This window comes from Chryseobacterium sp. PMSZPI (genome assembly GCF_002835665.1).
GTDB lineage: Bacteria > Bacteroidota > Bacteroidia > Flavobacteriales > Weeksellaceae > Chryseobacterium.
Window position 1 is genome coordinate 1 of record NZ_PIZV01000074.1, and the last position, 57671, is coordinate 57671.

53 protein-coding genes, 2 tRNA genes and 1 riboswitch are annotated in these 57671 nt (G+C 35.0%); of the genes, 34 read left to right on the top strand and 21 right to left on the bottom strand.

Annotated elements, in window-relative coordinates:
* Window positions 1-66: 66 nt before the first annotated feature.
* From CW752_RS14885 to CW752_RS14905, 5 genes are all read right to left on the bottom strand, one after another.
* Window positions 67-684 carry a DUF502 domain-containing protein gene (locus CW752_RS14885; RefSeq protein ID WP_101240493.1) on the bottom strand — a complete coding sequence of 206 codons (618 nt, stop codon included), beginning with the start codon at window positions 682-684 and terminating at the stop codon, window positions 67-69.
* 25 nt (window positions 685-709) lie between these two features.
* Window positions 710-1288 carry a tRNA-(ms[2]io[6]A)-hydroxylase gene (locus tag CW752_RS14890; RefSeq protein WP_101240494.1) on the bottom strand — a complete coding sequence of 193 codons (579 nt, stop codon included), beginning with the start codon at window positions 1286-1288 and terminating at the stop codon, window positions 710-712.
* Window positions 1289-1362: 74 nt separating this feature from the next.
* Complete coding sequence (locus CW752_RS14895) at window positions 1363-2451, bottom strand: acyltransferase family protein (RefSeq protein WP_101240495.1); 1089 nt, start codon at window positions 2449-2451, stop codon at window positions 1363-1365.
* Window positions 2452-2568: 117 nt separating this feature from the next.
* Window positions 2569-3459 (bottom strand): metalloprotease, encoded by an 891-nt coding sequence (locus CW752_RS14900; protein WP_101240496.1) that lies wholly within the window; start codon window positions 3457-3459, stop codon window positions 2569-2571.
* Window positions 3460-3647: 188 nt separating this feature from the next.
* Window positions 3648-4535 (bottom strand): metalloprotease, encoded by an 888-nt coding sequence (locus CW752_RS14905; RefSeq protein WP_101240497.1) that lies wholly within the window; start codon window positions 4533-4535, stop codon window positions 3648-3650.
* 183 nt (window positions 4536-4718) lie between these two features.
* On the opposite strand from CW752_RS14905, the gene rplU reads away from it, so the two are divergent.
* The 4 genes from rplU (at window position 4719) to CW752_RS17150 (ending at window position 7257) form a co-directional block, all read left to right on the top strand.
* Window positions 4719-5294 carry a 50S ribosomal protein L21 gene (rplU, locus tag CW752_RS14910; protein ID WP_101240498.1) on the top strand — a complete coding sequence of 192 codons (576 nt, stop codon included), beginning with the start codon at window positions 4719-4721 and terminating at the stop codon, window positions 5292-5294.
* A gap of 18 nt (window positions 5295-5312) precedes the next feature.
* Window positions 5313-5570: a 50S ribosomal protein L27 gene (gene rpmA / locus CW752_RS14915; protein ID WP_002984034.1), complete on the top strand. Its 258-nt coding sequence runs from the start codon at window positions 5313-5315 to the stop codon at window positions 5568-5570.
* Window positions 5571-5741: 171 nt separating this feature from the next.
* Window positions 5742-6950, top strand: a complete 1209-nt coding sequence (locus CW752_RS14920) for a T9SS type A sorting domain-containing protein (protein WP_101240499.1) — start codon at window positions 5742-5744, stop codon at window positions 6948-6950.
* A gap of 136 nt (window positions 6951-7086) precedes the next feature.
* The gene (locus tag CW752_RS17150) at window positions 7087-7257 is read left to right on the top strand and encodes a bacteriocin-like protein (protein WP_410493649.1); all 171 of its coding nucleotides are present in this window, start codon (window positions 7087-7089) and stop codon (window positions 7255-7257) included.
* Between the two features lie 68 nt (window positions 7258-7325).
* Here the strand turns inward: CW752_RS17150 and CW752_RS14925 are convergent, their stop codons facing one another.
* The 6 genes from CW752_RS14925 to CW752_RS14950 all read right to left on the bottom strand — a co-directional run bounded on the left by CW752_RS14925 (window position 7326) and on the right by CW752_RS14950 (window position 13738).
* Window positions 7326-9851, bottom strand: a complete 2526-nt coding sequence (locus CW752_RS14925; RefSeq protein ID WP_228401804.1) for a DUF5686 family protein — start codon at window positions 9849-9851, stop codon at window positions 7326-7328.
* Between the two features lie 274 nt (window positions 9852-10125).
* Window positions 10126-10199: transfer RNA gene (locus tag CW752_RS14930), tRNA-Asn, on the bottom strand.
* A 353-nt stretch (window positions 10200-10552) separates the two neighbouring features.
* Window positions 10553-10629: transfer RNA gene (locus CW752_RS14935), tRNA-Asn, on the bottom strand.
* A gap of 81 nt (window positions 10630-10710) precedes the next feature.
* Window positions 10711-12201, bottom strand: coding sequence for an RIP metalloprotease RseP (gene rseP / locus CW752_RS14940; RefSeq protein WP_101240501.1), 1491 nt, complete (start codon window positions 12199-12201; stop codon window positions 10711-10713).
* A gap of 105 nt (window positions 12202-12306) precedes the next feature.
* A complete protein-coding gene (locus tag CW752_RS14945; protein ID WP_101240502.1) occupies window positions 12307-12747 on the bottom strand; it encodes a DUF6646 family protein in 441 nt (146 codons plus the stop codon).
* A gap of 154 nt (window positions 12748-12901) precedes the next feature.
* Window positions 12902-13738: a sialate O-acetylesterase gene (locus tag CW752_RS14950; protein ID WP_185117645.1), complete on the bottom strand. Its 837-nt coding sequence runs from the start codon at window positions 13736-13738 to the stop codon at window positions 12902-12904.
* Between the two features lie 183 nt (window positions 13739-13921).
* Here CW752_RS14950 and CW752_RS14955 point away from each other — a divergent pair, with 183 nt between their 5' ends.
* Window positions 13922-14674: a nitrilase-related carbon-nitrogen hydrolase gene (locus CW752_RS14955; protein ID WP_101240504.1), complete on the top strand. Its 753-nt coding sequence runs from the start codon at window positions 13922-13924 to the stop codon at window positions 14672-14674.
* Window positions 14675-14719: 45 nt separating this feature from the next.
* Here the strand turns inward: CW752_RS14955 and CW752_RS14960 are convergent, their stop codons facing one another.
* The 3 genes from CW752_RS14960 to CW752_RS14970 all read right to left on the bottom strand — a co-directional run bounded on the left by CW752_RS14960 (window position 14720) and on the right by CW752_RS14970 (window position 16978).
* Window positions 14720-15019 (bottom strand): thioredoxin family protein, encoded by a 300-nt coding sequence (locus tag CW752_RS14960; RefSeq protein WP_101240505.1) that lies wholly within the window; start codon window positions 15017-15019, stop codon window positions 14720-14722.
* Window positions 15020-15036: 17 nt separating this feature from the next.
* Entirely contained in the window at window positions 15037-15408 is a 372-nt protein-coding gene (locus CW752_RS14965; RefSeq protein ID WP_185117646.1) for a rhodanese-like domain-containing protein, read from the bottom strand.
* A 160-nt stretch (window positions 15409-15568) separates the two neighbouring features.
* Window positions 15569-16978, bottom strand: coding sequence for an MBL fold metallo-hydrolase (locus CW752_RS14970; protein ID WP_101240507.1), 1410 nt, complete (start codon window positions 16976-16978; stop codon window positions 15569-15571).
* A gap of 371 nt (window positions 16979-17349) precedes the next feature.
* On the opposite strand from CW752_RS14970, the gene CW752_RS14975 reads away from it, so the two are divergent.
* The 12 genes from CW752_RS14975 to CW752_RS15030 all read left to right on the top strand — a co-directional run bounded on the left by CW752_RS14975 (window position 17350) and on the right by CW752_RS15030 (window position 31939).
* A complete protein-coding gene (locus CW752_RS14975; RefSeq protein WP_101240508.1) occupies window positions 17350-18876 on the top strand; it encodes a helicase HerA-like domain-containing protein in 1527 nt (508 codons plus the stop codon).
* 177 nt (window positions 18877-19053) lie between these two features.
* Complete coding sequence (locus CW752_RS14980; RefSeq protein ID WP_101240509.1) at window positions 19054-20277, top strand: PolC-type DNA polymerase III; 1224 nt, start codon at window positions 19054-19056, stop codon at window positions 20275-20277.
* Between the two features lie 216 nt (window positions 20278-20493).
* Window positions 20494-21693 (top strand): diaminopimelate decarboxylase, encoded by a 1200-nt coding sequence (lysA, locus tag CW752_RS14985; RefSeq protein ID WP_185117647.1) that lies wholly within the window; start codon window positions 20494-20496, stop codon window positions 21691-21693.
* A 276-nt stretch (window positions 21694-21969) separates the two neighbouring features.
* Entirely contained in the window at window positions 21970-23703 is a 1734-nt protein-coding gene (locus tag CW752_RS14990; RefSeq protein ID WP_101240511.1) for a thiamine pyrophosphate-dependent enzyme, read from the top strand.
* Between the two features lie 155 nt (window positions 23704-23858).
* The gene (locus tag CW752_RS14995; protein WP_101240512.1) at window positions 23859-24341 is read left to right on the top strand and encodes a hypothetical protein; all 483 of its coding nucleotides are present in this window, start codon (window positions 23859-23861) and stop codon (window positions 24339-24341) included.
* A gap of 272 nt (window positions 24342-24613) precedes the next feature.
* On the top strand, window positions 24614-26050 hold the full coding sequence (miaB, locus tag CW752_RS15000) for a tRNA (N6-isopentenyl adenosine(37)-C2)-methylthiotransferase MiaB (protein WP_101240513.1): 1437 nt from the start codon (window positions 24614-24616) through the stop codon (window positions 26048-26050).
* 14 nt (window positions 26051-26064) lie between these two features.
* Entirely contained in the window at window positions 26065-26580 is a 516-nt protein-coding gene (locus CW752_RS15005) for a hypothetical protein (protein WP_101240514.1), read from the top strand.
* Window positions 26552-27349, top strand: coding sequence for a tetratricopeptide repeat protein (locus CW752_RS15010; protein ID WP_101240515.1), 798 nt, complete (start codon window positions 26552-26554; stop codon window positions 27347-27349). The genes CW752_RS15005 and CW752_RS15010 overlap by 29 nt, the downstream gene beginning before the upstream one ends.
* Window positions 27350-27382: 33 nt before the next feature.
* Window positions 27383-28675, top strand: a complete 1293-nt coding sequence (locus CW752_RS15015) for a sigma-54 interaction domain-containing protein (protein ID WP_101240516.1) — start codon at window positions 27383-27385, stop codon at window positions 28673-28675.
* A gap of 16 nt (window positions 28676-28691) precedes the next feature.
* Complete coding sequence (locus CW752_RS15020) at window positions 28692-29390, top strand: hypothetical protein (RefSeq protein ID WP_101240517.1); 699 nt, start codon at window positions 28692-28694, stop codon at window positions 29388-29390.
* A complete protein-coding gene (locus CW752_RS15025) occupies window positions 29380-29934 on the top strand; it encodes an LptE family protein (protein WP_101240619.1) in 555 nt (184 codons plus the stop codon). Before CW752_RS15020 ends, CW752_RS15025 begins: the two co-directional genes overlap by 11 nt.
* Window position 29935: 1 nt before the next feature.
* Window positions 29936-31939 carry a hypothetical protein gene (locus tag CW752_RS15030; RefSeq protein ID WP_101240518.1) on the top strand — a complete coding sequence of 668 codons (2004 nt, stop codon included), beginning with the start codon at window positions 29936-29938 and terminating at the stop codon, window positions 31937-31939.
* Window positions 31940-32119: 180 nt separating this feature from the next.
* Here CW752_RS15030 and CW752_RS15035 read toward each other — a convergent pair whose 3' ends face one another.
* From CW752_RS15035 to CW752_RS15050, 4 genes are all read right to left on the bottom strand, one after another.
* Entirely contained in the window at window positions 32120-32728 is a 609-nt protein-coding gene (locus CW752_RS15035; protein WP_101240519.1) for a DUF4126 domain-containing protein, read from the bottom strand.
* A 399-nt stretch (window positions 32729-33127) separates the two neighbouring features.
* Window positions 33128-33499 carry a ribonuclease P protein component gene (gene rnpA, locus CW752_RS15040; RefSeq protein ID WP_101240520.1) on the bottom strand — a complete coding sequence of 124 codons (372 nt, stop codon included), beginning with the start codon at window positions 33497-33499 and terminating at the stop codon, window positions 33128-33130.
* Window positions 33499-34224 (bottom strand): ThiF family adenylyltransferase, encoded by a 726-nt coding sequence (locus CW752_RS15045; protein WP_101240521.1) that lies wholly within the window; start codon window positions 34222-34224, stop codon window positions 33499-33501. The genes rnpA and CW752_RS15045 overlap by 1 nt, the downstream gene beginning before the upstream one ends.
* The gene (locus CW752_RS15050) at window positions 34217-34843 is read right to left on the bottom strand and encodes a TatD family hydrolase (protein ID WP_101240522.1); all 627 of its coding nucleotides are present in this window, start codon (window positions 34841-34843) and stop codon (window positions 34217-34219) included. The genes CW752_RS15045 and CW752_RS15050 overlap by 8 nt, the downstream gene beginning before the upstream one ends.
* 96 nt (window positions 34844-34939) lie before the next feature.
* On the opposite strand from CW752_RS15050, the gene CW752_RS15055 reads away from it, so the two are divergent.
* From CW752_RS15055 to CW752_RS15080, 6 genes are all read left to right on the top strand, one after another.
* Window positions 34940-35569 carry a TetR/AcrR family transcriptional regulator gene (locus CW752_RS15055; protein ID WP_066693165.1) on the top strand — a complete coding sequence of 210 codons (630 nt, stop codon included), beginning with the start codon at window positions 34940-34942 and terminating at the stop codon, window positions 35567-35569.
* Window positions 35570-35672: 103 nt separating this feature from the next.
* Window positions 35673-36668 carry an outer membrane protein assembly factor BamD gene (locus CW752_RS15060; protein WP_101240523.1) on the top strand — a complete coding sequence of 332 codons (996 nt, stop codon included), beginning with the start codon at window positions 35673-35675 and terminating at the stop codon, window positions 36666-36668.
* Between the two features lie 42 nt (window positions 36669-36710).
* A complete protein-coding gene (locus tag CW752_RS15065) occupies window positions 36711-37034 on the top strand; it encodes a DNA-directed RNA polymerase subunit omega (RefSeq protein ID WP_027372958.1) in 324 nt (107 codons plus the stop codon).
* A 122-nt stretch (window positions 37035-37156) separates the two neighbouring features.
* A complete protein-coding gene (coaBC, locus tag CW752_RS15070) occupies window positions 37157-38362 on the top strand; it encodes a bifunctional phosphopantothenoylcysteine decarboxylase/phosphopantothenate--cysteine ligase CoaBC (RefSeq protein WP_101240524.1) in 1206 nt (401 codons plus the stop codon).
* Between the two features lie 125 nt (window positions 38363-38487).
* A complete protein-coding gene (locus CW752_RS15075; RefSeq protein WP_101240525.1) occupies window positions 38488-39393 on the top strand; it encodes a DUF4835 family protein in 906 nt (301 codons plus the stop codon).
* Window positions 39394-39471: 78 nt separating this feature from the next.
* The gene (locus tag CW752_RS15080) at window positions 39472-41121 is read left to right on the top strand and encodes a DNA repair protein RecN (RefSeq protein ID WP_101240526.1); all 1650 of its coding nucleotides are present in this window, start codon (window positions 39472-39474) and stop codon (window positions 41119-41121) included.
* Window positions 41122-41234: 113 nt separating this feature from the next.
* On the opposite strand, the gene CW752_RS15085 is transcribed toward CW752_RS15080, so the two are convergent.
* On the bottom strand, window positions 41235-41627 hold the full coding sequence (locus CW752_RS15085) for a helix-turn-helix transcriptional regulator (RefSeq protein WP_101240527.1): 393 nt from the start codon (window positions 41625-41627) through the stop codon (window positions 41235-41237).
* Window positions 41628-41747: 120 nt separating this feature from the next.
* On the opposite strand from CW752_RS15085, the gene CW752_RS15090 reads away from it, so the two are divergent.
* From CW752_RS15090 to CW752_RS15115, 6 genes are all read left to right on the top strand, one after another.
* Window positions 41748-43097, top strand: a complete 1350-nt coding sequence (locus CW752_RS15090) for a hypothetical protein (RefSeq protein ID WP_133121699.1) — start codon at window positions 41748-41750, stop codon at window positions 43095-43097.
* Window positions 43098-43108: 11 nt separating this feature from the next.
* Entirely contained in the window at window positions 43109-43663 is a 555-nt protein-coding gene (locus CW752_RS15095; RefSeq protein WP_101240529.1) for a DUF6705 family protein, read from the top strand.
* 54 nt (window positions 43664-43717) lie between these two features.
* Entirely contained in the window at window positions 43718-44266 is a 549-nt protein-coding gene (locus CW752_RS15100; protein ID WP_101240530.1) for a DUF6705 family protein, read from the top strand.
* A 1-nt stretch (window position 44267) separates the two neighbouring features.
* Window positions 44268-44750 (top strand): hypothetical protein, encoded by a 483-nt coding sequence (locus tag CW752_RS15105; protein ID WP_133121700.1) that lies wholly within the window; start codon window positions 44268-44270, stop codon window positions 44748-44750.
* A gap of 164 nt (window positions 44751-44914) precedes the next feature.
* Window positions 44915-46381: a DUF5687 family protein gene (locus CW752_RS15110; protein ID WP_101240532.1), complete on the top strand. Its 1467-nt coding sequence runs from the start codon at window positions 44915-44917 to the stop codon at window positions 46379-46381.
* Between the two features lie 3 nt (window positions 46382-46384).
* Complete coding sequence (locus CW752_RS15115) at window positions 46385-47101, top strand: ABC transporter ATP-binding protein (RefSeq protein ID WP_101240533.1); 717 nt, start codon at window positions 46385-46387, stop codon at window positions 47099-47101.
* Window positions 47102-47185: 84 nt separating this feature from the next.
* Here CW752_RS15115 and fumC read toward each other — a convergent pair whose 3' ends face one another.
* Window positions 47186-48580, bottom strand: a complete 1395-nt coding sequence (gene fumC / locus CW752_RS15120; RefSeq protein WP_101240534.1) for a class II fumarate hydratase — start codon at window positions 48578-48580, stop codon at window positions 47186-47188.
* Between the two features lie 138 nt (window positions 48581-48718).
* On the opposite strand from fumC, the gene CW752_RS15125 reads away from it, so the two are divergent.
* Both CW752_RS15125 and CW752_RS15130 read left to right on the top strand, forming a co-directional pair.
* Window positions 48719-50326, top strand: a complete 1608-nt coding sequence (locus CW752_RS15125) for a fumarate hydratase (protein ID WP_101240535.1) — start codon at window positions 48719-48721, stop codon at window positions 50324-50326.
* A gap of 181 nt (window positions 50327-50507) precedes the next feature.
* A complete protein-coding gene (locus tag CW752_RS15130) occupies window positions 50508-50792 on the top strand; it encodes a hypothetical protein (RefSeq protein WP_174715423.1) in 285 nt (94 codons plus the stop codon).
* 93 nt (window positions 50793-50885) lie between these two features.
* On the opposite strand, the gene CW752_RS15135 is transcribed toward CW752_RS15130, so the two are convergent.
* Complete coding sequence (locus CW752_RS15135) at window positions 50886-51758, bottom strand: helix-turn-helix transcriptional regulator (protein ID WP_101240536.1); 873 nt, start codon at window positions 51756-51758, stop codon at window positions 50886-50888.
* Between the two features lie 121 nt (window positions 51759-51879).
* Between CW752_RS15135 and CW752_RS15140 the strand changes: the two genes are divergently transcribed.
* From CW752_RS15140 to CW752_RS15150, 3 genes are all read left to right on the top strand, one after another.
* Window positions 51880-52929 carry a T9SS type A sorting domain-containing protein gene (locus CW752_RS15140; RefSeq protein WP_101240537.1) on the top strand — a complete coding sequence of 350 codons (1050 nt, stop codon included), beginning with the start codon at window positions 51880-51882 and terminating at the stop codon, window positions 52927-52929.
* Between the two features lie 486 nt (window positions 52930-53415).
* A riboswitch (SAM riboswitch) is annotated at window positions 53416-53521 on the top strand.
* A gap of 95 nt (window positions 53522-53616) precedes the next feature.
* Window positions 53617-56040: a TonB-dependent receptor plug domain-containing protein gene (locus tag CW752_RS15145; protein ID WP_101240538.1), complete on the top strand. Its 2424-nt coding sequence runs from the start codon at window positions 53617-53619 to the stop codon at window positions 56038-56040.
* 6 nt (window positions 56041-56046) lie between these two features.
* The gene (locus CW752_RS15150) at window positions 56047-57348 is read left to right on the top strand and encodes an APC family permease (protein ID WP_101240539.1); all 1302 of its coding nucleotides are present in this window, start codon (window positions 56047-56049) and stop codon (window positions 57346-57348) included.
* The last annotated feature ends 323 nt before the right edge of the window (window positions 57349-57671 follow it).

Sequence of the window (57671 nt, forward strand, 5' to 3'; positions counted from 1 at the left end):
ATAATTTTTAAATCATCGGATATTTTAAATCACTAATAAGTGTTTTTGAAATAAAAGTAAAGGGGGTTATTCAGGGGCTTTAAAAATATTTTCGTCAGAATGGAATCCGGCAACACCGCCACTTACTGCAAACTTCATTGCTGAAGCTGCAGTCATTCCTACAACTGGTTTTATATTTTTTTCTTCGGTAACAATCACCCAGCCGGATATGGCATATGAATGGGGTAGATATACCGCAACGTAGTTATGTTTATCAACATCAGCCATTTCTTTTTGGGTTAAAAATCCGATTCTCCAGATTTCAGGATTTTCATTGGTTTTTACCCAAACAGGATCGTTGAACTTTTTTTTATCGCCTACAAATGAAGACATGACGTCTTTTGTTGGGGTGTAAATGTGTTTTACTCCAGGTGTTTTTTCCAGTAGGCTATCCATCGTGTCGAAAAAAAATCTGCCTATTACGAATTTATTGCCTAGGTATCCTAAAATAGCAGTAAATAATATGGTTGAAACGAAAACAAGTCCCGGAACCTGCTTCGCAAGAGAAGGCACGAGATTGTCAATAGCACTTACAATATACCAAATCACAAAAATGGTAAGACCAATTGGTCCAATGATTACCAATCCCTGAAAAAAGTTTTTCAGGAAAAGATTAGCTATATTTTCGAAAGCCGGTTTCTTCAACGTATATTCTTTACTATTTTATATTTTAACCATGAATGGTTTCTTTGTTCCCGTAGGATTTAATAATGTTGGCTTCATACTCCAGCCACGCATCCCAACGCTCGTTCACTTTATCCGGATCTCCAAGTTGTCTTGCAAACCCAATGAATGTGGTGTAATGATTGGCTTCGGAAATCATAAGCTCTCTGTAGAAAATTTTTAATTCTTCGTCTTTAATGTTTTCTGTAAGGACTTTAAATCTTTCACAACTTCTGGCTTCGATCATTGCTGCAAAAAGCATTTTATCTACAATCAAATCTTCTCTGCTCCCCTGAATGATAAATTTTGCCAACTCGTTGACGTAGTCATCTTTTCTTGCTCTTCCAAAGGTATACCCCCTTTTTTTGATGATTTCATGAACCTGGTTAAAATGATCAAGTTCTTCTTGTGCTATTGCAAGTAGCTCGGTTACCATTTCAGGATATTCGGGAAGCATCGTGATCAGGGTAATTGCATTGGTTGCTGCCTTTTGCTCGCACCATGCATGATCCGTTAAAATTTCTTCAATGTTTCCTTCCGCAATATTTGCCCACCTTGGATCGGTAGGTAGTTTCAACTTAAACATGTTGTAAATTTTTTGTAAATTTAATCAAATTGGAGTAAGAATACTGATTTTATTTCAAAATCCTCATTAAAATCTTAAGATGCTGTCTTTCTTCTTAGAAATTCCAAAATCTTCCATCCCACAGTATCTATTCTTTTCAGGCCTGCTGAAATAATGAAAGCTAAAATAATATTGATACCATAAATAATGATCATCAAGCTCCACCACGGCATACTTTCCTTCAAAGGAACGACTAGAAAATAAACTAATGATGAACTTATCCCCTGAGCAAAGTAGAAGAAAATGGCATTCTTCCCAATGTGGGTGATGAGGTTGTCTTTTGTAATTTTTAATCTGTTATATAAAACAAATAAGGTCACCAATGAAAATTGTGCCCAAATGACATAAGGGATTTGTGGAGGGAATTTATTTTTATTGATTTTATAAAAAATTTCATTGCCATAAAACCAGAACAGCCAAAATAGAGCTCCTGCAACAAAAGTATATAAAACAGGAATTGCTTTGGTTGGAATTTTTTTTCCACGTATTTTATTTCCTATTAAAAATATCGCCAGATAAAATGCTACATAGCCAACCTGTCCGGTTGGGTAATATTCGGGAAAAATGTTGAAAAATAAGGTTAGGCCAATACAAAGAGCAATGAACCAATTAATATGTTTAGGAAAGAACCTTAAGATTAATACCCCAAATAAAGTGAGGATGAAATACACTTTAAGGTACCAGAAACTTCCCATTACTACCGGAAAAGTATCTGCATTAGTGTATTGATGAAGATACCAATTCCCTAAATTCTGCCATTGGGGAGACGTTGAAATGGGAGTTGTAGCATATTTAGATCCAAAAGTTGAATAAAAATCCTGAAGCCACTCCAAGGAAAAGAAAGTCAGGCCGAAGACTTTAAAGAAATAATCTAAAAAGAACAGAAAAGTTACAAAGATCATATAGGTGATTTGTAACTTCAGTAATCGGTAAAAAGTTTTCTCGATATTTGATCCGGAAGTAATTCCGCTTAGGGCATAAAAGAGGGGAACATCAAATACAAGAGAAAAAACTCTCACTTCCGCAGGAATATAAAACTGCCCTGACCAGAATGCTGTATGGATGAATATAATAGAAAGGGTGGCAAGCCCTTTTGCAAAATCAATATAGAGATCTCTGTTCATTATGATAGATATGGATCAAAAGTAAATAAAGTTTTGATATTTTTCAAATGAATAAAGAGAGAGGCAGACCTAAGCCTGCCTCTTCCCATTAAAATTGTTAAAAATGTATGTGAGTGTTTATTGAAGTTGTTTAAATTGTTCTGCTGTAATTTCCCCAGATTTGATTTTTTTCAATTCATCCACGTATTGGTCTAAATAAGCTTTAATTTCCGGCTTTATTTTATTGTCTGCCATTTTATATGAGCCATCTAAAACACCATTGTAATAGGCAAAGAAGGTAGTGTCAAAATCCTTCGGCGAGACATCATATTGTCCGATAAGGAAGCCTAAACGAACTGCTGATCTTCTTTGGGCCGGGGTACCATGGTGGTTTTGGTTTGTAGTATCATAGTCTCCAATGCTTTGTGCGAATTCATAAGCCGCCGCAACTTCAGAGAATGTGGTTTTATTATAACCGTTAGGCCTTCTCAGATAATAACCACCAAAGCCATCAGCTTCTAAATCATTAGGTCTTCCTGTTGATTCTTTTACTGTAGGAAGATTGTACATGTATTGTAATTGATGCCCAAATTCGTGTCCAAGAATAAATGCATTTACAATATTTCCGCCTTTTGCTTTTGCATCTTTGAAGATGTCGTATCCATAGTAGATCTTATAGCCATTTTGATAAGACATTGCATTATAAGTCTTATTGGCTTGTATCAGATCTTCTACAAATCGTAATGTTGGTGTACTTTTACCCCACATGCTGGCTATATTTGCCATTTGTGTGTTCATAAAATTTGTGTCATCACTATCGGGTAATGATGTTCTCAGAACAGCTGTCCATGACCAGTTAAAGTCTACAAAAGAGCAAGCTTTTTCCAATAAATTGGGTTGCTCGGGCTTTGCATTGGCTGTTAATGTTTCGTTTGGAGTTGATTCTTCCATTTTGTCATTTTGACATGCTGTTAATGAAAATACAGCGATAGCACCTGCCAGAAAGCAGGGAGTTAAGATTTTTTTCATAATGTTGTTTTTTTAGCATTACGAATTTATAAAATAATCAACATGGAGTGAGTTTTTTATAAACAAAAATTATGCGAAGCATAATTTTTGTTTTGTGAAATTTTGGATAATCTCAATAGAAGTCAATAAAGAAAGGCAGACTCAATGTCTGCCTCCTTTCTTAAAATATGCTAAAAATGAATGTTTCGTTATTTTAAGTGCTTAAATTCCTCAGCAGAAATTTCTCCTGTCTGGATTTTTCTCAACTCGTCAATGTATTGGCTCATATAAGCATCAATTTCCGGGTTGACTGTGTTTTTGGCCATTTTATAAGTGCCATTCAAAACTCCTTGATAATAATAGAAGAAGTTATAGTCAAAGTTTGCAGCAGTAAGATTATACTGGCCAAGAAGGAACCCTAGACGTACGGCAGATCTCCTTTGTGCAGGAGTACCATGGTGGCCGGGGCTGCTTGTTTGATAATCCCCAATGCTTTGTGCAAATTCGTAAGCGGCCGCAATTTGTGAAAAGTCTGTTTTGTTGTAACCATTCGGTCTTCTCAAATAATAACCTGCAAATCCGTCAGCTTCTAGTTCATTCGGTCTGGCAGTACTTTCCTGTACGGAAGGTAAATTATAGGCATACTGTAACTGATGTCCATACTCGTGGGCAAGGATCATGGCATTCACAATATCACCACCCTTTGCTTTAGCATCATAGTAAATCGCATAACCATAATAAATTCTTCCGTTGCCATAAGAAATAGCATTGTAAGTTGAATTAGGATTAGACGGATCATTTACGAATTGTAAAACAGGATTACTTCTTCCCCACATACTCGCAATACTTGTCATGAGCGAATTCATAAAACTGGTGTCTGCAGAGTTTTGAAGTCCGTTCAGAAGTACTGATGTGTTACTCCAGTTGTTGTCCACATAGTAGCATACTTTTTCTAGTGGTCCGGGCTGTTCGATTTTTGCACTAAGGGTTTGTTTTTCAGGTAAGACAGTGTCTTCCATTTTGTCATCGCTGCATGCTGTCAATGTAGATACAGCAATAACACCTGCTAAGAAGCAGAGATTAAAGTTTTTTTTCATAATAATTATTGGTTTGGCAGAACGAAGGTAAGAAATTATCTTCTATGTGTGAATACTTTAATGTTAAAATTTATTCATTGTGTAGTGAATAAGATATTAATAAAAAAACATGCCTTTGATTGTAAGCTATTTAGAAAATTATTCTTATATTTGCACCTCGAAATAACTAAAAATTTATAAACAATGTTTGCAATTGTAGAAATAGCAGGGCTTCAATACAAAGTTGAGCAAGACCAGAAGTTGTTTGTAAACCGTTTAAAAGGAGACAAAGGAGGAAAAGTTTCTTTCGATAAAGTTCTTCTTACTGTAAACGGTGCAATCACTGTAGGCGCCCCAGCTGTAAACGGAATCACTGTAGAAGCAGAGATCCTTGACCACGTTAAAGCTGATAAAGTAATCGTTTTCAAAAAGAAAAGAAGAAAAGGTTACAAAGTGAAAAACGGTCACAGACAATCTTTAACTCAAATCGTAATCACTGGTATTACTGGTTTTGAAGGTGGAGCTAAAAAAGCTGCTAAAAAAGAAACTGTGAAAGCTGAAGTTCTTTCTGACCACGCAACTGTTAACTTTGGTGAAGATCACGAGTTGAACTATCACTTAAAGAAAAACGGATTGTCTCAGTCTAAAGAAAACAGAGAAGCGTTAATCGCTTTAGGTAAAGAAGTAAAAGCTGAATTAGGTAAAGATGTTCTTACTCATGAAGATGTAGATGCTGCTATCGCTAAGAATATCGAAAACTTTAAAGCACTTAACAAATAATAATAATCCACTAATAAAATGGCACACAAGAAAGGAGTCGGTAGTTCCAAGAACGGTAGAGAGTCTCACTCTAAAAGATTAGGTGTGAAGATTTTCGGAGGACAAGAAGCTATTGCTGGAAACATTATTGTTAGACAAAGAGGTACTCAACACCACCCAGGTGATAACGTGGGAATCGGTAAAGACCACACTTTGTTTGCATTAGTAGACGGTAAAGTAGTTTTCAGAAAGAAAGCAAACAACAGATCTTTCGTATCTGTAGAACCAAACGCATAATTCATAGCGTTTTATAAAAATAGAAGCCCCGACATTTTTGTCGGGGCTTTTTAAATGTTTTTCATCTTGTGGTTTTTCTCATGCTTAAATTTTAATAGAATTTTAATTTTTATCAGCTCGATGAATATCAAAGTATTATAATTTTGTCTCCCATTTTAAATAAATTAAAACATGAGAAAAATTATACTGATGTTGGGTATGCTGACTACCATGAGTTGGCAGGCACAAATAAAAGTTTTGTTTGATGCTACAAAAGCTGAAACAGCAGGGAATGCAGATTGGGTTATAGATGCAGATGTTTATAATCTTAAATATACTGCTACCGGAATAACAACAACCGGAACAGAATCTAATCCCCAAAGAATTCCCACGCCTTCACAAAGCGGAATTACGGCAACAACTCCTGAGACTTATTGGCAAGGTGCCCTAAGCAACTGGGGAATTGATCTGGTTCGACAAGGATATGTGGTGGAAACTTTACCATATAATGGAAGTATTACCTATGGAGATTCAACCAATACACAAGATTTATCGAATTATAAGGTTTTTATCATCGATGAACCCAACATTAAATTTACTGCCACAGAGAAGACTGCATTATTGAATTTCGTAGCCAATGGTGGTGGACTTTTTATGATCTCAGACCATAATCAAAGTGATAGAAATAGTGATGGGTGGGATTCCCCCGCTATCTGGAATGATTTTTTTACAACCAATGGAGTGGTAACCAACCCTTTCGGAATCAGCTTTGATCTGAATAATGTATCGCCGGTTACATCCAACTTTGCCGCGACCGGTACAAATCCTACTATTCTATCAGGTCCGCAAGGAACTCCTACTCAAATGAAATTTTCAAATGGAGCAACGATGACGTTAGATAAAAACAGTAATACTTCCGTGCAAGGCCTGGTATTTACAACAGGTTCTTCAACAACGGGAAGTACGAATGTAATGTTTGCTACATCAACTTATGGAAATGGTAGAGTATGTGCATTGGGAGATAGCTCTGTGCCGGATGATGGAACCGGAGATCCTAATGATACTTTATATAACGGATATACGGCAGATGCAAACGGAAATCATAGACCTCTTCTTGTGAATGCTGTGGTTTGGCTTGTCGGCTCATCCAATTTAGGAGTACAAAATACAATAGCTAAAAAAGAAATAGAAGTATATCCTAATCCTGCGACAGATTATGTTTATATAAAAGATAGCAGCTTTACAACTTATAGGCTTGCAGATGAGACAGGAAAAATACTGGATGAAGGAAAGGTGCAGGAAAGAGGTTTTATTAATATTCAATATTTACCTTCCGGAGTGTATTATCTGATTCTTAAGTCAGATAAAGAAGAAAAATCAACAAAGCTGATCAAAAAATAAAGAATAAAAACTGTTAAACGTTTTTATCGGTATTCTTTTCATGGTGAAATATTGATATATTTGTTAATGCCGAAATAAGTCATTTCGATTGCTGAAAAGCATATAGAGTAAGCGCACAAAACTAAAACAAATAACTATGAAAAATTTGAGAAAATTAACAAAGAAGAATCTAAAAACCATTAATGGTGGAGCTGCGGAACAATGCCCACCTAAACCGACCACATCATGTACTACATGGTGCGGATTGACTCCCTGGCAAAAAATACATTGCCTACTAGATGTGGAAGAACCTTGTGAGTGTTTTTAATACACATTATTACAATAAAGTTCGGCGGCTTCTTTGAAGCCGCCGAACTGTTTTATATCATTTCTTATTTAGAATCCTACCTGTATTCCTGCTTTAACACCAAATTTCGAAATATCCGGCCTATCAAGGTAATTTCCTCTCCAGTTAAAATCAACTCTGAAGAGTCTAAGGTTACCTATTCCTATATTTTCAATACCGAATCCATATTCATAATAAATATGATCACTTGGAGCAGAATACTTAAACCCTTCTACGTTAATGGCTTTAGAAGCGTCGCTTAAAGTTCCATAGGCTCCTCTGATAAAGGCTACTTCTCGAAGTTTCAGTTTTTTGATCAATGGGATATAAGAAAGGATTTTCCCGTTAAAATGATGCTCAATATTGAGCGTAGTATATGCATCTGCTACAAATTCATAATAATTAAGTTGTGCAAAAGTGTTAGGGACCAGTCCATATGAAAGGTTTGCCGGGATGATGTTTTGTAATGCTAACGGAACTGTATTGAAATTTTTTCCTGCCTCAAAATTAACAACAGTTTTGCCTAAAGTCCCCAATAAAAATGGTTTAGAAAACATAAATTGAACTTTATCATAATTAAAGTCCGCATTGAAAAGTCCTTGGATACCTCTCGTGTATCTTAATACAATCGTCGGAGCCAGGTTTCTCGCCTGGTATCTGTCTATTCCGGTTTGAGAGAATTTTGCTCCTGGTTTTGCAATAATACTGAACGTAACATGAGAATCATTCACGGTCTGTCTTAAATTTCCATCTTTATAATACATAAGATTAAAAAGTTCCAGATTGGCAGATTTAATACTTTGCATAACGCCGTCTACTCTTAGTTGTATGTTTTTCCAAGGTTCAATCGCTGCAAATATTTTAGTTTGATTTACAGAACTTAAAGAATTATTTTCTCCTCTTGCAAAGAATGTAGAAGCAGATTGATTGGTTGTAACACCGTCGCCGCTGGTTAAAGCTCCTCCAAGTTGTACAATATCTCTGCTTGTTCCGGCTCCTACCATAAATCGGTTTAGCTTATTAAACATATATCTTGCTTCAATACCGTATTTTATCTGTTGATCTTTAAATCCGTAAGCTGTATAGAACTGAGCTCTCCACATATCATTAAGTCCAAAATAAGTCCTTCCGCCCAGTCTTATTCTGTCTCCTTCTACCTTATTTCTTCCGTATATTGAAAAGATAGGTCCAAAATCAAACCCTTTGAAGGCGTTATAGTGGCGCGAGCCTAGAGTTTCGAATAACTTTACCATTCGGTTGAATTTTGGGGTCTGCTGAAGCTGATCAAGCATCTTGTAGACTCCTTGCTCGGATTTGGATAATGTATCGGGTCTGGCTTTTGTCCAGTAGGCTTCATCTTTTTCAATAAACTTGTCCTCGTACTCCTCCTCTTTTCTTTTAAAGACTTTTGGATCTAGAGGTTTGTTGAATTGATAATCGGAGTAATCTACCGATCTTTTAGCAATAATGCTTTTGGAGCCTTTCTTTTTTGAAAAAGGACTTATTTCAAATTCTGTAACGAGTTTTTTAGGAAGGAAAGTTGTTTCATCAGGATTATCATATTCCAGTTGTGTGGATACGCTGTTGACGAAGTTCACATTTATTTTCTGAGTTGATTTTAAAGTCGCTCCTATAACGGCATAAGTATCTGTATCAATATAAAGGTTACCCTGAAATGCCAGAATATCCTTTCTTTTAGGCTGATATCTTATGTGGAAGGCTTTTTCACCACGAATATCAATGGTATCCACTAAACTATAGTCGTAAGTGGCAAATCCATCCGATCCTGCCGGGCTTTGAAATCCGATATCAAAATAATTAAGTGTATTATCATAGATGTTGATATCCCGATAAAGGTTTTTTGCAGAAACAGTGATTACCTGATTATCCTGAAATCCGGACGTTTTTTGGGCAACTAATGTTCTCTTGCTGTCTTTTTCCGGGTTATTTTTTCCGTAATTTTCGTAGACGGCTTCATTGAGGAAAATAGGAAGTCCTAATCTTCCGCTTGCAGTAGAATCTGCGTAATCGAAGATAAAGTCCATTTTTTTGAAGATTTTTTTCTTCATAAATGCACTATCAATATTATTCAGATCAAATTCTGTTTTCTCATATTCTTTGTATGAGTATGTATCGAATTTTTCTAAACCATTATTTCTCTTACGATCCCAAACTTTTTGCATAATGGCATAAGCCGGATTCTCCTTTTTGCTTTTGTATTTAGGCTTTCCGCTATTGAGGACAATTTCCTGAATATTGCTTACCTGCGCCTGGGAAAGTTGAACAAAAATGTTTTCTGCATTCTCGGGAGTGACATCTAAGGTTTCAGATGTGTAATTTTTTCTGGAAAATTTTAGCTTGTAAATGATACTATCAGACTGTACCATAAAGTTGCCTGAAGTTGTTGTAAGGGAAGGAGTTTTGTCGTTATTGATAAAAATATCAACCTTGCTAAGTTCTTTGTTATTTTTTTCATCAACAATCTTACCGCTAGCTTTGTTTTGTGCATATACAAAGCCGGTAAAAAACAGGAAAAAAAATAAATATTTGTGTTTAAAGTTATTATTTAACATCATTCGGTTCTTCAAGCAATTAGCACAAACAAAAAGCATGCAGTTTATTTAAAAAATAGAAAAAAAATAAAAAAAAATTATATTCTATGTAAGAACGCAAATGTAACGAAAATAATACTACAATTTGTTAAAAATTAAATAAGGGATTTTGTGACTTAAAATAAAAAGAATCAGTGAATTAATATAGCTCTAAAAATGCCGCGATTTTTACGACTTATATTCACAATTACATCATTAATATAATAAAAAAAGACCTACATTTCTGTAAGTCTTTTTGCTCCTCCTGCTGGGCTCGAACCAGCGACCCTCTGATTAACAGTCAGATGCTCTAACCAACTGAGCTAAGGAGGAATGTTCCTTTGTTTTAAGTGGTGCAAATATAATAGGAATATCCGTACCAAACAAGTTTTTACACCTTATTATTAAACGAAAATAGCTATTGATTTATTTTTCAATGAATTAAATTTATATACATAAATATCTTTAATAGAGAGTGACTAGCTAAATGATATAGAATTGAGATAGTATAAATTCTAGTCAGTATATATCAGTATATAATAGTGTCGGTTTTGTTGTTTAATTTTGAATCCCTAAAAAATATCTTCCAAATTTGGAAGCCTGATCCATTCTTCTCTGTAAAATTAATTTGTAAAAGCTGTTAAGAGTGAAAATAAAAAAAGACCTACATTTCTGTAAGTCTTTCTTGGCTCCTCCTGCTGGGCTCGAACCAGCGACCCTCTGATTAACAGTCAGATGCTCTAACCAACTGAGCTAAGGAGGAATGTCCTTTGTTTTAAGTGGTGCAAATATAGGACGAATATTTATACCCTACAAATATTTTTAAGAAAAAATTTCAAAAAAATTATAATTTTCCTGTAAAGACTTTGAAGATATCACTTCCAAAGATCAGTAACATCAAGCCTAACAGGAAGATAACTCCGATCATTTGTGCGTTTTCCAAAACTTTTTGAGGAACCGGTTTTCCAACAATAATCTCATATAAAGTAAATAATACATGCCCACCATCAAGTCCCGGAATAGGAATAAGGTTTAAGAATGCCAACCATACAGAGAACATTGCTGTAAAACTCCAAAAGGCTGTCCAGTTAATGGAAATTCCTCCATGGGCATCTTTGTCAACAGGCATATTCTTTACAATAGCGATAGGTCCGCCTACGTTTTTATATCCCTGAACTTTAGAATTGAACATGATCTTGAATTGCTTTACCTGAGTAGTTAGTGCTTCAATAGTTCTGGTAAATCCTCTTGGAATACATTCTCCGAAAGAATATGTTTTATTGGTTACAATTGATTTTGCAATACTCTTAGTATCAATGGCTACTCCCAATTTCCCGTTTTTATCAACCGAAACAGAAGGTAATGTTTGTACAGCTCCGTTTCTTTCTACATCAATAGCAACTGTTTTTCCTTTGTTTTCATTTAAAAGACTGCTTACTTCATCAAAGAAAGCTGCTTTTTTACCATCAATTCCTACAATTTTATCTCCTTTTGCTAAGCCGGAAGCTTGAGATGAAGGAGTTGCCAGGGAATCAATAACCATCGGTAGTCTGGGAGAGATATACAACTTTGCTTCCTTTTGTTTAAGAACATCAGCAACACCGTCTGCGTTCACCGGGAAAGTAACTTCTTTTCCGTTTCTTTCAACAGTTACATTATTACCCAGAAGAATATTAATTGAAGTATTTTCTAATCGTTCTGCAGGTTTTCCGTCAACACTGATGATTTTATCACCATTCTGGAAGCCCATTTTCTTTCCTGCATCTGTGGCCTCAATACCGTTGTTGAATTTCGTAATATCAGTATATGTTTCCCCATTGAAGAATGATAAACAGCTATAGATTAACCATGCCAGGAAAAAGTTTACAGTAACCCCTCCTAACATGATGATAAGCCGTTGCCAAGCTGGTTTGGATCTGAATTCCCATGGCTCAGCCGGCTTCTTCATTTGAGCGGTATCCATACTTTCATCCACCATTCCTGCAATTTTTACATATCCCCCGAAAGGAAGCCATCCAATACCGTATTTGGTTTGTTCAGGATACTTTCTCCAGTCATTATCGGGAAGTTTTGATATATCGATTGGAACTTCTTCCTTCTTTCCATTCACTTCTATAACTTCAGTGTCTGGCAGATTCTGCGAGAAGAATTTATATTGCCATTTTCCATTGATTTTTTTCATTGAGAAAATGGAAAAATAAGGATCAAAAAACAGGAAAAATTTCTCTGCTCTGGTTTTAAACCATATAGCTGGTAAAAAGTGCCCAAGCTCGTGAAGAAGTACTAATATAGAGATACTCAGAATAAACTGAAAGAGTTTGATTGCTATTTCCATTAATAAATTTTAGATTTTAATTTGCAAAGGTAACAATTATCAAAACTATGCCAAATAAAAAAGCTCCCCGAAACGAGAAGCTTTGTCATATTTAAATACGATTGGTTATAAATTGAAGGATACCCCAAGACTGCCATTGTTTCCTACTTCTGCAAAAACGCCCACCTTCTCGGTGAAAAAGTAACGTGCTCCGATGTGAGCTCCTATTCCGAAATCTTTTCCCACTACACCAAGGTCAACACCCGGATAGATATCCCATTTTGATGGTAGATTTAAAGCTTCCTGTAAATGGAAATTCAGTCTTCCGAAAACAAAAACACGATTGTCTTTATCGTCGTTTTTATAATTACTGAAATATCCATTGATCCCTGCTCCTACAGATATAAGCTTGTTAAGACCGTAATCGTAGGTCCCTGTTACACCCGTTCCATATCCCCAGGCACTCAGTCCCAGCTGAATTTTTTGATCCCCTTTCCCGGTCCATGCTTGTGCACTGACTGCTGCTCCACAAAAGAGTACCATCACCATAAAAACCAATTTCTTCATAAATTTCTAATTTTTAATGATTTTAATAAAAATTATCAGCATCAAAAATGAAACCGAAAAGGATAAAAATGAAATACTTTATCATTTATTAAGAAATACGGATTTTTGAAATTCCAAAGTATGAGGTAGCTCTTTATCGTCCGGTAGAAGCTTATTATTCCAGTGTTTTATATTGATTGTAATATCTTATTCCTAATTCTCTTTGGCCATTGGCATCATAATGAATATCATCAAAATAATTGTTCGATTTGGTAATGACAAAAGGAACCGTTGGATCTACATAAGCTGTTTTTTGTACTCTTTTAGGTGTGTTTTTAATGTTTTCCTGTTGGATTTTCCTGATATCATATTGATCGGTCCAAAAAGGAACCATCCCGCCTAATACAACCGGAAGATTTGGATTTCCCAGGTCATTGCGTATGTCACTGATGAATTTGTCAAGGTTGGTTGTGTAATTCGTATAGCCTACGTTAAATTCTCCCTGATGCCATAAAATTCCTTTGATAATGCTTCCCGGGTTTTCGTTCAAAGCCTTTAAGGTTCTTTGTACCGCATCATTGTATAATAGCATCCCTTTTGACCATTGTTCAATCGTTGTACCTCCATAGCCACAAGGGATAAGTAAGACTTTTCTATCTTCTTTTATGGAATACTTTTTATAGTTTTTAGCGAAAGTTAAGGCAAAGCCAATATTGGTTGGAGCGGCGGTCCAATGATGAAGCGGTTCGGAAGCAACAATGATTTGTTTGTCAGAGGGGTAAAATCTTCCCATTTGGAAAATATCCGGATCTGTCGTGTCTATATTTTTATCATATCCATATCCGTAATGGGTATTAGATTGGCCTGCAACTAAAAAGATGTCGTATTGTTGAGCAACTTTAGCCGTTATTTTCTGTACCGGTGGAGTGTTTTCACTCTGAATTTCATCTAAAGTATTGCTGGCACAACTGCATACAATAAACGCTAGGAACGTTAGAATAAATTTTTTCATAAGTTGTTGATGTTTGGTTTTCATGGTAAAAGTATAAAAAAATATTAATTAAATCCTTTTTTAGTGAAAAATATAAAGTTCAGCTCTGGCAATTGTTATTTATATATTATTTTTTCCTTTAACGAGTTTAAAAGCGTACTTTTATAGAATAAATGGCAATTCAATAATTAAAAAATAAAAAAGATGAAGCTTGTAGGACTCAATTTAGATATCATCTGGAAAAATAAAGCAGAGAATTTTAAAATTATAGAAAACGAACTTCAAAATCTGAACGCAGATTTATTTCTTCTCCCTGAAATGTTTTCAACGGGCTTTTGCATGGATGCAGCTGAAGTTTCGGACAGAAATGAAGAATCTTTAGAGTTTTTGAAAAAAATTTCAAAAGAGAAAAATGCTGCTTTCTGTGGGAGTGTTCCGGTAGAACAATATGGTAAGTTCTACAATAGAATGTATTTTGTACAACCGGATGGTGAAGTGGCATTCTATAACAAAAGACATTTGTTTTCCTTTTCAGGAGAAGATAAAGTATATACTCCCGGAAAAAATAGAGTAATTGTTGAATATAAGGGGGTAAGATTCTTATTGCAGGTGTGCTATGATCTTCGTTTTCCGGTTTTTGCCAGAAACAATGATGATTATGATGCTATTTTGTATGTTGCCAATTGGCCTGAAAAAAGAGTAGGAGCATGGGAGCATCTTTTAAAAGCCAGAGCTATTGAAAACCTATCTTTTGTATTCGGTTTGAATAGAATAGGAACTGACGGGAATGATTTATTGTATCAAGAAAGTTCTCATTGTTTTTTTGCTGATGGAGCAGAGATTGCCCATAAAGAAGGGAATATTGTGTCTGCTGAACTTAACATGAATGAACTGAAAGACTTTAGAAAACATTTTCAGTTTTTAAATGACCGGGATAGCTTCTCGATTCAGATATAAAAAATAAGGTTGAGAACCATTGGTCTCAACCTTATTTTTTTTATTTTAAACATATTGTTGTAGAAGCTGAGTCAAGGTGTTTACATCATGCACTCCGCTTTCTTTCCATAAAAGCTCACCATTTTTGAAAATAGCTAAAGTAGGTACACCACGAACGCCATATTGGGCAGCTAGTGCAGGATACTGATCTACATCTACTTTTATAATTCTGGCACCATCGCCAATATTTTCTTTTACCGTATTTAAAACTGATGACTGCACTTTACAAGGCTGACACCATGTTGCAAAAAAGTCAATAAGGACAGGTCTTTCAGAATTGATAATTTCCTGGAATTTTTGTGACATAGTTTTAGTTTATTAATTTATTTTTTGTTCAATTCGTCTTGAATAGCCTTTACATTTTTCCAGCTGGTTCCGTCATAGGCTTCCACGCCATTTTTCTTTAAAATCTCCATGGCTTGATCTGCCTGTAGTCCTTTATTACAGAAAACAACCACCTTTTTGCCCTTAAGCGTTTCAATATTGTTTTGAATTTCTGCCAAAGGAATATTGATGGCGTTTTTAGCTGTTCCTGCAGCATATTGTTCCGGGATTCTTACATCTACCAATGTGATTTCCGGATTGTTTACAACTTCTTTAATATTAGCTTTGGATACTTCAGCAAGACGAGTCGTTGTACAAGAATTTAAAATAATAACTGACACTAAAATAAATCCAAGGATTTTAATCTTCATAATTTTAAATGGTTGATGAAACATACAATTTAAAGAATGAGTTGCTTTATAATATTGTCGCAGATTTCGCGAATCAGGCAGATTCATCTGTAAAATCTGTACAATCAGCGAGAATTTTTAAATCATTTCTAAAATGTATTATTGATTTTTTGTTATTACTTTATGATGTTTTGGATTGACAAACAAAATCTGTCGTTGGGAATTTCTCTGTTTTTTTGATGCCGTTAAAACCTCCTTCGATTTCTGTAAAGTTTCTGATTCCATGTGAATTAAGAATGCTTGCTGCAATCATACTTCTGTATCCGCCTGCACAATGAAGAAAGAAATGCTCAGAATCATCAATGCCGCGAGCCCATTCACTTATCGTGTCCAATGGTCTGTTATAAGCATTTTCAATATGTTCTGCAGAATATTCTGTCAGTTTTCTGACATCTATTACTTTAGCATCCTTAGTAAACTGTTCTGCAAACTCTACAGGAGAAATTCTTTTAATTTCATCGGTTTCTTTACCGGTTTCTTTCCAGGCTTCAAAACCTCCTTTCAAATATCCGACAACATTGTCGAATCCAACTCTGCTTAATCTGGTAATAACTTCTTCTTCAGTTCCCGGATCAGTCACCAATAATAGAGGATGTTTCACGTCAACAATTAAAGTGCCTACCCATGGGGCAAAATCACCCTTTAATCCAATATTAACGGAATTGGGGATAAAGCCTTTATGAAATTCTGCGGCACTTCTTGTGTCCAGAATTAAAGCATCCGTGTCTTCTGCCAATTTTTCAAAATCTTCTGCATCAACCGGATGTAATCCTTTATCCATGACAACATCGATGCTTTCATAGCCACCTTTATTCATCGCCACATTCATTCCGAAATATTTCGGAGGTGCAGTAAGGCCGTCTAATACTTCTCTGATGAAAGATTCTTTATTAGGCTGGTTAAGGGCGTAATTGGTTTTCTTTTGATTGCCTAAAATATCTACCGTTTCCTTTTGCATGTTTTTTCCACATGCAGAGCCCGCTCCGTGTGCAGGATAAACGGTTATACTATCATCTAAAGGCATGATTTTATTCTGAAGACTGTCGTATAAAATTCCGGCAAGATCTTCCTGAGTCAGGTTGGTTGCCTTTTGGGCAAGGTCAGGTCGTCCGACATCTCCTAAGAATAACGTGTCCCCTGTGAAAATTGCAGTTTCAATGCCATTTTCGTCAATTAAAAGATAAGTGCTGCTCTCCATAGTGTGTCCAGGAGTGTGAAGTACTTTTATTTTTACTTTTCCAATTTCAAAAATCTGGTTGTCCTGTGCAATGATGGCTTCAAATTCAGGAGCAGCCGTAGGTCCGTAGACAATTGGTGCACCTGTTTTCTTGCTTAAATCCAAATGTCCGGAAACAAAGTCAGCATGGAAGTGAGTTTCAAAAATATATTTTAAAGTGACATTGTCCTTTTCAAGGCGCTCCAGATAAGGTTTTATTTCTCTTAGTGGATCAATAATGACAGCTTCGTTTTCTGATACAATATAATAGGCACCCTGAGCCAGACAGCCCGTATATATTTGTTCAATTTTCATTAGGGTCTTTTTTTAATTAGTTAAAGATACAAAGTATTAGATGAATTGTAGATGAAATGTTAAATCTGATCGATAGTTTCTTTCAATATTACAATCTGAAATGCTTATAAGGTCTTTTATTTCCTGCAAAAAGGATGCCTTATATTATGTTAATTTTTAATTGCTGTTTTTTATCATGTTCAATCAATAGGGAATAATTTTATAACGGTTGAATTTCAATTTTTATTCTTTCGAGATTGGAGACATGGTTTGAAATTTGCTTAAGCAGAGAGGAAAGTTGATTTCCGGGAGTGTTGAATGAAGTTTCCCGGTAAATATCATTCAATATTTTATAAAAACTTTTATATTTATAAGTTAAAAAAAGTGATCAAATGGCAGACAAAGCACAATTTATTGAAGAATTAAATGCTAGATATACTCCAAAAGGAGACCACATTATATTAGGAAAGGGAATGCTGGATGGAGAAGTGGTTCCGGAAGTGAATGTAACAATCCCTCTAAAAACAATCAACCGTCATGGTCTTATCGCCGGAGCAACAGGGACTGGGAAAACCAAAACATTACAGGTTTTTGCAGAGCAGCTTTCCCATCAGGGAATTCCATCTTTAGTATTGGATATCAAAGGAGATTTCTCCGGAATTGCAGAAGCGGGGCAAATGAATGCTATCATTGAAGAAAGATATGCTAAAACTCAGCTTCCCTATATGCCGCAAGGTTTTCCTGTAGAATTGATGACAATTTCCGGCGCAAAAGGAGTGAAGTTAAGAGCCACTGTTACAGAATTTGGTCCTGTTTTATTAAGTAAGATTTTGGAACTTAATGATACCCAGCAAAGTATCATGTCTATTGTTTTTAAATACTGTGATGATAAAGGACTTCCTTTGATTGATCTTAAGGATTTAAAAAAGGTGTTGCAATATGTTACAGATAATGCTCAAGGTAAGGCGGAACTTGCGGCTAACTACGGATCGATAGCTCCAGCTTCTTTAGGTGCTATTTTAAGATCTATCGTTGCTCTGGAACAACAAGGAGCTGCAGATTTCTTTGGAGAATTGAGCTTTGATGTGCAGGATTTGCTGGCGACAAGAGATGGAAAAGGAGTAGTAAATATTTTAAGAGTTTCAGATATTCAAAATAAACCACAGTTGTTTTCTACCTTTATGCTTTCGCTTTTTGCCGAAATTTATATGACTTTTCCTGAAGAAGGAGACAGTGGAAAACCGAAGTTGGTATTGTTTATTGATGAAGCCCATCTTATTTTTGATGAAGCTTCAAAAGCACTGTTGTCCCAAATTGAAACCATGGTAAAACTGATCCGCTCCAAGGGGGTAGGGATTTATTTTATTACCCAGATTCCGGGTGACGTTCCTGAAAATGTATTGTCACAGCTGGGATTGAAAATACAACATGCATTGAGAGGTTTTACAGCCAAAGACAAGAAAGAAATTTCCAAAGCTGTTGAAAACTATCCGACAACAGAATATTATAATGCTTCAACATTGATCCAGAGTTTAGGGATCGGAGAAGCATTTGTAACTGCATTGGACGAAAAAGGTATTCCTACTCCATTAGTACATACTTACCTTATTTCTCCGGAATCCAGAATGGATGTTTTGAATGAAGCGGAGATTTCAGAATTAACGGCCAAATCAGCATTAGTAGCGAAATATGAAGAAGCTATTGATAGAGAGTCTGCTTACGAAATGTTGACCAGTAGAATGGAACAGGCCGCCCTGAACCCGGCACCTACCCAAAAAACAAAACAGGTGAAAGAAGAACCCGGAATGTTTGAGCAGGTTTTACAAAGTCAGGCGGGAAGAACCTTTACCAATACATTAATGAGAGAAGGAGCAAAAGCGATTCTTGGAATGTTTGGATTAGGAGGCAGAAGAAGATAGTTTTGATGTACAATATACTATAGCCTGCTATGTTTTTGATATATTTTTTGTTATTTTAGCAGGTTATCTTTATTGAAGAGAATATCAAAGGTTCAACAAAATAAAGGGTGTTTTATTGGAGAAACCATAAAATCAAAGATTTATATAAATTTAAAAAAGCAGTTAACGAGAAATTAAATGTATTCAATTATAGATATAGAAAGTAATGGTGCAGGTTATAGGCATGAATGCATTATAGATATTGCCATCTACAAATATGATGGTCAGAAGATTACTGACCAGTTTATTTCTCTTGTAAATCCTGAGGGAGATATTACTCCTTTTGTACAAAAATTGACGAGCATTACCCCTAAAATGGTTAAAACAGCTCCTAAATTTCATGAAATTGCCCGCAGAGTTATTGAAATTACTGAAAATACGACGTTGGTAGGACATAATATTGAATTTGATTACAGAATGCTTCGCCAGTCTTTTAAAAGATTAGGGTATGAATTTAAAATCAATACTTTAGATACAATTCCGTTAGCCAAGAAACTGATTCCTGATGAAGTAAGTTACTCGTTAGGAAAACTGGTGAAATCATTGGGAATTCCTTTAACGAATCATCATAGAGCTGATGGTGATGCAAGGGCAACGTTGGAGTTGTTTAAATTATTGATTTCAAAAGATACTGCGAACGAGATTATCCAAAAACAGCATGAAGAAACCAATGCTAAAACATATATCAATAAAGTCAAAGAACTAACTCAGGATTTACCGAATGAAAAAGGATTTGTTTATTTTCAAAACGAAGACGGAAAGATTATTTTTTCAGATTATGTTCAGGATATCAACAAATTTTCCAAAAAGGTTTTCAATTCCAAATCAAAAAAATGGGAGCTGGTTCAGAAAGGAGTTGAACAGATTAACTTTGAGTTAACCGGAACGGATATTATAGCCAAATTAATTCTGAACTCTAAGAATATTAAAAAGAAAGAAATTCTGCCTTTTGGGCTTTATTTTAGAAACAATAAATACGTTGTGGAAAAAAATAAACTCAATAAGACAGAGAAACCGATTTTAAAGTTCAGATCATTCACTCAGGGAACAAAAGCTGTCCAGTTTATTGATTCTCAGGAAGAATTCAATGATGTTACTGTACTAAAGCAGAAAATAGAATTCAGAAAAAGAAATGAGCTTTGGCTGGGTGCCGGAAGAAAATTAGGCGAGAAATTATTTTTAATTATAGATAATGGGAAGGTGGTGTCCTTTGGATTCTATGAACTGTTTACCCAAATTCAGACGTTGAGTAAGCTTGCCAAGCTGAAAATTGATCTTCCTTTATCCTCTTCAGATTTGAATAATGAACTGCAATTGGCACTCCTTCGTGGTGATTTTGAGACCTTACCATTACCGAAGTAATCCAATCAATTTTCTTAGAATAAAAAAATAAATAGTATTTTTGCAAAAAATAAATAGAAGCAATGCAAATTTTTAAACAAATTAAAACTGGAAAAAAGGGAGCTGTAAAGTTCTCTAAGGTTTGGAATATTTAAAAGACTTGTCTTGCATAAAAAATAATCAATGTGGCAGGCTCTTTTTCTAAGAATCTGCCTTTTTTTATGTTAAAATGAAATTATGAATTCAAAAGAATTATTAAAGATTGCCAATGAGTTTGGCACCCCGGTGTATGTGTATGATGCAGAATCCATCAAAATTCAATACGAAAAACTTACATCTTCTTTTTTAAAACACACAAAGTTCTTCTATGCAGCGAAGGCGTTGACAAATATCAATATCCTTAAGTATGTCAAGAACCTGGGTGCTTCTTTGGATTGTGTATCTATTAATGAAGTTAAACTTGGATTAAAAGCAGGGTTTCCGAAAGAAAAAATACTTTTTACTCCAAATTGTGTTGACTTAGCTGAAATAGAGGAAGCAATGACTTTCGGAGTTCATATTAACATTGATAACATTTCTATTCTTGAGCAATTCGGGAATAAATATGGAAATTCTTACCCGATTTTTGTAAGAATCAACCCGCATATTTTTGCAGGAGGAAACTATAAAATTTCAACGGGACACATCGATAGTAAATTCGGTATCTCTATCCACCAGCTTCGTCACATCGAAAGAGTGATGAAGAGTACCAATGTAAATGTGGAAGGACTTCACATGCACACAGGAAGTGAAATCAAAGATCCTGAGGTATTCCTACAAACCTTAGATATTATGCTTGATCTTTCTGAGCATTTTCCTAATCTGAAATATCTGGATATGGGAAGTGGCTTTAAAATTCCTTATCAGGATAACGAAGAGGAAACAGACGTTAAAACACTGGGTAAAAGAGTGGAAAAAGTGTTGGCTGATTTTTCAAAATCAACAGGAAGAAAATTCGAATTGTGGTTTGAGCCTGGAAAGTTCTTGGTTGGGAAAAGCGGTTATCTTCTAGTGAAAGCCAATGTGATTAAGCAGACTACAGCTACTGTTTTTGTAGGAGTGAATTCCGGGTTTAATCATTTGATCCGTCCGATGTTCTATGATTCTTATCACATGATTGAAAACCTGTCTAATCCAAAAGGAGCGGAAAGGATTTATACCGTTGTAGGAAACATCTGTGAAACGGATACATTTGCCTGGGACAGAAAACTACATGAAGTAAGAGAAGGAGATATTCTTGCCTTCCATAATGCCGGAGCTTATGGTTTCGAAATGAGCTCAAACTTCAATTCAAGATTGAAACCTGCTGAGGTTTTGTTTTTAGATGGAAAAGCTCATCTGATTCGTAAAAGAGATGAATTTGAAGATTTATTGAGAAATCAGATTGAAGTGATTTAAATCAAAAATATAAAATGAGCGGCTGTCCTTTTGGGCGGCCGTTTTTGTTTCCACCCATAAGCTCGATAGTTTTAATTATGAACTTTGGTTTTTGATAACAAAGATTTTCGGTGGTAAACCTAACAGGGTTCCAAAACCTGTTAGGTTTAATGATAATAAATTACAAATTTTTAACATTTAAACTCTACGGAAGGATCGTTTAATTGGCTAAATTTGATAGAAATACAGGGTTTAATACCGTATTTTCTCCAAAAATAACGACAAAATCTATTAATTATGGCCAAAAATATAGCCGAGCAAATTGTTGAAATGCTTGAAAATGCCAATGTGAAAAGAATTTATGCAGTAACCGGCGACAGCCTTAACCATCTGAATATTGCTGTCAAAAAAAGTAGTATTGAATGGATCCATGTACGACATGAGGAAGTAGGAGCGTATGCTGCTGCTGCAGAAGCTGAACTAGATGGTTTTGCCGTATGTGCAGGAAGTTGTGGTCCCGGGCATGTACATTTGATTAACGGGGTATATGAAGCACATCGCTCTCATGTTCCAATGCTTGTGATTGCTTCTACAATTCCCAGTGAGGAGATGGGAATGGATTATTTCCAGGAAACGAATACAATAAAATTATTTGATGATTGTAGTCATTATAATCAAATGATTACGAGACCGGAGCAGGTGCAAAGAATTGTTCAAACAGCCATTCAGCATGCTATTTCTAAGAAAGGAGTTGCGGTGATTGGACTTCCCGGAGATGTTTCCGAATTGGATGCTGAGGAAGCAACTACTTCAGCTCAGATTTTTAAAACCAACCCTATTATAAGGCCTTCGGATGATGAACTTAAAAAGTTAGCAGATCTCATTAACGAAAATGAAAAAGTAACACTGTATTGTGGAATAGGAGCTACAGAAGCTAGAAATGAAGTGGTGCAATTGTCCCAGCTTCTAAAGGCTCCCGTAGGATATTCTTTTCGGGGGAAAATGGCAATTCAGCCCAATAATCCCAATGAAGTAGGTCTTACCGGGCTATTAGGATTCCCATCTGCTTATAATGCGATGCATGATGCTGATCTGGTTCTTCTCTTAGGAACGGATTTTCCTTATCAGAAATTTATGCCGCTAAAAAATAAGATTGTTCAGATTGATGAAAGTCCTGAGAGGTTAGGAAGAAGAGCTAAGTTGGAGTTGGGACTTACGGGAGATATCAAAGAAACAATTAAAGCCTTGCTGCCCTTATTGAAAGAAAAGACAAATGTTCACTTTTTGAATGAGCAATTGGAGTTTTATGAAAAAGTAAAAGAAAACCAGCTCACTTATGTAAACGATCCTGGCAAAGAAAATGCGATTCAGCCGGAATATGTTGCACACACTTTAGATAAGATTGCTAAAAAAGATGCGATTTTTACAGTAGATACAGGAATGTGTTGCGTGTGGGGTGCGAGATTTATTACAGGAACCGGAGAAAGAAAAATGCTAGGGTCATTCAATCACGGATCAATGGCAAATGCGATGCCGATGGCTATAGGAGCAGCTTTATCGCATCCTGACAAGCAAATCATTGCGATGTGCGGGGATGGTGGATTGTCTATGTTGTTGGGAGATATGGCTACCATTTTTCAGTATAAGCTTCCTGTAAAATTGATTGTTTTCAATAATAGAGCGCTGGGAATGGTGAAATTAGAAATGGAAGTGGGTGGTTTGCCGGATAACGAAACGGATATGATTAATCCGGATTTCGCTATGATTGCCCATGCTATGGGATATCCTGGTAAAAATGTTCATCTGCCTGAAGAAGTAGAAAGTGCCATTAAAGAATGTCTGGATCATAAGGGACCTTATCTTTTGAATATTTTTACCAATCCTAATGCATTAGCTCTTCCTCCTAAAATTGAATTTGACCAGGTGATAGGAATGACAAAGTCTATGGCGCAACTCATGCTGGGAGGTAAAATGGAAGAAGTTTTTGAAACGGTAAAATCAAATTATAAACATATTAAAGGGTTGTTATAAGATTATAGATTATGTGATAGGTGATTCTGAAAAGATATCAGAGGTTTGTCTTTAAAATTTCTTTAAAAATTTATGTTTTATGTGAAATTTTATTTTGATACGTGAAGCAAATATTTACCTTTGCCTGCTTTTTAATAATTAATACAAATTAAGTTATGAGAACTCTATTTTTATTTTTGGCTCTTTGTGTTGCAAATTTCTCGTTTGCTCAGGATCAGGAAGAAAGAGATGATTCTTTTATCAAAGAGAATAATAAAAATCTTTTAAAAATAGATATTAAAGAACCTTTTATGCAGGTGGCTGTTAATTGCAATAATTTTAAACCCGCAGCCTTTGAAGGGGGCGTTGCCACGTATAAAAATATATTGAACAAGTATATGCTTGCTTATCTGAATTCGGATTTCTATGCATTGGCTGGAGACTTTACCTTTACTTTAGCAGTTGATGCTAATGGGAAAGTAACGGGTATAACCGGTTCTCCCAAAGTTGAAAATAGTAAAGTTTTTTTTGATGATATGCAATATGTGGTAAGAAGGATTAAAAAGGACTGGATTCCTGCATCTTGTAATGGACAACCTGTTGCCTCACAGATAAAAGTTAAAATGAATTTCTCTTCTATAACAGCTGATATTGATTAGCAAATGGAAAAATAATTTCCATTTTTTTCTTATGTATTTTTTTAGTTGAAAACATTTTTTTTACCGAAAGAACTTAATTTTCAATCATAGAATTTCCAGATAGGCGAATGATTTTTGGAAAGCTTTTGTATTGTAAAGTTTTAAAAACATTCAAAAAAATAGCCCTGCCATTCTGTCACAATATTTTGTATCTTTGCAGACTCATCTGTTTGGAATTTAAATTCATGATGAAAATCCTGAAAAGGTAGATTCTAAACCTTAAATTGATTATCGTGCAAGAAAAATATATAGACGAAACTAAACAAGGAGAAGCTTTTGCTATTGCAGAAAGACCAGAGAATTCTAAAAAATTGTTTTTAGAAAGCTATGGTTGTCAGATGAATTTCTCTGATTCTGAAATTGTTGCTTCTATTCTTAACGAACAAGGGTATAATACAACGATGAAAGCTGAGGAAGCAGATCTTATCCTGTTAAACACCTGTTCTATTCGTGAAAAGGCAGAACAAACGGTAAGAATGCGTCTTTCCCAATTTAAAAACCTTAAGAAAGAAAAGCCAAACATGACGGTAGGAGTTCTGGGATGTATGGCGGAGCGACTAAAAACCAAATTTTTGGAAGAAGAACAATTGGTTGATCTTGTTGTTGGTCCGGATGCCTATAGAGACTTGCCAAATCTTTTGAAGGAAACAGATGATGGTAGAGATGCCATCAATGTAATTCTTTCTAAAGAAGAAACATATGCGGATATTAATCCGGTACGTTTGGGTGGAAACGGAGTTACTGCTTTTGTGACCATCACCAGAGGTTGTGATAATATGTGTACTTTTTGTGTAGTTCCGTTTACCAGAGGTAGAGAAAGAAGTCGTGATCCACACTCTATTATAGACGAATGTAAAGATCTTGCCAATAACGGATATAAAGAAATTACTCTTTTAGGACAAAACGTAGACTCCTACTTATGGTACGGAGGAGGTCCTAAAAAAGATTTTGCTAAAGCCTCTGAAATGCAGAAAGCCACAGCAGTTAACTTTGCTCAACTACTTGATTTGGTAGCTAAAGCAGTTCCTGAAATGAGAATCAGATTCTCAACTTCAAACCCGCAGGATATGAGTCTTGATGTATTCAGGATGATGGCAAAGCATGATAATATCTGTAAATATGTACACCTTCCTGTACAAAGTGGAAGCAATAATATGCTTGAAGCGATGAACAGACAGCATACTCGTGAAGAATATCTAGAGTTGATAAAAAAAGCGAAAGAAATTGTTCCTGAAGTAGCATTCTCACAAGATATGATTGTTGGGTTCTGCAACGAAACGGAGGAAGATCACCAAGATACATTAAGTTTGATGAGAGAAGTAGAATATGACTATGGTTATATGTTTGCTTACTCAGAAAGACCGGGAACACCTGCCCATAAAAAAATGGAAGATAATATTCCGGCTGATGTAAAGCAGAGACGTCTTGCTGAGGTGATTGCATTACAAGGAGAACTTTCAAGAAACAGAATGGAATCCTATGTAGGAAGAATGCATCAGATTTTAATTGAAGGAACTTCCAAAAAGAATGAAAACCAGTGGAAAGGAAGAAACTCTCAGAATGCCGTTTGTGTATTCGATAAATTGGAAGGACAGAAAATTGGTGACATTGTGGATGTTTTTGTTTATGACAACACCCAAGGCACGCTTTTAGGAAGGATTTCTGAATAATATAAAGTTTTGTTTTGATAAAAGCCATCTCTTTCCTTTGCCTTTTTTCTTTTGCTCTGATATCTTGTCAGACAGAAAGAATAAGTAAATACCCTAAGACGGTAGGAGATATTGAATTTGATACAACACAAGATGCTGCCGATTTTAAAAAATGTGGAAAAGCTAAAGATTGGCCGGTCAGTTTTCAATACTATCAAGGGGTAAAACAATTTGATTACAAAGGGGAAAAGATTGCAATTGTCGAAAAATTAAATAAAGAAAATATAGAGTCTGAAAAGAATATCAACGGTTATATTACTGTCAGATTTTTAGTAAATTGTGAAGGAAAGACGGGCCTATTTAGGCTTAAGCATATGAATTCAGAGTGGAAAGATGCCATGTTGGATCAGGAGCTTGAAAATAAATTATTACAATTTACCAAATCATTGGATGGTTGGAAACCAAAAGAGATAGAAGGTTTTAAAGTAGATTACTATCAGTATTTAACCTATAAAATTGAAAATGGAAAAGTTTCAGAGGTATTACCTTAGCTTTTTGTTACTTATAGTGTACACCAATACTATTGCACAAGTTAATTGTAATGCAATAGAGGGTGAGGACTGTAAAAAAGCTTGTGAACTATACAACTGGGCTTCCGACAGACAGGGTTCCGACGAATCTCAGGAAGGCTTTGATAAGGCAACCGAACTATGTCCGGATTTTGATAATGCCTACATGGAGAAAGCCGTTCCATACCTTAAAAACGGTGATTTTGTAACCTGGAAACTCCTGATTGATAAAGCTGTTGCTTTAGACCCTAAAATGCATCTTGGGTATAGAGGTTGGTGTAAATTCCAGTTTTTAAGAGATTATAAAGGAGCCATTCAGGATTTAGAAGAGCTTAAAAAATATTATCCGGAGGATTTAGGAAGATCTCTGAATGGAGATTATAACCTGGGCATAGTGAAAGCTATGTCTTATAGTGCTTTAGGGCAGAAAGAAAAAGCTGCAGGAATTATTGAGGATCTTTTGGCAACAAGAGGTTACGTAAAAGGGATGTTTGATCATTACCAGTTGGGAGTGACCTATTTCGAGCTGGGAAAATATGATAAAGCCCTTGAGAATTTTGAAAAACAAAGCAAAGAATACGACTTTGCTGAAAATATATACTTTAAAAGTAAAGTTTCTAAAATCAGAAACAAGGATTATTTGGATTTAAAAAAGTTAGCCCTGCAAACGTATGATGAGGGAAAGACAATGAAAGATGTCTACACCCATCATTTTAACAAGATCTACAGAAAACAGATTGAAGAATTGTAGATCAACATTAAATCAATAATCAAAAATTTACTTATGAGCAACGAATTACAAAGCATAAAAAACCGCTTCGGCATTATCGGAAATTTTCCCGCACTTAACAGGGCTTTAGAAAAAGCCATTCAGGTTGCCCCTACGGATATTTCCGTTTTGGTAATAGGAGAAAGTGGAGTAGGAAAAGAATTTATTCCGAAGATTATTCACTCCGAATCCAGAAGAAAGCATCAGCCCTATATTGTGGTTAACTGTGGTGCGATTCCCGAAGGGACTATAGATTCCGAATTATTTGGGCATGAAAAAGGAGCCTTTACCGGAGCTACAGCCACCAGAAAAGGATATTTTGAAGTAGCAGATGGAGGAACCATTTTTCTGGATGAGGTAGGAGAACTTCCATTACAGACACAGGTTCGTCTTTTAAGAGTATTGGAAAGTGGTGAATTTATGAAGGTAGGTTCATCACAGGTACAGAAGACCAATGTGAGAATTGTAGCGGCTACCAATGTGAATATGATGAAAGCAATCCATGACGGAAGATTTCGTGAAGATTTATATTACCGCTTGAATACCGTTCAGATTGATATGCCTCCTTTAAGAGATAGAAAGGGAGATATTCACTTGTTATTCAGAAAATTTGCAATAGATTTTGCAGAAAAATATAGAATGCCTGAATTGGAATTAGAGCCTAGTGCAGTGCATTATATTGAAAATTATTCATTTCCGGGGAACGTTCGTCAGCTAAGGAACCTTGTTGAGCAAATGACCGTAGTGGAAAGAAACAGAAATATTACAGCTGAAAAATTAGCGGAATATATTCCGATGGAAACCCATCTTCCTATGGTTGTCAATACGCAAAATACTCCAAAACAAAATGATTTTGGAAGCGAGCGGGAAATCATGTATAAAATTCTCTTTGATATGCGTAACGATATTAATGATTTAAAATCCTTAACTTCGGAATTAATAAAGAACAGAGGAGCAGGAGATCTAAGCATTCATGAGAAAAATCTGATCAACAGGATTTATACTCCTGAAAGTCAGCCACAGGCTAATCAGGGATCTTTATTGTATTTTGAGAATAAAAATAATGAGGTGCCGGTTGTTCAGACCCCTACGATTATCTCAACTCCGGAAGATACTTATGAGGACATTGAAGATATTGAAGTTGAAGAAAACCGACCGGAATCTCTCTCGCTTCAAAATAACGAAAAGGATTTGATTATAAAGGCGTTAGAAAAGCATAAGGGTAGGAGAAATAGAGCAGCGGATGAGCTGGGGATTTCTCAAAGAACTTTATATAGAAAAATAAAACAATATAACTTAGAAGACTAACACAGTAACTAAAATAATGGAAATAAATTTAACACCTAAGCCAATCAATTTTAAACTTGGAGAATATATTAATAAAGGTTTCGAATTTTTAAAGAAAGACTTCGGAAACATTTTTGTAGCATTTTTACTATGCTGTATTATGTCTATTATTCCTTTTTGTTCTGCATTAGCAATGGGAAATTTATATAAATACCTACATAAACGTGCCAGAAATCAGGCTGCAAGTCCCGGAGAAATTTTTGATTTTAAAGATTTTATGCCTTATTTTATTTTACAGCTTATTATTTTGGGTGGTGTATTAGTGCTTTATATTCCATTAGTTATTCTGCTTGTTTTGACTATGCCTAATAGTGATCAACCCAATCCAATGGTGACGGTTTTTATGTTTCCTTATATGTTTTTAATAATGGTAGCAATCTATTATTTTGTATTGAAAGCATTTTATATTGTTCCACTGATTAGTTTGAAAGGAATTAAAGATATCAAAACGGCCTGGAATATTTCAAAAGTGATGACGAAAGGGAACTTATTGTCAATTTTTCTTTTTTCATTTGTTGTAGGTCTTCTTGCTCAGATTGGTATCATTGCTTGTGGAATTGGGATTTTACTTACTTTCCCGTTTTTATATACAGCGAATTATTTTGCTTATGAAGATGCAATTCAACAAATTGAGTATGATGAAATTACTGAAATCGGAATTAACAATGAATTATAAAATTAAAAATATAACCCTGAGAAAATCTATACTGACGGTGATGCTCTTTGCTTTGCTTGGAGTATTACATTCATGCTACAGTTTTACTCAGGGAGGAGCTCTTACAGATGAAAAAACCATTCAGATTAATGAGTTCCCGAATAATGCCCCTCTTGTAAACCCTGCATTGTCACAACAGTTCTCTACAGATATTCAAAACCGTTTTTTGCAGCGAACAACATTGAAAGGGACCAAAGAAAATCCGGATCTTCTGATAGAAGGAGAAATCACGGATTATGCGGTTACACCGACTACGATTAGTTCCAATACACAACCTAACCCTGCAGGAGGTGTGATCCAACAGTCTCAGAATAAACTTACAATTACAGTAAAGGTGCATTACGAGAATAAGCTGCACCCGGATGCAAGTTTTGACAGAACGTATTCGGATGAAGCTGCTTTCAGCAGTAATTTATCACAAAGTGATATCGAAAGTTCACAAGTGAAAATTGTTACTGAAAGGATTATTAACAAGATATTTAACGACATTGTAGCGAATTGGTAAGATGAATCCAAGAGTTTTAGAATTATTAAAAAATCCGAAAAATATTCTTTCAGAAGATCTTAATCTTTTGAAAGAAGAGATTCACGCTTTTCCCTATATTCAAAATATTAGGGCACTTCATTTATATGGAGTACATCTGTATGATAAAGAAAATTATCAGAAAGAGCTTTCTACGACAGCAGCTTACACTACAGATAAAAAGATTCTTTATCAGCTGATCAATGGAGTGATAAAAAGACAGCCGGAGCCTGAAATAGGAGGAGAAAAACAATCTTCAAAACAATCTGACAAACCACGATATGCTTATAAAGGGTTTCCCATCAAAAGAGAGGCTGCTCCTGAAAAAGAAATAGAAAAGGCGGAAGCTTGTATTTTACCCACTTCACTAGAAACTAAACCTGTTTTTGTAAATGGGGAACGCAATAGAATTCTATTTGAAGGGGAAGAAAATTTTCTTGATGAAGTCAATCCGGAAAAAATAGATATTGAATCTACTTTGGAATCCGGAACGTTGGTAATCCAAAAACAAGAAACGTTAATATCTGAGCCTGTTAAGGAGGAAGAAGAAACAGAACAGGTAGAAATAGAAGAAAGAACGGGCGAAAGTTTTAGTCCTGAAACGATTATTAATGAAGATGAAATTACTTCAGAAGCTGTAGAAGAAAAAGTTGATAAAGCTGAAAACATAAGTTTTCACGAAACAGAAGCTTTATTGCCGGAAATTAATGTTGAAGAAGAAGTAAATAAAGTTTCAGAGGAAATAGAAAGTGTAGATGGTAACAATGAAATTTCCAATCCCGAAGAAACACCAGTTGAGCCTGATGCAGAACTCAGTTTCCATGGGTCGGAAGCCTTTTTGCCTGATGTTAAAATTCAACCGAATAATGAAGAAGTTATTGATGTAACGGAATCTTCTCAACCAAATGTAAATAAACATGAGGAAGAGATGAGACGTCTGATTCAGGAGGTTGAAAAGAAAATGAAGGAGACTAAACCTGATGTTGATGAATCAAAAGAAGAACCGGAAGTTCCTTCAGATCATGAAATAAGCTTTGCTGAAACTCAAAGTTTCCATTTTTGGTCTACAGAAAAAGAAGAAACTCCAAAAGTTGAAGATATAAAGGCTGAACCATCAGAAACGGTAGCTACAGAAGTTCAAGAACCGATAGTAGAGACCATGGTTGAAATTACAGCAGCTCAAGAAGAGGCACCTGTTGAAGAATCTGCGTGGAAGCCAATGAGTTTTGAGTCTAATATGCCTGATTCTTTAATCAGTAAACCTGAAAAACTTGCTGAACCTAAGGTTGTCGTTCCAATACAAGAAGAAACTACAATAGCTGAAACAGAAGATAAAAATACTGAAACAGCAATTGAGGAAGTTGAACATCACATAGAAGACTCTTCTGAAGAGTTTTTGCCAATTAAAGAGGACGTAACACCTGAAGAGACAAAAGAATCTTCAGAAAGCATAGAAAACAAACCTGATGTAGCTATTCCTAATGAAGAGGAAGCTCGGGTAATGAATGTATCGTTCTTTGGTACTGATATTTCTAGTTTGAAGGTTGAAAAAGAAAAGGAAGAAAATAAAGAAGTACCCCAAAAAGAAGAAACAATGCAAAGAGCAGTGGTGAATACTACGACTCAATCTTCTACAGATAGTAATGTCCCGGGTTTTATCAATACCTGGCAAAGCTGGCTAAAGATCGACAGAACCGAAGAAACCGAAAAAGAGAAATCGGAAATTAAGGAAAAAGCAATTGAAACCTTTATTGAAAATAATCCTCGAATCAGCCAACTTAAAGAAGAGAGTACATACGTGGTAAAAGAAAAGAATGATGATATCTCACACTTGATGACAGAGACATTGGCTAATCTTTACTTTGAACAAAAATTATATACTAAAGCAATAAAAGCATACGAAATACTGATTAGAAAAAGCCCTGAGAAAAAAGAGCATTTCGAAGCCAGAATTAAAGAAATAAAAGACTTTAGAAGTAAAAATTAATAAAAAGGGGCTGTCTAAAAAGTGTCATTCTGAACATAAACTGAAAGTTTACGAACGTAGTTCAGAAATGGAGTGAAGGATCTCAAATGACTGATCATCAATGAGATTCTTCCTTCGCCAGAAATCGAAGATTCGACGTAGTCAATGACAAAAGCCAAATTGAGACAGCCTCTTTTTTATTTATAGATTTTCAGATATTTTTTTATCACCCCGTAATTTTTTCCAGGCTTTTCGGCCAAAGAATATAACGACAATTAATAATATTATGGCAAAAACTGCTGCAATAATTGGCATTGCTATAGCAAGAACAGACATAATTCCTGCTCCTGCAGTTTCAGTAGTTCCTACGACAGAGTTTCCTAATCCTCCAGTTGTTGCCGTTGAGGCAGCACGTATTCCGGCAAATCCGGAACTGATGGTAGCGGCTGTTCCGCCACCTGCAATTAAAGCCAGTGCCCACTGTGGAAAAGTTCCCAGATCAGCAAACTGACTTGCAAATAATATAGAACCGGCTACTGTTGCCATAGGAATCGAAATGGTATCGAGCAAATGATCAATAAAAGGAATATAATAAGCTAAAATCTCGACAATTGTAGCAATTCCTGTGGTAATGAGCGTTGGTAAACCTGCAAGCCAATCAAAATGTTCATTCATTGGGATCCAATGAAAATAGGAAGCTAAACTTACAATGAACATAGGCAAAAAGACTCGAAAACCTGTAGCAGCTGCTAATCCAATGCCAATGAAAGCACTGATTACATAGGGAAGGAAGGGAACTTGATCTAACATTTTAATTTTCAGATTTATTGTTTCCTCTAAAAATACAAAAAGTAGGTGAGATATGAAGTAGGGAATTCGAGTTTCGGAATTTATATTGTGAAGAATTGCCTTTTTTATTATTTCTACATAATTATATTTTGGCACAATAAGGAGTCGGCTTGTCATTCCGAGGAATCGAGGAATCTCAGAGATTCTTCCTTCGTCAGAATGACATTTTATATAGATGCAGCCCTATCTGTAAAACCTGAGTCATCAGTACAATTTGAGAAATATAGAATTAAGTTTTGACTAAAACCAATGGAATGTCTATAAAAAAGTAAAAAGGCTGTCTAACCTGTATTATGGTAAGGAAAATCTATGAGATAGAAGTTTTATTAGATATTAATTACTTATTTCCAGATTGTAATATTACTTTTTCTGAGCTTCACAAAGTTTGATAAATTGTGCCTCCACATCTTGAAATTTTTGAGGCATATCCGAAGAAACCCAAAATAACATCGCAATCGTTTTTTCTCCAAAAGCATTCTTAAATAAATCTTTATTCAGACGATAGCATTCCCTTAAAAGTCTCTTCACCCGATTTCTATGCACAGCTCTTTTAAAATATCTTTTAGAAACAGAAACCCCAAACTTTCCACTTTCTATCGGAAGGTTAGGCTTATCTTTCAGAATAATGATTCTTAGATTTCCAGAAGTACGCCATTTACCTTTTTCGAAAAGTAAACTGATCTCAGTATTTTTTTTGAGTTTTTCTGCTTTGGGATAATTAAAATTCTGCATTAATCTTTTTTCACTAAATAATTGATTACTTCTGCAGCAGCATACAGACCAAAAATAGCCGGAATAAAGCTGATCGTACCGTAGAATGATTTTTTAAAATTACTACCATCAGTCATTTTTAAACTTTCTTCCTTCTGAATTTCATTAGAGAATACACATCTAAAACCTTTGTTGATCTTTTCTTTCTTTAATCTTTTTCTTACCTGCTTGGCAAGGAAACAATTATGTGTTTTGCTGATGTCCCTTACCATAACCATACTTGGATCCATTTTCCCTCCGGCACCCATCGAGCTGACGATTTTGATTTTTCTTCTTCTGGCGGCCTTTATCAAACAAATCTTTGGTGTTACACTGTCGATACAATCAAGTATATAATCAAACTTGCCGGAATCCAGTACTTCATCCATTCTTTCAGGATTCAAAAACTCGTTGATTTTGATTAAATTAAGCTTAGGATTGATATCCAGTAATCTTTCTGCAACAACCTCTACTTTATGCTTCCCAACAGTAGAATGTAAGGCAGGGAGCTGCCTGTTAATATTAGTAATATCTACTGTATCTCCGTCCACAATGGTCATATTCCCAACACCGGCTCTTGCAAGAAACTCTGCGGCAAAAGACCCTACTCCGCCTAAACCAACAACCAGGACATTCGCTTTAATAAGCTTTTCCAATCCATCTTCCTTTATCAAGAGTTCAGTCCTCTCCAGCCAGTATTTATCCATTTTTTATTATGTGTAAATTTTCTAAAATTTGTTCATTGAGTTGATCCAAAGAAATTCCTTTTATTTCTGATACTTTAAGATATAATTCTTCGATCTTAAAATCATCATTGTCTGTTTCTAAAAAGATTTTGTCTAATGGAGTGTTTTTTAAAATATCCTGCAAAGATAAATTATACAAAACAGCTTTTCCAAAACTCAGATAAAAATTATTAGCAAGTAAATCTTCTGCAATCCGCCTCTTTTTATTGAAACCATGAATGATCATAGGCTGTTCGGCCTTCTTTTTAAAAGAAATTACTTCATAAAATTTTCTTACGCAATGAATAATGATCGGTTTTCTGACTTCATTGGCCATTATAATCTGTTTTAAAAAAACTTCTTCCTGAATTTTCTGATCAATCATTACCAGAGAATCTAATCCACATTCTCCAATCGCGAAACAGTTTTCAAACATCATGCTTCTCATCCAATCTAGCTGTTTTTCCAGATTGTTAAAATCAATATCCTGTGGATGGATCCCCATTGAATAGGGGGAATATGGCGGAATTTTTCCAATTTCCAAATTGTAGATCCCGTTCCTGATGTTTTTTTTATGATGATGAAAATCAAAAAATTCCATTTTCAAAAATACTATTATTTGGAATTAATATAAAATTATTAAACGATCGTTTATAAATGTGTTAAAAATTTCTTAACTTTACTCAAACTACACTTTATGAAAAAAAAATTTACGGAAAAACAGATTCACATACTTGATATTGCAGAAGAATTGATTGCAAAGAAAGGGTATGAGGGAACTTCTGTAAGAGATATATGCTCCAAAGCAAATATCAATGTCGCGATGATATCATATTACTTTGGTTCTAAAGAGAAGATGATGTCTTATCTCTATCAGTATAGAGTTTTGAAGACAAGGGAAAATTTTTCCGAATTTGCTGATACAATCAAGGAAGGTAAGCCGGAAATGCAGATGCGTGAAATGATTAAGTATATCGTTTCCCAGCTATTTAAATACAATTATTTCCATGGGTTTGTAACTCAGGAACTTCGTCATACAGAGAATCTGAAAGATGAACTGTTGGATTTCTATCAACTGTTTGTCAAAAAACTGGATGAGGTCATTAAAAAAGGAGTTGCTTCAGGGGTTTTTACCTTTACACCAAAACCCGAAGATATCCTTACCATGATCATTGGTTCCACCTTATTTGTTATTCGAAACAAAAACTTTTATGAGCTGTATGTTCCGAGTAAAAATGAAGAAGCATACGCTAAAGAAGCTGAAAAAAAGGTGAGAATGAATCTTTTATTGAGTGTTTTTGCAATTTTGGGATACGCTGCAGACTAAAATTACGTTAAATATTCATAAAAAAAAATCTATTGACAAAAAAGTTATATTTTTGCAAATTAGTAAATCGGCTGTATAATCCGAAAACTGTTGAATTTTTTATATGAAAAAATATATTTTAGGTCTTTTTGCTGTAGCAGTGATGGCATCATGTGTAAGCCAGCAGGAAAGAGCAATGAAGAGTGCTGATAAAGATTTTATCTTAAAAGCGGCTAATGAAAACTTCGCGAAGAAAAAGTGGAAAAATGCATTGGCTCTCTATGACAGACTAGCTAACCTTGTGGCAGGAACAGATGATTTTCCTAATGTAGGATTTAACACTGCTTATGCTAACTATTATGATAAGAGTTATAAGTTAGCAGGACATCAGTTTAAAAATTTTGCAGTGAATTTTCCTAAAGATCCCAGAGCAGAAGAAGCATCTTATATGTCTGCCCTATGCTACTATGAAGGATCTATGGATTATAACTTAGATCAATCCAGTACAGAATTGGCTATTAATGAACTTCAGGACTTCCTGACAAACTATCCTAATTCTGAAAGGTCAAAAAATATCACTCAACTTATTGACGAGCTGTCTTATAAATTAGAATTTAAAGCATATGAGAATGCCAGACAGTACTTCAAAATGGGAGATTATAAAGCGGCAAATGTAGCATTGGAAAACGTATTGGAGGATTTTCCAAGTACAAAGCTTCGTCCGAAAATTTATGATTATATCATGAAATCACGTTATGAGTTGGCTACAAAATCAATCTATGACCTTAAAGACGAACGTATTGAAAGCGCATTAACTTATACTAAGTTGGTAGAAAAAGAATTACCAAATACTGAATATGCCAAAACTGCAGCTGACCTACGTGCAAAATTGGAAAAAGAAAAACAAAACTTTGTCGTTGTTAAAAAGCAAACAGAAGCTAGAATAGCTGCTTTAACGGCAAGACAAAAGAAAGAAGCTGAAAAATTAGCTGCACAGAATAAAACAGAGCAGCAGATCAAAGATCAGATCAGCAATGAAAAGAAAGCAATGCAGATCCAGAGGGACAGTGCGGCACTTAAAACTCCGCCACCTGCAGCGACTTTCAAAATTCAAAGATAATTCGTAAATTTGCCATCTTAAAATAAAAATAATTTTCTCAAAATGAGTGTAAAAGATACAAAAGCAGAAGTAAATACTATTACTTACGATAAGGATAAGATTGAAGATAAAGTAGGTTCAATCTACGAAGCTATTGTTATCATGGGAAAGAGAGCAGAGCAAATCAATGCTGAGATCCGTACGGAGCTTCACAACAAATTGGATGAATTTGCTGTTCACAATTCTACATTAGAAGAAGTTTTCGAAAACAGAGAACAAATTGAGATCTCTAAACATTACGAAAAGCTTCCAAAGCCAACTTCAATTGCTATTGAAGAATGGTTAAACGAAGATATCTATTTCAGAAAAACAGAAGACAGAAAATAATTATTTTGTCTTTTTATAGATGAGGGTCATAAAGGAGCGATGTTCTTTTATGACCTTTTTTGTTTTAAAGCCTGATTATGGGAAAAAATAAGTATTTTAGTATTTCAAAAAATTAAAACTAAATGAGTGTTTCCGGTAAAAAGGTACTTATCGCAGTTTCCGGAGGAATTGCCGCTTACAAAATTCATTTTCTCATTAGAGATTTTGTAAAAAAAGGTGCCGAAGTGCAGGTGATTATGACTCCTGACGCTGAACATTTTGTAACGAAATTAAGTCTGTCAACTTTATCCAAAAAGCCTGTTTATTCCGACTTTTATGGAGATAATGGAAGTTGGAACAGCCATGTGGAAATGGCTTTATGGGCAGATGCAATCGTTGTCGCGCCCTGTACAGCAAATACACTGTCTAAAATGGTTCATGGGATGTGTGATAATCTGGTGATTGCAACGTATATGTCTGCAAAATGTCCGGTTTTTATAGCTCCTGCAATGGATTTGGATATGTATGCTCATCCTTCTACCAAGAAAAATCTGGAACTTGCAGAAAGTTTCGGACATATTATAATTCCTGCAGAAAGTGGAGAATTAGCAAGTGGATTGATTGGGCAAGGAAGAATGGCAGAGCCTGAAACTATTTTTAATACTATTGAGAGCTACTTTAGTACAGATGTTCATACGGAAATTCTTAAAGGAAAAACAGTTTTGATTACGGCTGGCCCAACATATGAAGCTATTGATCCGGTAAGATTCATCGGAAATCATTCTTCAGGTAAAATGGGCTTTTCTTTAGCCGAAGAAGCATCAAAAAGAGGCGCAAAAGTAATTTTGATCTCCGGACCGAGTTCCCAGACGATTCATGATAAAAATGTTGAATTACATAAAGTGACTTCTGCTAAAGAAATGTTGGCTAAAGTCTTCGAATTTTATGATGGAATTGACATTGGAATTGCCAGTGCTGCTGTTGCAGACTACGCACCGAAAGAAGCTGCAAAGGAAAAGATTAAAAAGAATGATGAAAATCTAATCATTGAACTGGTGAAAAACCCTGATATTCTTAAAACGATGGGGGAAAAGAAAACGCACCAATTTTTAGTAGGATTTGCATTGGAAACTCAGAATGAAGAAGAAAATGCAAAAGGAAAGCTGGAAAAGAAAAATTTGGATATGATTGTTCTGAACTCTTTACGTGATGAAGGCGCCGGATTTAAAAATGATACCAATAAAATCAAAATATTTACCAGGACGGAAAAGAAAGAATTTAATCTGAAATCTAAGGATGAAGTCGCCAAAGATATTCTCGATTTTGTTGAATCTCAACTTTTAAAATAATTTTAATAAATTTCCGTTCTCAATTTTTAATAGACAATGAAATCGTCCTGGTTTACAAAGACAAATATCTATTATCTGAGATGACACGATTACATATGACCTTTAAAAACAATAAGCATCTCCATATGAAAAAAATTATAACCTTATTTTTTCTGTTTTGTATCTATAACCTTAGCTTTTCTCAAGAGCTTCTGGCAACCGTACAGGTAAATGCTCAACAGATAGGGGGAAGTAACCAGCAGGCATTTAAATCATTGGAAAAAAGTCTTAAAGACTTTATCAATAATACCAGCTGGACAGGTAAAAAACTTCAAAATTTTGAAAAAATAAAATGTGGATTTGCTCTTGTCATTTCTGAAAAAAACGGAAACCAGTATAAAGGTAGTATCGTGGTTCAGGCGGTGCGCCCGGTTTATAATACAACCTATGAATCTCCTTTACTGAATCTTCAGGATCAAAGATTTGCTTTCGAGTATATTGAAAATGAAAATCTTATTTTTAACGAAAGGCAGTTCTCCGGGAAAAATCTTACAGATGTGATCAGTTTTTATATTTACCTGATCTTAGGATATGATGCAGATAGTTTCCAGTCAATGGGAGGAGCACAATGGTTCTCAAAAGCACAACAGATTGCCCAGAATTCTCAAAACAGGAATTATGAAGGTTGGAATACAATCAACGAACCTCGTAGCCGTACCATATTAATCAATGAGATTATCAATCCGAACTGGAGCCAGCTTCGTTCTACGATTTATACCTACCATAGAGCAGGATTGGATAATTTATTCAATCAGGATCAGACAGGTGCAAAAAAGGTGATGTTTGATGCTTTGATGCAGCTTAAAATGTACGAGAACTCATTCCAGCAATCTTATTTCTTCAACTTGTTTATGGACAATAAAAGTGACGAAATCTTCAATGTTTTTAACTCTGGAAATAATGGAGGCTTGATTCTAAACGATCTAAAACAGGAAATGATTATTCTTTCTCCAAAAAATATTGACAATAAATGGAATAAATGGAAATCATAGGGTTTATTCTTTCTTCTATTGAATACTGAAGTCTAAAATTTTATATTTGCATTACTTAAAGTAACCAGCCATTGACCCATGCTTTCGAGAATTTACATTAAAAACTTTGCCCTGATTGATACTCTTGAAGTGTCTTTAAAAAATGGTTTACAGGTAATTACCGGAGAAACAGGAGCTGGAAAATCTATTATTTTAGGCGCTTTAAGACTTATTCTGGGTGAAAGAGCAGATGTGAAATCCATTGCAAAGGCGGAGGAGAAAAGCGTTGTAGAAACCGAATTTGCATTAAATAACCAATTTAAAAAATTCTTTATTGAAAATGATCTGGATTATGAATTGCAGACCATTATCAGAAGAGAAATTTTACCTTCGGGAAAATCAAGGGCATTTATCAATGATGTTCCGGTAACTCTGGATGTACTTAAAGAACTTTCTTCTCAGCTGATTGATATTCACTCCCAGTTTGAAACTTCCAATCTTTTTACTTCAGAATATCAGTTTAAAATTATCGACGGACTTTCTGAAAATAAACAGCTTATTGAAGAATATCAACAGGAATTTTCAGATTTTCAAAGTTTGAAAACACAACTTAAAAAACTGAAAACACAGCTTTCCGATACCAATAAAGAAAGTGATTATAAAGAATTTCTTCTGAATGAGCTGGAAGAGCTGAAGTTGGACGATGTAGACTATGAAGATATTCAGAACCAGCTTTCTATCCAGGAAAATGCCGGGATGATTTCTGAGAATGTAGGACAAATCTTATCAAGATTCCATCAGGAAGAAATCGGGATTTTATCCTTCTTTAATGAAGCTAAAACTAAATTGTCTAAAATTGCTGAAGTTTCCACAAGTTTTGCAGAACTAGATGAAAGACTTGAAACTTCATTTGTTGAGCTGAAGGATATTATTTCTGAGCTTGAACATGAGGCTGAAAAAGTGGAAATTAATCCGGATAACCTTATTCGGCTTACAGAACTTAACAATAAAATTAATGCTTTATTTCTAAAGCACAATGTTTCAGATCTTACCGAATTAATCGAGATCAGAAACCAATTGGCAGGAGATCAGAAAGGAGCATCAGAGTTGGAATCTCAGATTGCTGAAACTGAAGAAAGTATTTCGAAAAAAGAAAAAACGCTTCAAATACTTGCTGAAAAATTATCCAAAAACAGAAAGAAGAATGTTCCCATCTTTATTAAAAAAGCAGAAGGCCTTCTTAAAAAATTAGGTCTTGAAAAAGCAAAAGTAGATATTGATTTACAGGATTCTTCCGAATTTAATCTATTTGGAAAAGAAAATATTCAACTATTGTTTCAGGCGAACTCAGGTTTTCCATTAAAACCTATCCAAACGGCTATTTCCGGTGGAGAAAGATCGAGGGTGATGCTTGCCGTAAAGAAAATCATTGCCGAAAGTGATGAGCTGCCCACACTTATTTTAGATGAAATTGATACCGGAGTTTCAGGAAAGGTTGCTGAAGAGATCGGAAATCTGATGAGAGAAATGTCCGAAGACATGCAGTTGATCGTTATTTCCCATTTAGCGCAAGTTGCTGCAAAAGGGAATGATAACTACAAAGTCATTAAACAAGATGTTTCAGGTCGAACACAATCTACCATTATCCCATTGAGCGATGAAGAAAAATTAAATGAAATTGCTCAGTTACTTTCCGGAAGTACGATTACAGAAGCAGCTTTAGCGCAGGCAAAATTATTGATTGGATAATAATATATGCTCTCCTGTATATTTTAGATTATCATTCTGAATGAAGCGAAAGCGGAATGAAGAATCTCAATTTTGCATACTTCAAAAAGAATGAGGATTAGCTTCATGCTAAGTTATTTTCCTAATTCATCAATTCTTTTCTTCAGAATCTCTATCTCTACATCCTTTTGCTGGATTTCTTTCTTCAACATTTCGATGAATTCTTTTTGGCTTTCCAGTAAAAATTCCGGAACATTACAATAATAGTTACCGCTAATGCTTCCATTATTGCTGGTAATAGTATTTTCAAAATAATTAGTAATGTTTTTGCTCGGGTCAGTCTCTCTTATCTCTTCAACGTTTGTCTCCAATAATTTTGAAATTCTTTCCCATTCTTCATCAGAAATCTCTACCTCTCCTTTTTCTTTTCTGCTGTATTGGGTTTGGCTGATGTTAAGATATTCTGCTAAGTCTTTTTGGGTGAAAGCTTTTTCGTTTCTTTTTCTGATTAACTTTTCCTTTACCATAACGCATTTTTTACAAATGTAGAAATTATTCGAATATAACCTAATAAAGGCGAATAAAAAAACTATTGCAGTATAGGAAAAAAAGATTTACTTTGGACCAATCAAAAAATTCACAATAGTATGAAAAAACATATAAGGCTTATAATGCCTTTGCTGGCTGGGATCAGTTTGTTTCTATATTCCTGTATGCATGATGAAACAACAGCTGAATCGGAAGCATCATATCAGACAAAGGAATACACTTCTAAAAGTCTCTGGAAAGAAGACGAAAAATACATCAAAAACGTCAAAAAGGTATTTGATGCTAATGCAGACCCGGTATATTTCAAAAACAAACATGGGGAAGTGGCATGGAACTATGCGTTAACGACGGGGGAAGAAAGCTTTTTGGAAGTTCCCGTTATCAAGAACGGTAAAGTAAATTTCACACTTGTGGTAAAAAGGGAGAGAGACAGAGTTTATTTTAAGACAGACCGTAACGAAAAATCCAAAAAGTTTTTTGAAATCCTGATGTTTAAAGACAGAAATGAACTTTCCGGAACCCTTAAAGAAAATTCGGGAGACTCCCAGTCCAGATCAGCTTGTATTACCATTACGAAAACGGTAACCTGGACAGATACGATAACAGGTGAGGTCTTGCAAATAGATCATTTTACAGAAACACGCTGTACTCCCGTCGGGCCTTATTTGGATTGTACAGATTTAAGTCTTAACTCTTCATGTGGAAGTGGAAGCGGAGGTGATAGTGCCGGTGGAGGCGGTGGAGGTAACGGTGGTTATCCATATACACCAGAGGAGCAGACTCTTGCTGATTATTGTAAGTTATTAAGAGAGCAGGGACAAAATGCCTCTTTTCAAAGTAATATAAGTACCTTAAAAAACAATACAGGATTAAAAAAAGAAACCGGATATATCCAGAGAACAAATGGATCATACACATATCAAGATGCAGCGACACAGGCAGATAATAAAAACAGCTTATCTCTTCCCAACGCAGCTTTACAGGCAAACAAAGATATAATGGGATATCTTCATACGCATATTAATGATAATATATCTACAAATGCTGACGGAGATGAGATAATAAGAAAAGGAATCAAAATGTTTTCCCCTGCTGATGTAGCCTACCTTATGGATATGCTAAAAAATGCACAGAATGCCGGGAGACCTTTATCAGAAGTGTATGCCGTAATGGTTACAAGTACAGGGAACTACCAGATTCGGTTTACAGGAAATCAATATCAAATCAAAACTTTTACAGATGCTCAAGTTGAAAACTTACGTGATCAATTTTTAAAAGATATGGCTGACTCCTCCGATTTAGAGCTGTCTTTCTTAAAATTCATCTACGACAAAATGAATGTAAGGGCTGTGAATCTTTATAAAATGGACGATTCTACTACTACAAATTATGAAATACGACTAACGCCTGAAAATAATAAAATGAGTACCGGATGTGCCGGATTATAAAAATAGAAATTATGAAAAATATTTTAAGTATCATATGTCTAGCCGTTTTTACAGGCTGTATAGGACAAACAGTATCTCTTGAAACAATGGCGCAATGCATTCCATCTCAAACATGTCCAAATGCCTCTTATGTAAAAGACATTAATAACTCCCTGAATAAATATGTTGGCACCTGGAAAGGAAACAGGGATGGTAAAAATTATGAATTTAATTTTATCAAAAAAGAAAATGTAGGAGAAAATCAAAAAAAGGATATCCTTATTGGAAGAGTAAAAATAACTAACGCTAATGGTGTCGTAGAATACGATAATTTTAATAAACCTGACACAGCAACCAGATTTACAGGTTTCAATTTTCAGAAAGATTTAAAAGCATATTTAATGTACTTTCTTGGTGGTAAGCTAGGATGTATTGATTATGGATATGCATACTTAATAATAAAACCAGAGACACCTAATAAGATGAGTATTACATTTTTGCCAGACTATGATATTGTCACTCAGGATTGTAGTAATTTTAAGACTACGTTGCCTACGGAAAAAGTTATACACTTAACAAGGCAATAATATAAATATCCCGGGTAGAATCTGGGATATTTATCTTTTCTTAAATGAAAAAAGATGAAAAATATACTTTTATTTATACTATTAAGTATATCAATGTCTTATGCAGCTCAAACATATCCGCTAAGAACGTTCACAGATATCCCCGAAAACGCATATCTCAAAGACATAAATAATGAACTCAACAGCTATACAGGAACATGGAAAGGGAGTTGGGACAATAAAACTATTTTTATTATATTCAAGAAGGTCACTAATAAATATGATGAAGTATTTAAATATTACAGGGATTATTTAATAGGAAAATTTAAAGTTGTAGACGTCAATGGAAATATTATGTTTGACAATACTAGTCTTCCTGATGATAAAGTTAAAATAGAAGGATCTGGATTTAGAAAGAAGGATAACAAATACTCATTAATTTATATTGATGATGATTTATGCGGGGCATCAGGTAATATTAGAATTATTTTTACAGATAATAATAAAACAAAGTTAAATTGGGAGTATTTTTATCAAAATGAAATACTCACTTCAAGTTGTCAGTATTATAATACAGGTATTCCTCAAGCATTACCAAAAGGAATTATCCTTATAAAACAATAACATGTTTAGAAAGATTTTATTTTTAATTTATTTCACTTTTTGCAATTACTGCTTTTCTCAAAATCAATTTGATAAAATAAAGCTTAGTCATTCTAATTCAATAATGGCAAATAGTGGTATAAATATTACTCTTGAGCCTATTAAAATTGGAAAGCATAGAATGAAAATAATCGTTGATAGCAAAAAAAATCACTACACCCGAAACCTTTCAAATAAAGAGTATACAGCTATTTATCGTTCTGTTTTGAAAATTAACCCCAAATCATTATATATAATTTCCAATAATAAAGATACTTTAACAACTAACTGTATAGATGGTTTTAGTACTATTATGACGATATTTAGAAATAATAAAAAAGAAACCTATTTTGTTGATTGCTTATCTAAAATGGATAAGTATAAAAATGAAAGAAAAGATTTTTGGCACGCAACAAAGCTAATCTTTGAAGCTGCAAATGTGAAAATAAAAGAACTAGAAGACTAATTTTATTGGTCCTTACAATAACTTGTAGAAGTTGTTAGAATAAAATACATTTAACGTAAAAAGCAAAACTACAGAAGCGGCATTGGCGCAGGCAAAATTATTGATTGGATAATAATATGTAACATTTTATACATTATCTTTACTAATGTATAAAAAACTAACATATGTTTCTAAAGCTTCTCAGGTTGGAAGTCAAAAGCTTCTTCCGTGGTTCTTCATTAGGAATTAACCTTGCCATGAAAATTTTTCGATTCATTGGAATTCTTTATTTCATGGGTTGTCTTGTGGGCGGAGCCGTTCTTGCATTTTTCTATGTGCAGGAAGAAATGCATCAGGATCCTTTAAAAGTCGTGTCAAAATTTTTAATCATTGCCTGGGCAATGGACTTGATCATTAAATATCTTTGGCAGGAACTTCCTACGCAGAATATCAAACCATTCTTGACCTTGAGTATCAAGAAGAATACCCTAGTCAATTATATGTTGACGAAGACCTTTCTTTCAGCATTTAGCTGGCTGATTTCTATTTTCTTTTTCACATTTACCATCATTGCTTTATTCAATGGATATAGTATTTTAGGAAGTGTTATGTGGCTTGTTGGGGTTTCTTCATTGCTTTATCTGAACAATTTTATCAATATCTTTTCAAATAATAAAGAAACGGTTGCTTTTGTTGTAGGAGTAGCTTTTCTGGCGATAGCAGCACTGGGATATTATGATATTGTTCCTATACTGTCTTATTCTGAGTTGATTTTCTATAGTTTTTATGAAAAACCTTATTTTTCTCTGGTGGCAGTTGCCCTTTTTATAGGATTATGGATATTGTGTTTCAGATATGTACGTCGGGAATTTTATCTTGATCAAGGGCTTGAAGCTAAGAAAACAGTAGGTAAAACTGAAAATATTGCCTTCTTAAACAAATATGGCGCTACGGGAACTTTTATTAATAATGATATTAAAATGTTAAGGAGAAATAAAGTAACCAAAGGAATTGTATTTGGCAGCTTTATGTTTCTTTTTTACGGGTTGCTGATGTTTACCTCCCCGGTATACAAAACACCTGCGATGACAATGTTTATGGGGCTTTTTGTAACGGGAGGATTCCAGTTTTTGTTTGGACAGAGGGTTCCTGCTTTTGATAGTTCTTATTATCCGTTGATGATGACATTAAATGTTCCCTATAAAGAATATTTAAAAGCAAAATGGTGGCTGATGAATATTGTGACCGGAATTTCCGTTATTATTGCTGCTATTTATACTTACTTTGGATGGGAGCTATACGTTACATTCTTTGCTGCCGGATTATATAATATCGGGGTGAACTCCCAGTTTACCCTTTGGTCTGGAGCATTCAATAAAATGCAGATTGATCTTAATTCAAAAGAAAAGAGATTTGGACAGAAAAACAGCTTTAATACGATGGCTCTGCTTTTGTTAATTCCTAAAATGTTACTTCCTATGGCTGTTTTTGCCATTACAAAATATTTTTTTGGAATCACGGCGGGAGTGATTAGCATTGCCGTTCTGGGATTGATTGGATTTTTATTCCGAGAGAAGATTTTCGATATTATCGTAAAACATTATAAAAAAGAAAAATACAGTACGCTTGATGCGTTTAAAAATAAAAGTTAAGCCATGATCAGTATTAATAATTTATCAAAAACATACGGACCTGCAACAGTTCTGAACATCGAACACCTTGAAATCCCCAATGGAGAAACATTTGGCCTGGTAGGGAACAACGGAGCAGGGAAAACAACTCTTTTCAGTTTGATGTTGGATCTGATTCAGGCGACAACCGGTTCAGTAAGCATCGACGGAATTAAAGTAAATGAATCCGAAACATGGAAAAATAAAGTTTCGGCATTTGTAGACGATTCCTTTCTGATAGGTTATCTTACCCCTGAAGAATATTTTTATTTCATCGGTGAGTTGAGAGGCCAGAATAAAGCATCTGTAGATGAATTTTTAAAGCCTTTCCATGATTTTTTCAATGGAGAAATTCTAAAATCCGGAAAATATATCCGTGACCTGTCAAAAGGAAATCAGAAAAAAGTAGGAATTGTAGGGGCTATTATTGGTAATCCGGAAATTATTATCCTTGATGAGCCTTTTGCCAACCTGGATCCGTCTACCCAGATTAAACTTAAAAACTTAATTAAAGAATTATCAAAGCAGGAGGGTGTTACTTTTCTGATCTCCAGTCATGATCTTTCCCATACGACAGAAGTTTGTAATAGAATTGTAGTAGTCAATAAAGGATTGCTTGTAAAAGATATCCAGACAAATCCGGAAACATTGAAAGACCTTGAGCAATATTTTGCAGAACAGGTTTCTGATCCTGCATTTTAATACTTGTAAAATTAAAAACTCCGGAGAAATAAGCATGCATCTCCGGAGTTTCATAATAAGTCTATGAATTAAAATTAGTACGTTCTATTTTAAACTTCCCACCATATCTTCAGGTTTTACCCACTCATCAAATTGCTCAGCGGTTAGGAGGCCAAGATTGATGGCTTCTTCTTTTAATGTGGTTCCGTTTTTATGAGCTGTTTTGGCAATCTTTGCTGCATTTTCGTACCCGATATGAGTATTTAAAGCGGTGACAAGCATTAAAGATTTATCAACGAGTTCTTTGATTCTTTCATAATTTGGCTCAATACCTACCGCACAGTGATCGTTGAAAGAAATACATGCGTCAGCAATTAATTGTGCCGATTGTAAAAAATTATAAGCCATTACCGGTTTGAAAACATTCAGCTCGTAGTTACCCTGAGTTCCCGCAAATGAAATAGTAGTATCATTTCCTAATACCTGAGCACAAACCATAGTCATTGCTTCATTTTGAGTAGGATTTACTTTTCCGGGCATAATAGAAGAGCCGGGCTCATTTTCAGGAATGTGGATTTCCCCGATTCCGGAACGTGGACCGGAAGCCAATAATCTGATATCCTGAGCGATTTTAAATAAAGAAACAGCGAGTTGTTTTAAGGCGCCATGACTTTCAACAATCGCATCATGAGCTGCCAGAGCTTCAAATTTGTTTTCAGCGGTAATAAAAGGATGGTTTGTAAATTTGGCAATATATTCCGCCACTTTTACGTCATAGCCGTTCGGAGTATTCAATCCCGTTCCTACAGCTGTTCCCCCTAATGCAAGTTCAGAAAGATGTGGAAGAGTATTTTTTAAAGCTCTTAACCCAAACTCCAGTTGAGCCACATATCCTGAAAACTCCTGTCCAAGAGTGAGTGGTGTGGCATCCATCAGGTGGGTTCTTCCAATTTTTACAATATCTTTAAAGGTTACAGATTTTTCGGCAAGTGTATTCTTTAGTTTTTCTACTGCAGGAATGGTTGCTTCCACTACTTTTTTATAAGCAGCAATATGCATTGCCGTAGGATAGGTGTCGTTAGATGACTGTGACTTATTAACATCATCATTGGGATGTATTTCAGATTTTTCTCCTAGAGTTCCTCCATTATTGACGTGAGCTTTGTTTGATATAACTTCATTCACATTCATATTCGATTGAGTTCCCGATCCTGTCTGCCAGATTACCAAAGGGAACTGATCATTAAGCTTTCCTTCCAGAATCTCATCACAGACTTTGGCAATCATCTCTCTTTTTTCAGCCGGAAGCACTCCCAGGTCTGTATTGGCATAGGCGGCTGCTTTTTTCAAATAGGCGAAAGCTTCAATGATTTCATGAGGCATAGAACCTTCGGGACCGATTTTAAAATTATTTCTTGAACGTTCCGTTTGTGCACCCCAAAATTTATCAGCAGGTACCTGCACCTCTCCCATGGTGTCTTTTTCTATTCTGTAATTCATTGTGATTGAAATTTTTATAAAGTTACTGATAACCGAAGAATTTCACAATTTATAATCATTATAAATATCAATTTTAATGACTGATTTTACTCATATTTTTTTAAAGGAAGCCGTATTTTTGTACAAACAAAAAATTGAATGGAATTTAGATATCAGGATCCGTATCCAATTCAGAAAGATGATACGGTGTATAAAAAGCTTACATCAGATTATGTAAAGGTTGAAAAACTGGGTGACAGAGAAATTTTAACAGTTGACCCGAAGGGATTGGAGTTATTGGCTGAAGAAGCTATGGCAGACGTTTCATTCATGTTGCGTTCTTCCCACCTGGAAAGCCTTAAAAGAATCATTGATGATCCTGAAGCTACAGATAACGATAGATTCGTTGCTTATAACTTACTGCAAAACGCTGCTGTAGCGGTTGAGGGAGCTCTTCCTTCTTGCCAGGATACAGGAACGGCAATTGTAATGGGTAAAAAAGGAGAAAATGTATACACAGGAGTAGATGATGGTGAATTTTTAAGCCGTGGAATTTATAATACCTATCAAAAAAGAAACTTAAGATATTCTCAGGTCGTTCCGTTAACGATGTTTGACGAAAAGAATTCAGGATCAAACCTTCCGGCACAGATTGATATTTATGCTAAAAAAGGAGATTATTATGAATTCCTATTCTTAACAAAAGGAGGTGGTTCTGCGAATAAAACATTCTTATACCAAAAAACGAAATCTTTATTGAACGAAAAATCTCTTGAAGAATTCATCAAAGAAAAAATCTCAGACCTTGGAACTGCTGCATGTCCGCCATATCACCTTGCTTTAGTAATAGGAGGAACTTCGGCAGAGGCTAACCTTGCTGCTGTTAAAAAAGCTTCAGCAAAATATTATGACAACCTTCCAACAGAAGGAAACGAAGCAGGACAGGCTTTCAGAGATCTTGAGTGGGAAGCTAAAGTTCAGAAAATCTGTCAGGAAAGTGCCATCGGAGCTCAATTTGGAGGAAAATACCTTACACACGATGTAAGAGTAATCAGACTTCCAAGACACGCTGCTTCTTGTCCTGTAGGAATGGGAGTTTCTTGCTCGGCAGATAGAAACATTAAAGGAAAAATTACTAAAGACGGGATTTTCCTTGAGCAATTGGAGCAAGATCCAAAAAGATTTTTACCGGCTACCCCTCCACATTTGGAAGAAGCAGTTGAGGTAAATCTGAATAAACCAATGCCAGAAATCTTAGCAGAACTTTCAAAATATCCGATCAAAACAAGATTAAAGTTAAACGGAACATTAATCGTTGCTAGAGATATTGCTCATGCTAAGATCAAAGAAATCATCGACAGCGGAAAACCGATGCCGGAATATTTCAAAAACCATCCGATTTATTATGCAGGACCTGCAAAAACTCCGGAAGGTATGGCTTCAGGAAGTTTCGGACCTACAACAGCCGGAAGAATGGACGTTTATGTAGACGAATTCCAAAGCCATGGTGGAAGTATGATTATGCTGGCAAAAGGAAACAGAAGTAAAGATGTTACCAATGCTTGTAATAAGTATGGTGGTTTCTATCTTGGATCAATCGGAGGACCTGCTGCAATCCTTGCTAAGGATAATATTGTTTCTGTAGATGTGGTAGATTTCCCTGAATTAGGAATGGAAGCAGTAAGAAAAATTGAAGTAAAAGACTTCCCGGCATTCATTATTACTGATGATAAAGGAAACGATTTCTTCGCAGATCTTGCCCATTAAAAGATAGAAATGACGGATAGATAATATACGAAAAGATGATCAGTAAACGGTTTATTAGCTATTAATCTATTCTCTCATCATCTAAATATTAGTTTAAAATTAAAATAAATAATAAAATAGGACGCTGATCTTTTGTGTAAAAAAGAAAAAAGTTCTATTTTTGCCTAAAATCTTTAAGAGAATGATAACGATTTTATCAGCATTTTGGCCGTTCTACCAGTTCCTTTGGACTGTATTCTTTATTACTATGTTCTTAGTAGGATTCTGGTGTATTTTTATGTTCTTCGGATTAGTAATCCCAATGTGGCTAACTGAAGGTTTGAAAGAGTACTTCGGAAAAGTGAAGCCTTTCGATCCTGAAGATATCAGAAGAAAACTTATTACTGAGCAGGAAGGTGTAGAAACAATCTACAGCCAACCTAAAGGGAACGGACCTTTCATCCACGATCACGGACATCATCATTAATTGATTGTCATTGCTTTTTCACCTGAATTCTGAAAAAGTAATATCAAAGCAAAACAACATATAATAAAACCGCTTAAAATATTAAGCGGTTTTTCATTTGTTATTCCTTAAATTTTCCGGAGACACTCCGAATTTCTTTTTAAATGCCCGGGTAAAATTCTGAATGTACTCATATCCGCATTCAATAGCGATTTCTTTGATCATGATATTCTTATCGACAATCAGCTTCTTTGCCTTTAACATTCTTAATTCCAACATATAATTGGCAATCGTAGTATGATATTGAATTTTAAATTCTTTTCGAATGTTATTCTGGTTGACTCCGATTAATTTTCCGATTTCTTCTGCTTTTATATTCCGATGGTAATTTTCATCAATAAATCTTTTGATAAGTTCCGGTATTTCAGGTTTAGGTTCTTTTATCTTTTTTTCTTTAAACTGTTCGAAAATAAGGATAAGAAGTTTAATAATTTTAGCTTCTATGAATAGCTTTAGAATAAGTCCCCTTTGTTGATAAGTCATGATCTCATTAAGAATCAAGTGCATTTCAACAGTCATGTACGGAGGAGTTTGTTTATGGAGGAATAAAAATTGATTACGAATCATTTTTTCCATAATTTCTTCATTTTCTTTATTTGTCTCCGGATTAATCAGTTTAGAAATATACCGATGGCTAACCTGAATCTGTAAATACTTTACCGGTTCATGACTTTCAGACCATAGTTTAAGTTTGTTTTCTCTCGAAGAATAATAAAGGATATATTGATTTTTTCGAAATAAAAACCGAATGTCACCATCTTCAGTCATTAGGTTAATATCATGACTTAATAAAAAAAGAAGCGTGAATGTTTCTTGATCTTCAGTTAAATAAACTATTTGATTACTGGGATAAACAGAATCATCAGGCATGATAATTTTGAAATCTTCCGACTCAAACAATCTTCCTTTCTTCATTTGCTTCTCCATACTGCTTTATTTTTAAAATACATCGGATAACTAAAAGTTGGGAAATGATAACCCGGGATTAATTAAGCGAAGTACTTTTGTGCAAAGTTAATTAATTTAGAATAAATAAAAATAATAATATATGCTGGAAAATTTATTTTTTGTTGTACGAAGATTAAATATCGGAATAGTCGGAGTCATTATATTTGGAAATATATTCTATGCTCAACAGGGGACATCTCAAAACTGTAATAATATGGATCCCGGAAATAATTCAGGAGATATAGGATGCGTTTCTTTTACTTATCAGGGACAATTGGTGACCTATACAACGGTAAGGGCTGCTGATGGAAAGGTATGGCTTCAACAAAATTTAGGAAGTTCCAGGGTGGCCACTTCAACAGATGATGAAAAGTCTTATGGGGACTTATTTCAATGGGGAAGATGGGATGATGGACACCAATTAAGAGGATCAGCTTTAATAGCTTCTCCATCGATTAATACACCGGAAGGGATATCTAATACTACTTCTTTTGTTGCAGACTCACCGGGATGGTGGTCTATCAATGCTGCCAGTGATGAATGGATTGGAAAAAATTCCGGAGAAATAACAGGAACGGTAGGGATTGACCCATGCAAAGCCATAGGAACGGAATGGAAAATGCCTTCACAGGCAGATTGGGCAGAAATTGTATCTGTAGAACATATTAATCAACCCAATCGGGCACAAGCAAGTAATTTAAGATTGCCAATGGGAGGATACAGAAGCTCAATAGACGGAGGTTTTACCTTTGTGGGCAAAAGAGGGTATTTCTGGAGTGCTGATACGGCATTATCAGGTGGAAAATATTTGTATATAGGTTCTGTGTCCGCAAACGCATCATCGGGGGCACCAAGAGGTCAGGGAGCATCAGTACGATGTATAAAAACAACCTCTACTTTAGGTATTTCAGATATCAGGTTAAAGGCGAATGCAGAAGAGATCTATCCCAATCCGACAAAAGGAATGCTTACCATTAAATCGGATGCTGCCATTGAGCAGATAAATGTTGTAAATGCAATAGGGCAAAGAATCAATGTGGAATTTTTAAACAATCAGATTAATATGAATCAATTTCCTAAAGGGGTATATTTCATAGAATTAAAATTAAAAAATGGAAAATCAGTTTCAAGAAAAATCATCAAAGATTAGCAGATAGGATTTTCATTAAAAATATAGTTCATTACAATTACTTTTATTGAAAGGCTCATGAAATTTTCATGGGTCTTTTTTATTGAATAGTAAGCGACCTTGAAAAGGGAGCAAGAGCAAAAGTTGTGGAGCTTAGAATATTTAGATCTGTTTAATTTTAAAATGTAACGCAAAGGATTTCTATTATCCTGTGTTGTATTTTAGGAAGCAAAGGCTGAATCAATTGTATTGATTCTTTCTAAGCGTATGCATATCTACATCGCTTCATCAGCGACTTTTGTCGCTTTCTTAGCTCTCTTATCAATAATGAATTGAATCTTGTCTTTGCGTTGAAATAAAATTTCAATATAAAGCTTAGAGGAGTAAAAAGATAATTCATTTTTTTCTTCAGATTAACCAAACTTTTTGCTTAGTCCACAACTTTTGGGACTGGTCCTTGAAAAGTCATTTTTTGCATATTAAAAAAAATAGTCTACTTTTGCAGTAGATTTATCAAGAAAGGTGGAGGGATTTGGCCCAATGAAACCTTAGCAACCTGCACGATTCCAGAAGTGTAAAGGTGCTAATTCCAACCCGGTGGGGGAGATAAGTGAAGTCAATATTTCTTATATGAATTCCATTTCTTGAAATCTTATATATCCGCGGAAAGGTCCGGGGAATTTATTATTTAATTTGGTAAGAACAAGGATGAAAAAATTAAGCATAGCTGTATTATTGCTAGGAACGATTGGGATAGCAGCTCAGGAACAAGAAGAAAAAGGAAAACAGATTGAAGATATTGTCATCGTCGGAAACCGCAATGTCAAAAGAACAAAACTAGAAACACCGGTTCCCGTAGATGTCATCAATATTGATAAAATACAAAAAACATCACCTCAAGTAACAGCCCAAGACTTATTGAGCTATGTTATTCCTTCATTGAATGCGGTGAGACAATCTGCTTCTGACGGAACAGAACATATTGATCCCGTAACATTGAGAGGAATGGGACCCGACCAGGTTTTGGTTTTGGTGAATGGAAAAAGAAGACATACTACGTCCCTGGTCAATTATCAAAATACTGTTGGAAATGGTTCAGTAGGAACAGATTTGAGTACCATTCCGATTATTGCCATTGACCGAATTGAAGTTCTGAGGGATGGTGCAGCCGCACAGTATGGTTCAGATGCTATTGCTGGGGTTATCAATATTATTCTTAAAAAAAATGCAGGAGCTTCAGCTAGTTTGACTTATGGACTGAGTGGAAGAAATGATGGTGATACTTACCAGGCTGGAGTAAACTATGGTACGTCTTTAGGAAAGAAAGATAGTTATATCAATTTATCATTACAACTTAGTCATAGAGGGAAAACGACAAGAACTCAAAATCATGATCTGGATATTTTCGGAGATAATTTTGCATATGCATTTGCAAGTGATCCTGAAGCAGCCAGAGCAGCAGATGATGAAAAAATCAAGGAAAGAGGATTGACGCGTGATTACTTCAATTTCCAGATTGGAGATGCTCAGATCAGACAGGGACAATTGTTTTTCAATGCAGAATATCCACTTAATGATAACTTAAAGCTTTATTCTTTTGGTGGTTTTAGTATTAAAGAAGGAAAAGGCTATGGCTTCAGAAGGCTTCCAAGTGAAACATTTAATGTGGTTTCATCCATCTACCCTAATGGATTTCAGGCTACCTTAGGTTCTCAGGTATATGATATTTCATATGCTGTCGGGGCAAAATATAATATCAACAATTGGTTGTTTGATCTAAGCAATACCTTTGGAAGTAATACTTTTAATTATAATGTAAGCAATACGAATAACGCATCGTTAGGAGCAAAGTCTCCGACCCGTTTTTATGCCGGAGCACATAGTTTTCTGCAAAACACCATTAATCTTGATGTTTCTAAAAATCTTAATAAATTTAATATTGCATTTGGTGGAGAATTCAGATTTGAACAATACCAGATCAAAGCGGGAGATGAGGCATCCTATACCCAATATGATGTAAATGGAAATGTTGCAACAGAAGGAGCTACGGTGATCGGAGCAGGAGGTTCTCAATCTTTTATCGGTTTTTCCCCCAATAATGCATTAAAAAAAGACAGACACTCAACAGCTGTTTATGCCGATGTTTCCTATGATTTGGATAAAAAATTGAATATTGATGCTGCCGCAAGGTTTGAAAATTATTCAGATTTTGGAAATACTCTGAACGGTAAATTGGCAGTACGATATGAATTTATTAAAAACTATGCGGTAAGAGCTGCGATTGGAACAGGTTTTAGAGCACCATCGCTTCAACAGCAATATTTTAATAATTCTTATGCGGATATTTCTACCTCAGGTTCAAAAATCGTAACGAAAGGAATTTTTAGAAATGACAGTGAAGCGGCTAAGATTCTGGGGTTTGATAAATTAAAACAGGAAACATCTGTAAATGCCAGTGCAGGATTTACATTGAGACCTTTGAATAAACTATCGATTACGATAGATGGATATTGGATCAAGGTGAAAGACAGAATTGTGATTACAAGTAATATTACAGACCAAAGATTGGCTCAATATAAGGTAGAAAGTGGGAGATTCTTCGCCAATGCCATTGATACTGAAACGAAAGGAGTGGATGTTGTGGTTTCCTATGACTGGTTAGTGGGTGGTGGAAATTTAAACATTAATCTTGCAGGAAATTATACAGAAACAAAAATTACCAATTTCCATTTTCCTGAAAATTTAGGAACTCCGCAAAATCAATTCTTTGGCCCTGACCAAATCAATATCATTGAATCTTTGTCTCCAAAAACCAAAGCGTCATTAGGCTTGAACTATGGCATCGGAAAATTCAATTTTCTCGTAAGAAATACCTACTTTGGTAAAGTAATAAGAGATGGCTATCCATTTGGAGGCGTTCAGAAATTTTCACCAAAAGTGGTGACGGATATCAGTGTTGGTTATGATATTACTAAAAATATCAACTTTACGGTAGGAGCCAATAATGTTTTTGATGTTTTCCCGGATCGTCAGATTTATGAAAATTCATACTTTGGAGTATTTAAATATGCCCCGGTCCAGATGGGAACATTGGGGAATTATTTCTTTGGAAGGCTTAATTTTAATTTTTAACCGGGAATGAGTACTACTTTACATAAGATTGGGTGGAAAACAGCTGCTGCTATTGTTGTCTCCAATATGATTGGAACAGGGATATTTACGACTTTGGGCTTCCAGTTGTCTGATATCACTAATACTTACAGCATATTCCTGTTATGGATTATTGGTGGAATTCTTGCTTTATTCGGAGCCTTTTGTTATGCCGAATTGGGTTCACATTTTAAAGGAAACGGAGGAGATTTTATTTATCTTAAAGAAACTTATCATCCTTTGTTTGGATACCTGATCAGCTGGATTTCTTTAATCATCGGTTTTTCTTCACCCGTTGCTCTTGCTGCGCTGGCGATGTCCAAATACCTTTCTGTATTCAATTATACTTTTGGAAATGGTTTTGCCATTGTCGCTATTTTTCTGGTGGCAATTACTTTATCTTTTAGTTTAAAAACCTCAAGCAGATTTCACAATTTCTTTACATTCATTAAAATAGCCTTTATCATTGTTTTGGTAATTGTAGGCGTTGGTCTTTCAGAATCACCGGAAATCGGAAATAGTTTGAATTTCAGTGACAGCTGGAAGAATGAAATCATGCTTCCCGCCTTTGCTACTTCGCTGGTTTTTGTTACGTATTCCTATACCGGATGGAACTCAGCTTCCTATATTGCCGGAGAAATTAAAGATGTTCAGAAAAATCTTCCGAAATCTTTGATTATAGGGACTGTTTTTGTAACCGTAAGTTATCTTTTAGTCAATTATATTATGCTTAAACATGCACCGGTAAGTCAATTGGCAGGAAAAGAAGATGTTATGGGTGAGGCAGCAGTTAATATGTTGGGCCTTACCTTTGGGAAGGTGGTCAACATTTTTATTGCATTACAGTTGATTGCTACCATTAGTGGATATCTATGGGTAGGATCAAGATTAACACAAGCTTTTGCCAAGACTACGTATCTTTGGAAGCCACTTTCAGTAGTAAATAAAAAAGGAATTCCGGTAAGAGCCATTTTTGCTCATGCCGTGATTGCTACCATTATTATTTTAACAGGAAGTTTTAAGGAAATCTTTGTGTATACGGCTTTCATTCTTCAGCTCTTTGCAAGTTTGGCTATTTCGACTGTATTTTTCCTGAAGAAAGAGAACCGAAGAATATTTAAGTCTAATGCTTTTTATATTTTTCCGACCGTATTTTTGCTGTTTAGTTTTTATATTCTCTACTTTACCTTTATTCATAATCCCAAAGAAAGTCTTATAGGATTGGGAATTATCGCAGTAGGAATCATTTTATATTTAATTGATAGAAGACTCTCTAATGGCTATTCGTGAGATCTATAAGCAAAAAATAACCACAAATCGAAGATTCGACGAAGTCAAAAGTCACAACAGTTTTTGAAGACTTAAGCCTCTTGAAGTTAAAAGTATTACGCAGAGAAGAATATATTAGTTTAAAAATCAAAGCTTTTTATTCAAAATCTGCTGTATCTGCTTAATCAGCGAACAAAAAATAGAATTCAGCTCTTTGTAAATTTAGAAAGGGTACTAGAGACATAAAAGATGAATATGCAAATTTGTAAAATCTCCTTTTTGCTATTTTACCCCTAATGCTCAAAAAATTATGCTTTAATTTTGAATTAATAATGCTTATCTTT

Bases quoted from the DNA above. Each gene is read 5' to 3' on its own strand.
- CW752_RS14890 (WP_101240494.1), bottom strand. From the start codon at position 1,288: ATGTTTAAGTTGAAACTACCTACCGATCCAAGGTGGGCAAATATTGCG.
- CW752_RS14895 (WP_101240495.1), bottom strand. From the start codon at position 2,451: ATGAACAGAGATCTCTATATTGATTTTGCAAAAGGGCTTGCCACCCTT.
- CW752_RS14900 (WP_101240496.1), bottom strand. From the start codon at position 3,459: ATGAAAAAAATCTTAACTCCCTGCTTTCTGGCAGGTGCTATCGCTGTA.
- CW752_RS14905 (WP_101240497.1), bottom strand. From the start codon at position 4,535: ATGAAAAAAAACTTTAATCTCTGCTTCTTAGCAGGTGTTATTGCTGTA.
- rplU (WP_101240498.1), top strand. From the start codon at position 4,719: ATGTTTGCAATTGTAGAAATAGCAGGGCTTCAATACAAAGTTGAGCAA.
- rpmA (WP_002984034.1), top strand. From the start codon at position 5,313: ATGGCACACAAGAAAGGAGTCGGTAGTTCCAAGAACGGTAGAGAGTCT.
- CW752_RS14920 (WP_101240499.1), top strand. From the start codon at position 5,742: ATGAGAAAAATTATACTGATGTTGGGTATGCTGACTACCATGAGTTGG.
- CW752_RS17150 (WP_410493649.1), top strand. From the start codon at position 7,087: ATGAAAAATTTGAGAAAATTAACAAAGAAGAATCTAAAAACCATTAAT.
- CW752_RS14925 (WP_228401804.1), bottom strand. From the start codon at position 9,851: ATGATGTTAAATAATAACTTTAAACACAAATATTTATTTTTTTTCCTG.
- rseP (WP_101240501.1), bottom strand. From the start codon at position 12,201: ATGGAAATAGCAATCAAACTCTTTCAGTTTATTCTGAGTATCTCTATA.
- CW752_RS14945 (WP_101240502.1), bottom strand. From the start codon at position 12,747: ATGAAGAAATTGGTTTTTATGGTGATGGTACTCTTTTGTGGAGCAGCA.
- CW752_RS14950 (WP_185117645.1), bottom strand. From the start codon at position 13,738: ATGAAAAAATTTATTCTAACGTTCCTAGCGTTTATTGTATGCAGTTGT.
- CW752_RS14955 (WP_101240504.1), top strand. From the start codon at position 13,922: ATGAAGCTTGTAGGACTCAATTTAGATATCATCTGGAAAAATAAAGCA.
- CW752_RS14960 (WP_101240505.1), bottom strand. From the start codon at position 15,019: ATGTCACAAAAATTCCAGGAAATTATCAATTCTGAAAGACCTGTCCTT.
- CW752_RS14965 (WP_185117646.1), bottom strand. From the start codon at position 15,408: ATGAAGATTAAAATCCTTGGATTTATTTTAGTGTCAGTTATTATTTTA.
- CW752_RS14970 (WP_101240507.1), bottom strand. From the start codon at position 16,978: ATGAAAATTGAACAAATATATACGGGCTGTCTGGCTCAGGGTGCCTAT.
- CW752_RS14975 (WP_101240508.1), top strand. From the start codon at position 17,350: ATGGCAGACAAAGCACAATTTATTGAAGAATTAAATGCTAGATATACT.
- CW752_RS14980 (WP_101240509.1), top strand. From the start codon at position 19,054: ATGTATTCAATTATAGATATAGAAAGTAATGGTGCAGGTTATAGGCAT.
- lysA (WP_185117647.1), top strand. From the start codon at position 20,494: ATGAATTCAAAAGAATTATTAAAGATTGCCAATGAGTTTGGCACCCCG.
- CW752_RS14990 (WP_101240511.1), top strand. From the start codon at position 21,970: ATGGCCAAAAATATAGCCGAGCAAATTGTTGAAATGCTTGAAAATGCC.
- CW752_RS14995 (WP_101240512.1), top strand. From the start codon at position 23,859: ATGAGAACTCTATTTTTATTTTTGGCTCTTTGTGTTGCAAATTTCTCG.
- CW752_RS15010 (WP_101240515.1), top strand. From the start codon at position 26,552: ATGGAAAAGTTTCAGAGGTATTACCTTAGCTTTTTGTTACTTATAGTG.
- CW752_RS15015 (WP_101240516.1), top strand. From the start codon at position 27,383: ATGAGCAACGAATTACAAAGCATAAAAAACCGCTTCGGCATTATCGGA.
- CW752_RS15020 (WP_101240517.1), top strand. From the start codon at position 28,692: ATGGAAATAAATTTAACACCTAAGCCAATCAATTTTAAACTTGGAGAA.
- CW752_RS15025 (WP_101240619.1), top strand. From the start codon at position 29,380: ATGAATTATAAAATTAAAAATATAACCCTGAGAAAATCTATACTGACG.
- CW752_RS15030 (WP_101240518.1), top strand. From the start codon at position 29,936: ATGAATCCAAGAGTTTTAGAATTATTAAAAAATCCGAAAAATATTCTT.
- CW752_RS15035 (WP_101240519.1), bottom strand. From the start codon at position 32,728: ATGTTAGATCAAGTTCCCTTCCTTCCCTATGTAATCAGTGCTTTCATT.
- rnpA (WP_101240520.1), bottom strand. From the start codon at position 33,499: ATGCAGAATTTTAATTATCCCAAAGCAGAAAAACTCAAAAAAAATACT.
- CW752_RS15045 (WP_101240521.1), bottom strand. From the start codon at position 34,224: ATGGATAAATACTGGCTGGAGAGGACTGAACTCTTGATAAAGGAAGAT.
- CW752_RS15050 (WP_101240522.1), bottom strand. From the start codon at position 34,843: ATGGAATTTTTTGATTTTCATCATCATAAAAAAAACATCAGGAACGGG.
- CW752_RS15055 (WP_066693165.1), top strand. From the start codon at position 34,940: ATGAAAAAAAAATTTACGGAAAAACAGATTCACATACTTGATATTGCA.
- CW752_RS15060 (WP_101240523.1), top strand. From the start codon at position 35,673: ATGAAAAAATATATTTTAGGTCTTTTTGCTGTAGCAGTGATGGCATCA.
- CW752_RS15065 (WP_027372958.1), top strand. From the start codon at position 36,711: ATGAGTGTAAAAGATACAAAAGCAGAAGTAAATACTATTACTTACGAT.
- coaBC (WP_101240524.1), top strand. From the start codon at position 37,157: ATGAGTGTTTCCGGTAAAAAGGTACTTATCGCAGTTTCCGGAGGAATT.
- CW752_RS15075 (WP_101240525.1), top strand. From the start codon at position 38,488: ATGAAAAAAATTATAACCTTATTTTTTCTGTTTTGTATCTATAACCTT.
- CW752_RS15080 (WP_101240526.1), top strand. From the start codon at position 39,472: ATGCTTTCGAGAATTTACATTAAAAACTTTGCCCTGATTGATACTCTT.
- CW752_RS15085 (WP_101240527.1), bottom strand. From the start codon at position 41,627: ATGGTAAAGGAAAAGTTAATCAGAAAAAGAAACGAAAAAGCTTTCACC.
- CW752_RS15090 (WP_133121699.1), top strand. From the start codon at position 41,748: ATGAAAAAACATATAAGGCTTATAATGCCTTTGCTGGCTGGGATCAGT.
- CW752_RS15095 (WP_101240529.1), top strand. From the start codon at position 43,109: ATGAAAAATATTTTAAGTATCATATGTCTAGCCGTTTTTACAGGCTGT.
- CW752_RS15100 (WP_101240530.1), top strand. From the start codon at position 43,718: ATGAAAAATATACTTTTATTTATACTATTAAGTATATCAATGTCTTAT.
- CW752_RS15105 (WP_133121700.1), top strand. From the start codon at position 44,268: ATGTTTAGAAAGATTTTATTTTTAATTTATTTCACTTTTTGCAATTAC.
- CW752_RS15110 (WP_101240532.1), top strand. From the start codon at position 44,915: ATGTTTCTAAAGCTTCTCAGGTTGGAAGTCAAAAGCTTCTTCCGTGGT.
- CW752_RS15115 (WP_101240533.1), top strand. From the start codon at position 46,385: ATGATCAGTATTAATAATTTATCAAAAACATACGGACCTGCAACAGTT.
- fumC (WP_101240534.1), bottom strand. From the start codon at position 48,580: ATGAATTACAGAATAGAAAAAGACACCATGGGAGAGGTGCAGGTACCT.
- CW752_RS15125 (WP_101240535.1), top strand. From the start codon at position 48,719: ATGGAATTTAGATATCAGGATCCGTATCCAATTCAGAAAGATGATACG.
- CW752_RS15130 (WP_174715423.1), top strand. From the start codon at position 50,508: ATGATAACGATTTTATCAGCATTTTGGCCGTTCTACCAGTTCCTTTGG.
- CW752_RS15135 (WP_101240536.1), bottom strand. From the start codon at position 51,758: ATGGAGAAGCAAATGAAGAAAGGAAGATTGTTTGAGTCGGAAGATTTC.
- CW752_RS15140 (WP_101240537.1), top strand. From the start codon at position 51,880: ATGCTGGAAAATTTATTTTTTGTTGTACGAAGATTAAATATCGGAATA.
- CW752_RS15145 (WP_101240538.1), top strand. From the start codon at position 53,617: ATGAAAAAATTAAGCATAGCTGTATTATTGCTAGGAACGATTGGGATA.
- CW752_RS15150 (WP_101240539.1), top strand. From the start codon at position 56,047: ATGAGTACTACTTTACATAAGATTGGGTGGAAAACAGCTGCTGCTATT.